Annotated in this window: 33 protein-coding genes and 3 tRNA genes (2 of these 36 only partly in view); 12 read left to right on the forward strand and 24 right to left on the reverse strand. The window is 33.6% G+C overall.

Features of this window, described 5'->3' with window-relative positions:
• On the forward strand, positions 1-917 hold the final stretch of the coding sequence (locus Q0912_RS07490; protein ID WP_299113630.1) for an Ig-like domain-containing protein. 3,832 nt of this gene lie to the left of the window's left edge; 917 of the gene's 4,749 nt are visible here — the last part of the coding sequence; the start codon falls outside the window, past its left edge; the stop codon is at positions 915-917.
• A gap of 93 nt (positions 918-1,010) precedes the next feature.
• Here the strand turns inward: Q0912_RS07490 and Q0912_RS07495 are convergent, their stop codons facing one another.
• From Q0912_RS07495 to Q0912_RS07530, 8 genes are all read right to left on the reverse strand, one after another.
• On the reverse strand, positions 1,011-2,390 hold the full coding sequence (locus Q0912_RS07495; RefSeq protein ID WP_299113632.1) for a nucleotide sugar dehydrogenase: 1,380 nt from the start codon (positions 2,388-2,390) through the stop codon (positions 1,011-1,013).
• 158 nt (positions 2,391-2,548) lie between these two features.
• Entirely contained in the window at positions 2,549-3,568 is a 1,020-nt protein-coding gene (locus Q0912_RS07500) for an NAD-dependent epimerase (RefSeq protein ID WP_299113634.1), read from the reverse strand.
• 84 nt (positions 3,569-3,652) lie between these two features.
• Positions 3,653-4,030 (reverse strand): hypothetical protein, encoded by a 378-nt coding sequence (locus Q0912_RS07505; protein ID WP_299113635.1) that lies wholly within the window; start codon positions 4,028-4,030, stop codon positions 3,653-3,655.
• Positions 4,031-4,099: 69 nt separating this feature from the next.
• Entirely contained in the window at positions 4,100-5,299 is a 1,200-nt protein-coding gene (locus tag Q0912_RS07510; protein WP_299113637.1) for an alanine dehydrogenase, read from the reverse strand.
• Between the two features lie 165 nt (positions 5,300-5,464).
• Positions 5,465-9,823 (reverse strand): fibronectin type III domain-containing protein, encoded by a 4,359-nt coding sequence (locus Q0912_RS07515; RefSeq protein WP_299113639.1) that lies wholly within the window; start codon positions 9,821-9,823, stop codon positions 5,465-5,467.
• Complete coding sequence (locus tag Q0912_RS07520) at positions 9,823-10,686, reverse strand: hypothetical protein (RefSeq protein WP_299113641.1); 864 nt, start codon at positions 10,684-10,686, stop codon at positions 9,823-9,825. The genes Q0912_RS07515 and Q0912_RS07520 overlap by 1 nt, the downstream gene beginning before the upstream one ends.
• A 254-nt stretch (positions 10,687-10,940) precedes the next feature.
• The gene (locus tag Q0912_RS07525; RefSeq protein ID WP_299113643.1) at positions 10,941-11,531 is read right to left on the reverse strand and encodes a hypothetical protein; all 591 of its coding nucleotides are present in this window, start codon (positions 11,529-11,531) and stop codon (positions 10,941-10,943) included.
• A gap of 9 nt (positions 11,532-11,540) precedes the next feature.
• The gene (locus Q0912_RS07530) at positions 11,541-12,104 is read right to left on the reverse strand and encodes a YceI family protein (protein ID WP_299113645.1); all 564 of its coding nucleotides are present in this window, start codon (positions 12,102-12,104) and stop codon (positions 11,541-11,543) included.
• Positions 12,105-12,233: 129 nt separating this feature from the next.
• On the opposite strand from Q0912_RS07530, the gene Q0912_RS07535 reads away from it, so the two are divergent.
• Positions 12,234-13,085, forward strand: a complete 852-nt coding sequence (locus Q0912_RS07535; protein ID WP_299113647.1) for a winged helix-turn-helix domain-containing protein — start codon at positions 12,234-12,236, stop codon at positions 13,083-13,085.
• On the opposite strand, the gene Q0912_RS07540 is transcribed toward Q0912_RS07535, so the two are convergent.
• From Q0912_RS07540 to Q0912_RS07565, 6 genes are all read right to left on the reverse strand, one after another.
• A complete protein-coding gene (locus Q0912_RS07540; RefSeq protein ID WP_299113649.1) occupies positions 13,080-14,069 on the reverse strand; it encodes a type IX secretion system membrane protein PorP/SprF in 990 nt (329 codons plus the stop codon). The genes Q0912_RS07535 and Q0912_RS07540 overlap by 6 nt on opposite strands.
• 29 nt (positions 14,070-14,098) lie before the next feature.
• Positions 14,099-22,321, reverse strand: coding sequence for a T9SS type B sorting domain-containing protein (locus tag Q0912_RS07545; RefSeq protein ID WP_299113651.1), 8,223 nt, complete (start codon positions 22,319-22,321; stop codon positions 14,099-14,101).
• Positions 22,322-22,387: 66 nt separating this feature from the next.
• A complete protein-coding gene (locus tag Q0912_RS07550; RefSeq protein WP_299113653.1) occupies positions 22,388-24,880 on the reverse strand; it encodes a PorP/SprF family type IX secretion system membrane protein in 2,493 nt (830 codons plus the stop codon).
• A 1-nt stretch (position 24,881) separates the two neighbouring features.
• Positions 24,882-26,348: a gliding motility-associated C-terminal domain-containing protein gene (locus Q0912_RS07555; RefSeq protein WP_299113655.1), complete on the reverse strand. Its 1,467-nt coding sequence runs from the start codon at positions 26,346-26,348 to the stop codon at positions 24,882-24,884.
• 96 nt (positions 26,349-26,444) lie between these two features.
• Positions 26,445-27,764 (reverse strand): hypothetical protein, encoded by a 1,320-nt coding sequence (locus Q0912_RS07560; RefSeq protein ID WP_299113658.1) that lies wholly within the window; start codon positions 27,762-27,764, stop codon positions 26,445-26,447.
• Positions 27,765-28,031: 267 nt separating this feature from the next.
• Positions 28,032-28,505, reverse strand: a complete 474-nt coding sequence (locus tag Q0912_RS07565) for a hypothetical protein (RefSeq protein WP_299113660.1) — start codon at positions 28,503-28,505, stop codon at positions 28,032-28,034.
• Between the two features lie 472 nt (positions 28,506-28,977).
• Here Q0912_RS07565 and Q0912_RS07570 point away from each other — a divergent pair, with 472 nt between their 5' ends.
• Positions 28,978-29,562, forward strand: a complete 585-nt coding sequence (locus tag Q0912_RS07570) for a hypothetical protein (protein ID WP_299113662.1) — start codon at positions 28,978-28,980, stop codon at positions 29,560-29,562.
• A gap of 289 nt (positions 29,563-29,851) precedes the next feature.
• Entirely contained in the window at positions 29,852-31,519 is a 1,668-nt protein-coding gene (locus Q0912_RS07575) for a patatin-like phospholipase family protein (protein ID WP_299113664.1), read from the forward strand.
• A gap of 33 nt (positions 31,520-31,552) precedes the next feature.
• On the opposite strand, the gene Q0912_RS07580 is transcribed toward Q0912_RS07575, so the two are convergent.
• Positions 31,553-33,301 (reverse strand): T9SS type A sorting domain-containing protein, encoded by a 1,749-nt coding sequence (locus Q0912_RS07580; protein ID WP_299113667.1) that lies wholly within the window; start codon positions 33,299-33,301, stop codon positions 31,553-31,555.
• Positions 33,302-33,444: 143 nt separating this feature from the next.
• Positions 33,445-35,346, reverse strand: a complete 1,902-nt coding sequence (locus Q0912_RS07585) for a tetratricopeptide repeat protein (protein WP_299113670.1) — start codon at positions 35,344-35,346, stop codon at positions 33,445-33,447.
• 557 nt (positions 35,347-35,903) lie between these two features.
• Between Q0912_RS07585 and Q0912_RS07590 the strand changes: the two genes are divergently transcribed.
• The 4 genes from Q0912_RS07590 to Q0912_RS07605 all read left to right on the forward strand — a co-directional run bounded on the left by Q0912_RS07590 (position 35,904) and on the right by Q0912_RS07605 (position 43,437).
• Positions 35,904-38,888: a hypothetical protein gene (locus Q0912_RS07590; RefSeq protein ID WP_299113674.1), complete on the forward strand. Its 2,985-nt coding sequence runs from the start codon at positions 35,904-35,906 to the stop codon at positions 38,886-38,888.
• A gap of 70 nt (positions 38,889-38,958) precedes the next feature.
• Positions 38,959-39,117 carry a hypothetical protein gene (locus Q0912_RS07595; RefSeq protein WP_299113676.1) on the forward strand — a complete coding sequence of 53 codons (159 nt, stop codon included), beginning with the start codon at positions 38,959-38,961 and terminating at the stop codon, positions 39,115-39,117.
• A 566-nt stretch (positions 39,118-39,683) separates the two neighbouring features.
• Complete coding sequence (locus Q0912_RS07600; RefSeq protein WP_299113678.1) at positions 39,684-42,308, forward strand: tetratricopeptide repeat protein; 2,625 nt, start codon at positions 39,684-39,686, stop codon at positions 42,306-42,308.
• Between the two features lie 490 nt (positions 42,309-42,798).
• Entirely contained in the window at positions 42,799-43,437 is a 639-nt protein-coding gene (locus tag Q0912_RS07605; RefSeq protein WP_299113680.1) for a hypothetical protein, read from the forward strand.
• 542 nt (positions 43,438-43,979) lie between these two features.
• Here the strand turns inward: Q0912_RS07605 and Q0912_RS07610 are convergent.
• Both Q0912_RS07610 and Q0912_RS07615 read right to left on the reverse strand, forming a co-directional pair.
• Complete coding sequence (locus Q0912_RS07610; RefSeq protein WP_299113682.1) at positions 43,980-44,573, reverse strand: DUF4251 domain-containing protein; 594 nt, start codon at positions 44,571-44,573, stop codon at positions 43,980-43,982.
• 68 nt (positions 44,574-44,641) lie between these two features.
• A complete protein-coding gene (locus Q0912_RS07615; RefSeq protein WP_299113737.1) occupies positions 44,642-46,195 on the reverse strand; it encodes a DEAD/DEAH box helicase family protein in 1,554 nt (517 codons plus the stop codon).
• 128 nt (positions 46,196-46,323) lie between these two features.
• Between Q0912_RS07615 and Q0912_RS07620 the strand changes: the two genes are divergently transcribed.
• Positions 46,324-47,256: a M23 family metallopeptidase gene (locus Q0912_RS07620; RefSeq protein WP_299113684.1), complete on the forward strand. Its 933-nt coding sequence runs from the start codon at positions 46,324-46,326 to the stop codon at positions 47,254-47,256.
• Between the two features lie 101 nt (positions 47,257-47,357).
• Here Q0912_RS07620 and Q0912_RS07625 read toward each other — a convergent pair.
• The 4 genes from Q0912_RS07625 to Q0912_RS07640 all read right to left on the reverse strand — a co-directional run bounded on the left by Q0912_RS07625 (position 47,358) and on the right by Q0912_RS07640 (position 49,788).
• Positions 47,358-47,431: transfer RNA gene (locus Q0912_RS07625), tRNA-Arg, on the reverse strand.
• A 25-nt stretch (positions 47,432-47,456) separates the two neighbouring features.
• A tRNA-Pro gene (locus Q0912_RS07630) sits at positions 47,457-47,531 on the reverse strand.
• A 19-nt stretch (positions 47,532-47,550) separates the two neighbouring features.
• Positions 47,551-47,634 (reverse strand) — tRNA-Ser (locus tag Q0912_RS07635).
• A gap of 102 nt (positions 47,635-47,736) precedes the next feature.
• Positions 47,737-49,788 carry an HDIG domain-containing metalloprotein gene (locus Q0912_RS07640; protein WP_299113686.1) on the reverse strand — a complete coding sequence of 684 codons (2,052 nt, stop codon included), beginning with the start codon at positions 49,786-49,788 and terminating at the stop codon, positions 47,737-47,739.
• 113 nt (positions 49,789-49,901) lie between these two features.
• Between Q0912_RS07640 and Q0912_RS07645 the strand changes: the two genes are divergently transcribed.
• Both Q0912_RS07645 and Q0912_RS07650 read left to right on the forward strand, forming a co-directional pair.
• Entirely contained in the window at positions 49,902-51,080 is a 1,179-nt protein-coding gene (locus Q0912_RS07645) for an acetyl-CoA C-acyltransferase (protein WP_299113688.1), read from the forward strand.
• A gap of 9 nt (positions 51,081-51,089) precedes the next feature.
• Positions 51,090-51,839 (forward strand): C40 family peptidase, encoded by a 750-nt coding sequence (locus Q0912_RS07650; RefSeq protein WP_299113690.1) that lies wholly within the window; start codon positions 51,090-51,092, stop codon positions 51,837-51,839.
• A gap of 50 nt (positions 51,840-51,889) precedes the next feature.
• Here Q0912_RS07650 and Q0912_RS07655 read toward each other — a convergent pair whose 3' ends face one another.
• Positions 51,890-53,176, reverse strand: coding sequence for a tetratricopeptide repeat protein (locus Q0912_RS07655; protein WP_299113692.1), 1,287 nt, complete (start codon positions 53,174-53,176; stop codon positions 51,890-51,892).
• Between the two features lie 29 nt (positions 53,177-53,205).
• Positions 53,206-55,743, reverse strand: a complete 2,538-nt coding sequence (gyrA, locus tag Q0912_RS07660; RefSeq protein WP_299113694.1) for a DNA gyrase subunit A — start codon at positions 55,741-55,743, stop codon at positions 53,206-53,208.
• A gap of 263 nt (positions 55,744-56,006) precedes the next feature.
• Here gyrA and Q0912_RS07665 point away from each other — a divergent pair, with 263 nt between their 5' ends.
• A protein-coding gene (locus Q0912_RS07665; protein ID WP_299113696.1) for an ATP-dependent Clp protease ATP-binding subunit crosses the window boundary here: on the forward strand, positions 56,007-57,671 show its 5' portion. The gene runs 891 nt beyond the window's last position; 1,665 of the gene's 2,556 nt are visible here — the first part of the coding sequence; its start codon is at positions 56,007-56,009; its stop codon lies off the right edge, out of view.

The following is a 57,671-nucleotide window of genomic DNA, read 5'->3' on the forward strand; positions in this document are numbered from 1 at the left end:
CACGCGTTTGTGAAAATGATAGTTATGAAATTGTCTTAACCGCTACTGAAGGTGATAGTTATTTATGGAATACTGGTGCAACTACACAAAGTATTACAGTAAGTCCAATATCTACATCTACCTACACGGTAACGGTTACTCAAGGAAGTCAGGAAGATACAGATGAAGTAACGGTATATGTAGACCCTAATCCAAATGTTGTAATCACTAACGGTGATAGTATAGATATTATGAGTGGCGATTTTGTCACCTTATCGGCTACTGGTGCTAATACCTATGAGTGGAATAATGGTGCTACGCAACCAAATATTGCTGTTAGTCCTACTGTTACCACAACTTATGAAGTAAGAGGTTATATTGGTGATTGCTATGACGAAAAGCAAGTTACCGTAAACGTTATACCAGATGTTGAAGCTGATGCAGGAGAAGATGTTGATATATGTTTAGGGGAAACAGCAACTTTAACGGCTAGTGGGGGTGATGAATATGTTTGGAGTACTGGTCAAACTACTCAAACCATTCAAGTATCTCCTAATGAAACAACAGAATATACTGTTACAGTGTTTAATGCAGTGGATTTTGATGAAGATACTGTAACTGTATATGTAGATACTGATTGTGAAGAGGATGTTGACCCTGTTGAAGGAGGTGGAGATCCGCTTGACTTTGATTTTTCTGTATTTCCAAATCCTGCTTCTAATTATGTAAATATAAGACTTGAAGGTTCTACAGCACTTTCTAGAATATACCTATACGATATTACAGGTAAGTTAATTCATTCTGAAATTATTTCTAATGAATACCTAAGTACATCTACAACAAGACAAATAGATGTAAGCAAGCTACATCCTGGTATGTACTATATTAAGATGGTGGACGTAAGACAAGAGATTTCTAAAAAATTAATGATTAAATAAAGTTAGTTATTTTTTATAGTGAAAACGGCACTAAAATGTTCAATACTATTGAAACTTTAGTGCCGCTAACTTTTTTATGTATTTTTAAGGAAATTACTGTCCTATAGACGAATATTCAAAGCCTATTTTAATCATTTCTGCTTTATCTAATATATTTCTACCGTCAAAAATAAATGCTGGTTTTTTCATACCAGAATAAATCTTTTCCCAATCGTAGGTTTTGAATTCGTCCCATTCTGTCATTATTGCTATAGCATGCGCATTTTTAACAGCTTTATATGGGTCATTAAAAGTTGTAACGAGCTCTTTGTTTTCAGAATCAGTACGCGTTTGTAAATAGTTTAAATCTGCATATACCTTTTTAGAAGGAACTTTTGGATCGTAAACTGCGATATTTGCTTGTTCACTTAGTAAGTGATCTGCAACATAAATTGCGGCAGACTCACGTGTATCATTGGTGTCCTTTTTAAAAGCCCAGCCAAGCATGGCGATTTTCTTCCCAGAAACCGTATTATATAATGTACTTATTAAGTTATCAGAAAAACGTCTCTTCTGATGATCATTAAGAATAATAACTTGCTCCCAATAATCGGCTACAGCATTTAAACCGTAACTCCTTGCAATGTAAACAAGATTAAGTATATCTTTTTGAAAGCATGAGCCTCCAAAACCAATTGAGGCATTTAAAAACTTAGGGCCAATTCTGGAATCCATTCCAATGGCTCTTGCTACTTCGTTGACATTGGCTTCAGTATGTTCACATAATTCTGAAATAGCATTTATTGATGAAATTCGTTGTGCTAAAAATGCATTGGCCGTTAATTTTGATAATTCTGATGACCAAACATTAGTTCTAAGAATTCTGTCTTGAGAAACCCAACTACCATAAATATTAGCCAAACTTTCGATAGCTGACTCAGATTCTCCACCTATTAATACACGATCCGGATTTAATAAATCTTCGACGGCTGTACCTTCTGCTAAAAATTCTGGATTTGAAAGAATATCAAACTTTACGTCACTTCCAGTATTGTGTAATATACTTTTTATTGCCTGAGCCGTTCTAACTGGTAATGTAGATTTTTCTACTACAATTTTATCGGTAGTTGCAACCTCTGCAATATTTCTTGCGCAAAGTTCAACATACTTTAAATCCGCTGCCATACCTTTACCTTTACCATAGGTTTTCGTAGGTGTATTTACTGAAATAAAAATCATTTCAGATTCGTTGATGGCTTTGTTAATTTCTGTAGAAAAGAATAAGTTTTTTCCTCGAGTTTCTGCAACTATTTCCGCAAGTCCAGGTTCGTAGATAGGTAGTTTTGATACATCTTCATCGTTCCATGCTGCTATTCGTTCTTCGTTAATATCAACTATAGTGACCTGTATATTAGGATTTTTCTTTGCTATTACTGCCATAGTTGGGCCACCAACATAACCAGCACCAATGCAACATATCTTATTTATTTTCATTGTTTTAAGTTTATTTGACTTGGGTTAATTCTTTTTAGGATCACAAATTTGTAAGAAGTATTTGGTTTCTTCTAAATTAATATATCAACGACCTGTTTTAACGATAAACTTCATAGGATTAAAAGAACCAGCATAATCTATCGTTATAATGCGGTAAATTATTTGTAATAATCCTTGTACCAATCTACAAAGGATTTTACACCTTTTTTAATTGATGTATTCGGTCTGTAATCAAAATCTTTAATTAGCTGGTCTACATCTGCCCATGTACGTTCTACATCACCAGGCTGTATGGGAAGCATATTTTTTTCGGCTGTTTTATCTAAATTAAATTCTATCTCTTTAATGAAATCTAACAATTTTACAGAATTATTATTTCCTATATTATATACTTTATATAGCTCTTTATTTTCTACTCTTATGGTAGTTGGCTTTTCTATAATCCTTACTACGCCTTCAACAATATCATCAACATAGGTGAAATCGCGTTCCATTTTACCGTGGTTAAAAACCTTTATAGGTCTATCGTTAACAATAGCATCTGTAAATAAAAACATAGCCATATCTGGCCTTCCCCAAGGGCCATATACTGTAAAAAATCTTAAACCTGTTGTAGGGATGTTAAATAAATGGCTATAAGTATGTGCCATTAATTCATTGCTTTTTTTGGTTGCCGCGTAGAGGCTTATAGGATGATCTACATTGTCGTTTGTTGAGAATGGTATTTTTTCGTTAAGACCATAAACACTTGAGCTACTTGCGTAGACTAGATGTTTTATATTGTTATGTCTACAGCACTCCAGGATGTTTAAAAAGCCAACTAAATTTGAGTCTATATAAGTTTCAGGGTTTTCTAAACTATATCTTACACCAGCTTGAGCGGCCAAGTTGCAAACGCAATCAAAATCTTCATTTTTAAATAACTCTGGAAGTGCGTTCCTGTCTTCGAGATTCATTCTTACAAAAGTGAAATTATTATTTTCACTTTTACAAATCTTATTGAATACTTCAGCATCATTTCTATCTATGCCAAGTTCTTTTAATCTCGAAAACTTTAAGTTTACATCATAATAATCATTGATATTATCTAATCCAACAACATTGTGCCCTTTTTCCAAGAGTACTTTGGCTGTAAAAAAACCAATAAAACCTGCCGCTCCGGTTATTAATACTTTCATATTCTATTATTTATTAATAAAATTTGACATCAAAGATGAAAATTTATATTGAAGCTTCTAAATTTTTATTTTAAAATTTATCGCTTACTTTTTTATATATCCTATTTTTAAAACAGTTGCAAGCGTATCACAGTTCTTTATGGTAAGTTCTATCTCCTGCGCTTTATAACTATTATCTATGTGATAGATTTTGCAGGAGTCTAGTTTTGTTTTACTCTTTGAAAAATCTACACTTCCATATTTCACCAGATTTACAACCGTACTTGAATCTAACGCCTGATGGTTTATAAATGAGGCTGCATCTGTGGAATAGGTAAAAGGCTTAGAACTGATATTTTTTATGGTTCGTGCATTGGGACCATAGTCACAAGATGCGTCCTTTCCATTTAAAAAAAACATAAGGATTATTAGTCCTAAGGAAAAACCACCTAGATAGTAAGCTAAGCGCTGTGTAAATTTCATAACATATAAATTTTGGACAATTGGTATGGGTATTAAAACACCTGCTTGTGAATAGACAGGATATCAGTACTAAAAAATCAATAGATTAGCATCATTATAATCTAGCCCATACCATTCTGCTACTGATTTATTAGTTAAAATACCGTGGTAAAAATACAACCCATTTTTTAATCCTCTATCAAAACGCAATGCATTTTCTAGACCACCATATTCTCCAATCTCCAATAAATATGGTGTAAATATATTACTGATTGACACTGAGGCAGTTCTAGAATATCGTGCGGGAATATTTGGTACACAATAATGGGTAACACCATTGTAATCAAAGGTGGGATGATCGTGTGTGGTGACTTCACTGGTTTCAAAGCAGCCTCCCATATCTATACTAACGTCTATGACAACAGAGCCACGCTTCATGTGGTCTACCATAGTTTCTGTAACTACTATTGGCGAACGATTTGTACCTCTTACAGCTCCGATAGCTACATCACAACGTTTTAATGCCTTAAGAAGATTTTTTGGTTGCATTGTCGAAGTGTATATGGTGCGTCCCAAATTATTCTGAATACAACGCAGTTTAGTAATAGAACTATCAAAAACTTTTACATTAGCTCCAAGGCCAATTGCTGAACGTGCTGCAAATTCACCAACAGTACCTGCACCTAAAATTAAAACCTCCGTAGGTGGCACACCATTAATATTACCCATCATTAAACCATTACCACCATTGACATTAGATAGTATTTCTGAAGCTATTAAAATAGAGGCTGTGCCTGCAATTTCACTTAGTGACCTTACGGCTGGATAAGCACCATCTTCATCTTTAATATACTCAAAAGCTAATGCTGTAATTCGTTTCTTTGCTAATGCTTCAAAATAAGCCTTACTTTGTGTTTTAATCTGTAAGGCTGAGATTAATATGGTTTGAGGATTAATAAGTTTTATCTCATCTAAAGATGGCGGTTCTACCTTAAGAATAATAGGGCAGGAGTACACTTTTGCGGTATCTTTAGATACTTCCGCACCAGCTTCGCTATAGTCTTTGTCTTTAAAATTAGCGCCTTCACCAGCACCAGATTCAAACAAAACACGATGCCCATTGGCTGTTAATGCAGAAACGGCATCTGGTGTTAAGCACACTCTTTTTTCTTGAAAATGGGTCTCTTTAGGAATACCTATAAACAAGTCTCCTTTTTTCTTTAGAATTTCCAAGGTTTCTTCTTGCGGTAACAATTGTGCCTTGGTAAATGGTGATAAAGATTTGCTCATTAAATCAGTTAATTAGTAATGCATCTGCAAGATAGTAAAACACGATATATGAATATAGAATATAATCTTACTTCAAATTACAAATATTTTTTGATTGTATAATAAAATAGGCTAGATATTATCTTAATTTAATATCTAGCCTATTACTAAATTAAAGGTGCTATACTAATGAATAACTAGCTTCTTAATACGTTTTTCGTTATTTTCTGATATTAATTCTACAATATAAACACCTGTACTCAAATTTGAGGCATCTATAGATTGTCTATCATTGTCAGTGTTCAAAGGCATAGAATTTATAACTCTACCATTTAAATCGTACAGATTAAAATTAGTCTCTGCCAGTAACTGTCCACTAATAATTATAGTTTTATCTGCAGAATTAACAAATATGTTAAGCCTTTCTAAGGGTTGCTCAACTGTACTGAGTGTATTTGCATTAAAACGTAAATAGAAACGACCAGTACCCGAGATATTACTTGTAGGAGTGAATGTATAATCACTAGAGTTTAAAAGAACTACAGTATTGGTAGCTATATCTTCTAAATATACATTTACTGTACTTTGCAATGTAGATTCAAAAATACTAAAGGTTAAGGCTTCATTAGCATTAGCATTAACACCTAATGGAATAACAACGTTAGATAAATCATTGTTATTTAATGCTTGTAAGGCCATTGGAACCCCTGTATTATCCTGGACTAAATAAGAATAGATAGCAAAGTTAGGTGGGATTTCATTCCAAATCGCTGCATCATACCCAGGATCTAAGCCTAAACTTGCACTATTGTTAAAATAGAAGTCTGTATGATAAGATTTAGTATTGGTATTTGCTTTAAGTTTAAAATATGTGAGCAAATTTGTGTTTCGGCCAGCTATAAAATCATCACTGTTACCTTTGCTTCTCATATTTGGTGTAAATGCAATATTCCCTGAAGCTTCAGCATTTACAAAGAAACCTTGACCTGGAGCTATTACCGTACTAACAGTCGTAGTTGCTAAATTATAAATCGTCCAACCATCTGCAGCAGTACCATCGTAGCCATAAATACCTACGGCATTCTCATCAATTAATCCAGAATTAGCCATATTGTTTAAAAAGTCCTGAACATTAAGGTAACTTGGGTAAGGGTTTCCTATAAGATTCCAATTACTTGCCCCACCTGATGTTATAGGTACGTTAATGGCGGCTGTTTCCACATTACCACTAAATGAATAGGTGCCTCCATCTGTTGAGCCAGATCTATAACCAACCCCGCCCGATAAGACATTACTATCATCTGAAGGTGAATAATTTATATAAGACACTGTAGATGTGTCAAACGGACCAAACAAAAACGCAGGATTTCCACCTATGGTACCAGAAAGAATATTTGGATTAGCTGCTCTAAAGGTTCCAAAAGTTTGCCCAGTAACTGGAGCACTTATTAAATCATTAGCTGCGGTTGTTGTACCACTACCAGCAGCATTATTTATATGACGTTTGTAAAGCACGTTTCCTGTACTTGTACCTTCAACAATTAAACTAGAGTATACACTCGATATAGATTCTAATTGTAAAGTTCCATTATTGATTAAATTTCCTTTTACAGTTAAACTAGAACCTTCCTCAATAATAACAGTAGCACCACTATAAACTTCAAGATTATTGACCTCAATATCTTTATTTCCATCTATTGTATAAGTACCGTCAGCAATAATAGTATTAAGGCTTCCAGAAGTATCATCTGGACCATCGCTATATATCCAATCATCTCCACAATATAATATTGAACCAGAAGACACTACTACAGCGCAACTGTTCCCTGGATTTAAATATTGAATTAATGTTGCTTTTGGAGTAGTAGCACTATCATTTATATTACTTGAGATACCTCCTCGTCCTCTTAAATGTATACTCACCAAACTGTTTAAGCCATCACTATAAAATTGTACTCTTAAGGCATCAGCTTCTATAGGATTAACATTCGCTCCTCCCCATTCGTAAATACCACTATCTATCCAGCCTCCCTGGCCTTCTTCTAGAGTAGTCCATACTCCATCAGTTCTGTAACTAATTCTCCACATGGTATTTGGTTGGGGTTGGTTGGCATATGTTCCACCAAAAGTTATATAGTTAATATACTTTACATTTGGCCAGTTAACTTGCCATTTCATGCCTTCATCAATATCTGGTACACCCAAATTCTCATTAAAACTAGCTCCATATTCGTTCCAATCTGTTGTAGTACGGTAATCATTAAGAGCAGGATCATATAAAATATCTTCTGGGAGTCCTCTTCCTCCAGAAATAGAGCCTGTAACAGTTGCTTCGGTAAGTAGTGCCAGATTAACACTATCATCTGGCATATTATCTGGTATACCACCACCACTGCATTCGCTTGGTGCTTCAAATAGGTTATCTTCAGTAATTATACATGTTGGAAGCGCACTAAAATTAGCACTAACATCTACATCCAATCCATCTGCTGTTAAGCCAGTAAGGGTTATAGTTTGTGGGCTTACACCTATAGCAAATGACTGGCCATTAACATCTAATGTTCCTGATGCTGGTGGGTTTACATGTGTAACAATAATATCTTGAGAATAAGTGTCGTCTAGTTCATTACAAGAATACGTTGTACCAACTTCTAGTTTCTTTAATGGACAATTTGAGTCATAAAGCACTATTAATTTTGGTGGGTCATTGTCATTGTATGAATTTGCAATTCGTTCTCCTGAGCCAGATATTATAAACGTCACTGCATTTTCAAACGCCCAACCTGGCTGCGCAATAATTTCAGTAACAATATCTGTTAAATCTGGTGTTCTTTGATAGAAACCAGCATTACCTACGGTACCCCATTCAGGTATATCATTCCAGGAAGTGGAATTGGTAGTAAGCGTACGTGATGAAATATTATTAACTGAGCTAAAAGTAAGACTATTAGGTGATAACTCTCCATGTACAGTTAAACTTGTTGGTGTTTGCGGTGTATCTCTTTCGTCTACAGAAAATTGAACATAAGCTCTTAAAATAGTCGCGCTTTTTGGTATTGCTATATCATCAAAACGTACACCGATGATTTGATCTCCGCCATCAAAAACTAATTCTAAATCACTACTGGCAACATCAACAGTTCCTGTAAGTATATCTTCTTCAGCGTCATCACTTGAAGCACTAACTTCAGTAACATAAGCTGTGGTATTAAGACTATCATAACCTAAACAGTTACATGAACCGTCTTCTTCATCATATATAGTATTTGCATCTCCATCATCACATGGGCTGTATGCTACTGGACAACTGACGTCATTAGAATTAGAAATAGTTACTACATCTCCGGAAGGAGGAGAAAATACATCTAAATTTGCTGGAAGTGTAAATGGATCTGTATTGCTAACCTCGCCAACTAAATCGGCATTGTCAACTTTTATAGTGCGTAATTCGATTTTCGAGGTTTCAACGAAAATGAGTTTAAATTGATTAAAACTCCCTGAATTTCTTGTCCAACTCTTATCATCATTATTTTCTCTTAGTGGCGCTCCCCAACAACCTTCACCAGTATATACAGTACCATTGGTTTGCTCTACTACAAACCCTTCATCATTATTTGGACCAGAAGAAGGCATAACAGGCCATGTTGTTTTAGCAGTATGAGAATCACAATCTACAACTAAACGCACACCATTATCATAAAATATTTGAGCCCAGGAGTTATATATAACAGAGTTTTCACTTTTACTACCAGTATGTGGTCGCATAGGCTTGTGGTATTGTGCTGCTTTCCATGTTACACCAGATGATGCGGCTAAATCATTTTGAAGCCATGTACGTTGGCTGCCAAGAACAGAAATTTCAGTATTTAATGTGTAAGCTCTAAAAAGGTTATTACCAAAAGTAATAGCATAGTATGAGTCTACATTTGTGTCAAACAAGTCGTAAATTTCTGAACCATCTTCGTGATTACCTCGAGCAGGTATAATAGGAAACATTCTCCCATCTGAAGCTATTGTATCTTGCCAGTCATCGAACCATTTAATCCATTCTATATCAGTACTATCATCTGTCATGTCACCAGCAAAAAGCACTCCGTGAGGTTTTAGCTTACTTACCAATAAATTTGCAGCACGACGCGGTGTTCTAAAGTTTCTTGAGTCACCACCAGCTATAAAAGATAAACGGCTATTATCATTAGGCGCTGTTCTAAACCAAAAACGTTGACTCGTTCCTTCACTATCATTAATAACAAAATAATAATCTGTATTAGGTGTCAATCCGGTTAGTCGAGCAAACCTGTTTTCCATGCCTTTTGCAAGAATACCTCTATCTACGGTTTTAGAAAAAGTGTATAGCGTATGGTCTGTGCCATGGTCTACAGTGTCGTAATACACGATGGGATTAGTTCCTGATGTTTGATCCCAGCCTATTGTTATGGTCGTAGCTGGATCATCAACAAGAATAATACGATATCTATCATTGTTTGCATAAGCACAGCTAACAATAAGAAATAATAGTTTTGTTAAAAGTAATTTCGTTTTCATCAGTAGGTAATTTTTCTTTTTTTATTTTTCTCTTCCATAAGCAAAACCACAAGTGGTAATAAACCATGCGACAATCTATATACAACTAGATATAAACTACCATGGAGAGTTGACGCTGCAAAATCTAAACTAAAGCCAGCCAATAATCTGGCAAAAGCTGTTGCTAAACCCCAAAACACCATATATAGCAGCGCATATTTTGATATTTTAGGGACAAAAATTAAGACTGACATCACAATGTCCAAAACACCTGCTATGTACAAAAATGTAGTAGCTTGAGGTTCGGTAACACCCAAGATAATTATGGTCATATCCACAAAATATCCAGGTAAATATATCAGTCCCATGGCAAAAAGACCATGTGCTATAAAAGTACATGCAATGGCTATTTTTAAACCATTGATAATCTTTTTGTTGTTTATTATATCTCTCTTTAAGCTTAGCAATAACAGTATAGGTGGCGAAAACTGTATAAATAATTCAAAGAACATTAAATATTCATAGTTCTTATCCTTTACCATGCAAATACCAATTATCAGTAAAACTGCAAGCGCTAAACCAATTATAATTTTCTTTAGCTTTTGATATACTATTTTATTCCATAACAAACTAATAAGTGCAGCGATTAAAAATATAATACTACATAGTTTGGTTATACCATCAATCCAGGCATTAACAAGTGGACTGGTAGCATAATCGCCCCAAGAATAATTAGTTAACCCTTCAACTACAGGAGCTAATAAACTCTCGTCCCATAATATTGCTCTGAATGGAGCACCAAAAAAATACAACTGATAGGCTCTTCCCAGGAAAACAGAGAAGGCACATATTTTAATAAGCCATATTATTTTAAGTTTATTCATTTAGAGCGTTTAAAACTAATTAATAATGGTCAGATACTTTTTTATATTCGATTAATTGAATATAAATCCTATGAATTGGTTAATTCATATTAATATCATCGATTAAATACCTTAAATGATTGATGTTAAACGTTATAAATTAAATGGTGCTAGTACATAACAAATGTATTGTAGTAGTTAAAATGAAGAAATATCAAATTAAAGTATCTTGTGCTTTGCCTAAAGGAAAATCAGAATTTTCAGAAAAATAAAATCTATTTTTCGCAATGATTGTCTGCTAATTTTATAGCATTGAGTTTGTTCCAAATTTTGTTTTGATAATCTAAAGTTGAAATTCTAAATAGTAGTACGTATTTGTTTTGTTCTTTGCAATAAGTTATTTTTACCGTGACATTTAACTCAATAATATCTTTAGTAAAAAAAGCATCATAAACCTTCATTTCACCATTAAATACTGGTAGTTCTGAGGTTTCTTTTATCTCTTGAAAGTCTACTATTGTTTTAGGTATTTCAAAATTCTTATCCTTATTAACAGCAGTCATTAAACCATCATAATATAGTTTCATATTGGTTGTAACTAATTCTAATGTAGGCGAAGAACTTAAATTAACATTCCAAACAAAGGCATAGGTGAAAAATTCTGAGCTCTCGGGATTGCTCCAGTTTTTAGCAAAACGTAAATCTTCATAGCCCTCAAAATCAATGTCTTCAGCAAATTCTAAAGGAAATTTAATAACTTCTTTTAGCCAGGTACTATCAGCTTTTAGGATATATAAATTTTCATTTTCTTGAGATAATAGCACTACAGAGTGGAGTAGTGCTATTATAATAATTAGTTGTTTCATACAAGTATGTTATATACTTAATTTGACTTCAAATCCTATTCCGTCTGCAATAGCCCCATCTCGCAGTTTACTATTGTAATCAATGCCCCAACGTTGTCTATCAATTTTAAACTTCGTAGTCATTTGCTGTTTTTCGTAGTTTATTTCTGCCTGGAAATTTACAGGCAGGGTAATGCCTTTTATGGTAAGATCTGCATATACCTTCATGTTAGTATTATTGTGATATTGTACTCTGGTAATTGAGAGCGTAGCTGTTGGAAATTTTTTCACATCAAAGAAATCTTCATCTTTTAGGTGGTTAACTAAACTGGTATTACCATCTTCATTTTCAATATCCAGGCAAATAATAGAATTCATGTCAATAATAAATTCACCTCCAGAAATAACATCGTCAGTTTTTTCAAAATAACCTTCCTTAAAATTTATAGTACCATTATGACCACCGAAATAAAACGAATATTCTCCAGACCATTTTAACGCGCTTTTTGAGGTGTCTATTTTAAGTTTTTCTTGTGCATTTGTAAACAAAAAGGTAGTAATAGTAAATACAATTAATAATGCTAATTTTTTCATGATATATAATTTTGATTAAATGAGATGATAAAACTAGACTGGAAGCGTTTAAAGAATGTCAAAAAAATGCAAAAGAAGTGTCAAAGGCTTGCAAAATTCGATCGAAATAGCTGTTCTTTGTGTAACAATATGAAGTATAACTACACCATTAAATTTTTGGTAATTATATGCTTTGCTGGTTTAGCATCTTGCCATACCAGTAAAGATAATTTTCCTGAACGCACAAAAATTGCCCTGCGTGATGTTGGCAATAAGTTATTGTTGAGTCAAAAGGATTCCACGTCCTTAATCTTACCTGTGAAGGAATTACATTTTAATAAATTTCAACTCACATTTAATAATTCATTAGCTATAGAGCCTAACACTCTGGTTGATCTTATCGATAAAAGTTTAAAAGCTTTAAAACTTCCAGAACAATATATAGTGGAAGTTATTCAATGTGATAGCAAAGAAGTAGCTTATAGTTATCAGATGACTAAAGTTTTAGAGAGTACAATAATTCCATGTAATGGTCGCTATTTGCCTGAATCATGTTATAAGATAGAAGTTTATTTTCATAAACGTATAATACCAAATTCTGAAGCATACTTTTTTATCTGGGTTGCTATAGGTGTTTTACTAATATTTGTCTTGTTTTTTAGGTATAAAAAAAAATTGAAACTAAATACTGCTGAAATATCAGTAAATTACGAATCTATAGGTAGCTTTAAATTCTACCCAGAACAGAATAAGTTGATTAAAGAAGCCGAAGAAATAGCGTTGTCAAAAAAAGAATGTGAACTGTTAGCACTTTTTGTAGAGCGACCAAATGAAGTTATAAAACGCGATGAACTTACCAAAAAAGTTTGGGAGGACAATGGAGTGTTTGTTGGCAGAAGCCTAGATACCTATATCTCTAAATTGCGTAAAAAGCTAAAGGCGGATACTTCAATTAAATTGACTAATATCCATGGTGTAGGATATAAGCTTGAAATTTTATAACCTATAATAACTCTGACTAGTCCCTTTTGTGCAAGGACAATTACTAGCACTTTGCAATAAATTTAAACCAATTGTTATGACATGAGTACCAGTATTAAACCCAGACAAATCATTAAAAGTTAATTGGTACGAATAAGCAAAATAAAGCTTATTGTGTAAGATGCCAGCCATTGGGCCTAGATTTAATGGATCTAAAAATTGATCGTTTAAAAAGCGATAAGACGCTCCAATCCAATAGTAATCACCATTTCTATTAAATTTTCTATACTTAAAATTAAGATCAGTTGCTGAACGGTTATCACTATCAAAAAACTGAAAGAAAACTGAAGGTTCAAACTCTACATCTTTTTTATGCTCTGGACTAAACACATAACCCGTATAAATCTGATAGTTTAATAGAAGTGAAGGTTCAATACCACCTGTAAAATCGGCAATATCTTTTGATACTAAATTATTTGCATTAAAACTTAAATAGTATTTATTCCATCGGTATAGAATACCTGCATCAAAATTATTATTGTTAATCGCTCTATCACCATTAATTGCTGGATCTAAAATTGGGATTTCGTATGTGGTATTAAAATTTTCGATATCTATTCTAAAATTATTGATATTATAAGATATTCCTAAGGATAGATATTGTTTAGACTTCCAGTCTAAAATTAAGTGATGTGCAAACGATAGTTTTAAACCTTTCTGACGTGTATTACCATTTTTATCATTATAAGCAGAAACACCAATACCAGAGCGATTAGATATTCTAAAATCTGCATAAATCGATTGGTTGTCTGGTGCATTTTTAATACCAACCCATTGGGTTAATCCATTTGCTCTAATTTTTAAATTGTCACCAATACCAGCATAAGTTGGGGAAACTACAAAGTCATTATCTGCTAAGTATTGTGTCCAAACTGGTAAATTCAATTCCTGACTGTAGCTCTGCGTTACAGTCAAGAATAAAATATATAGTATAATTTTTTTCATCATAGTAGGTTTAGTTCATTCAATTTGGGTTACCTGTATAGCGTAAAGTGCCCGACAAATTCCTTATCATAATTTGAGGCATTGGTCTTTACAACAAACCAATAATCACCTGTAGGCAATTCTTCGCCATTATACCTGCCATCCCAAACTTCTCCAACACGATATGTAGCTACCTTACGGCCATAACGATCAAAAATATCGAAGGTGAGATTAGGATAATTATCCACGCACCCAGGTGCCCATGTATCATATTCTCCATCACCATTTGGTGTAAACCAATTTGGTATACAAGGTCCAACAAACTCTAATTCTATCTGTGCTTCAGCAACACAACCAGCACTATCAGTAACGGTTACGACATACAATCCGGTTTCGGTAATAGTAAATATACTTGAGGTGCCATAATTTTCACCATTCATAGTAAATTCGTATATACCAGTACCTCCAGAGGCATTAGCTATAATTTCATTGAGTTCTCCTTCAGTAAGTGTTAAGGTTATTGGTACATAACCTTCAATATCAAATAACTCCGTTCGTTGAACACAACCATTGGTATGTCTAACATCTATGTAATGGTCTGTACCTACAGGTACATTTTCAAATACATTACTCAGTTGATAGTCTCCACCATCTAACGAATAATCAAACTGTGATAAATCGGTGTTAGATTCATCAATAGTTACTGTTACAATATTACTTTGTGTATTATTTTCGCAGATATATTCAATGTCTACTTCAGGGTTTATAATTACAGGTTCTGGGAATGTGATATTCCATTCAGATTCACAACCCTCAGCATCCCTAACATAGACTATGTGGTCACCACCTTCTAGGTTAGTGAAGTCAAATACAGTTTGATTAGCACTACCAGTAATATATGGACCATCATAATTATCTAAACTTACGCTATATGGTAAATTACCTCCAGAAATATCAATACTGAATTCACCATTGCCATCATTCTCACATAGTTCTGGAAACAATGAATCAGGTACTATCGTTAATATAACGGGTTCTGGATCTTGAATTGTAAAATCGAAAGTTAAATAACAGCCTAATTCATCCTGCACGATTAAACTATAATCGCCTGCTGCAAGGTTTTCAAAAGTATTAGTTTGGAAGAATTGATTTAATTGAGGTGAAATGGCATATTGTATGATTCCTGTACCACCAGTTGCATTAATTACAACTGAACCATTATCTCCTCCTGCACAAGTAATATTATTAACTGCAATGGTTGCATCTAGTTGTGTTGAAGGTTCCGTAATAGTAATTGGAGCAGATGTTGTATCACAATCGCCACTTTCTACCATAACAATATATGTACCTGCCACAAGCTCGGTAAAATACCCTGGGCTATTTTGTGTGGCAGGAATTGTAACTCCCGAACCATCTTCAAGCGTATAACTATAACCTCCCAATCCACCTTGTGCAGTGGCTATGATTGATCCTGTATTATCACCAGCACAATTAATAGTTGGATTGGAAGATTCTAGATTAATCACTAACTCAGGCAGAGGATCAACTGTAATGTCGTTTGATACATTAGAAATACAACCATTAGCATCTCTAACGTAATACGCATATGTTCCTTCAGTAACCGAAAATGTTATCGAAGATGCAAAGTTTCCTAAAATATTTGTGAATGTACTTGAGTCACTATAAGCATATGGGCCAGTGCCTCCAGAAGCACTTAAAGTCAACGTAGATTCGGTTAAACAAGTTTGTGTTGTAGTTCTTACTAAATTAACATCGAGTGGATTTGGATTAGCAATGACGATATCTAATGATGTCATTTCGCAATCAAATCCATCTGTTATAGTAACAGTGTATGTTCCGGCACCTAAATCATTAAATACATTTGATAGTTGAGGGCCAGATGAGCTTGCTACAGGACTAATAGTATTTAATGTATATACATAGTTAGAACCTTGCCCTCCCGAAACCATATCAATGGTAATACTGGCATCTTGATCTCCAAAGCATGATAACATTGTAGTGCTCGGAGTAAAGGTTGCAGTAATTGGATTTGGCTCATTTAGTATTATCATTTCCGAAGTAATACAACCTTCTGCATCTCTTACATTTACAGTATAAGTACCAGCAGATAAATCCGTAAAAGTATTATTTGTAGAATATGGTACTGTTGCATCACCAGTTAATTCGAATTCATAATCTCCCCATCCACCATCAGCAACAGCAGTAATTGTTCCTTGACTATTATCACAAGTAACATTTGATGTTTCGGATAACGTAAGCGTCAATGCTTCCTGAGGTGAGGTAATAATAACATTTGAGGTATTAGAACAGAACGGAACTTCAGTTTCGGTAATTACAACTGAGAATGTACCTGCTGTCATTCCTGTAACTGTTAATGGATTTGTAGATGTATTGGCATTAACCACTCCAGTTACTGATGCTCCTAAACTATCAAAGACCTCATAGGTATATGCACCTGTATAATTTGTTATATTAATATCGAACGTACCTGTGTTATCCCCAAAACATGTTACAGAGGATGATGTTAAAGTAAATAATGGAAGTGTTGCTTCCGGTACAGATATGGTTACATCTGTTGTGCAGGATGTTACGGTATCGATAATTGTAATAGTGTAAACTCCTGAAGGTACTCCTGAGAATACATTTCCGCTTAAACTTATTGAAGCGGGATTTGGAGCAATATTATAGTTATAAGAACCAGAACCACCAGTACCTGTTATCGTAATTTCTCCGTCATCATTATTACACGAAGGCATTGCTGTTGCCTCAGCTATAACATCTATAGGTTCGTCTATGTCTATTGAGACTAAATTTCCACAGCCATTGGCATCTTGTATTTCAATGGTATGCGTACCTGCAAATAAATTTGAAATCGTAAATGATGCTGTTTGTGTTTGAAAAGCTCCACCATCAATACTAAAACTATATGGTGCGGTACTTGGTATATCTAATGTAATATCAATTTCATAGTTACCGTCAGTAATTTCACAAAGGTTATTAACTGTTGCAGAAATTACAGGTGAATCATCCATATCAATTATAGTAACCGGACTACTAACTATACATCCAAAAGCATCTAAAACATGAATATAGTAACTGCCAGCATCTACGTTAAATACACTTGCTAAATCCCATCCAGCATCAGTTACTAATGGTGCTGCAGGTGTTGTTGTAATTTGATATTCATACGGTGCTGTACCATTTTGACCAATAGCACTTATTACACCTGAGTTTGGATTACAATTTGCATTTTGATCTACTGACACAGTTAAATCCAATTGAACAGCAGATTCTATAATCTCAAAGATTTCTGAAGCAGAGTTACATCCATTAAAAGATCCTGTGCCGTTTTCTGTAAAAACAATATAATATTGCCCAGGTTGAAGTGTACCCGGATTTGGTGTTGTCACTGTTTCTGGAACTCCGAAGGTCACAGGTAAATTTGTTGGTCCATCTACAAGTTGATTTTCAAATGCAGAATAAATAGCATAATCTACAGATGTTGTAGTGCTATCAAAGTTATCAATGGTGAAAGTAACACTCCCATCATCAGCACCTAAACAAGAGACATTATTTGGCTCTACTGTAGAGGTTAATGTAGATGCTGGATCTATAGCGGTGTCTGCAGATTTTACATAATAACAATCTGTTACCATGTCATGTACTACAAAGGTGTACACTACACCAGGAATAAGGTTGGTAAATGTTCTCACATTTCCTCCAGGTGTATCTGGAGGAAAATATGTTGAGGTGTATGGTATAGTGTTGAATTCTAAAATTCCAAATTCATAACTACCACTACCAACGGCAGATATTGCTGTGACCTCTGCTGTACCACCTACAGTACAGTCTGGAACAGCAATATTGACATTGATATCCAAATCTGATGGAGGAGAGGCTATAGTAATTTGTTGTGATAGACTACATCCATTAGCATCAACAACATTAATTGTGTAAATACCAAAATTTATAATATTAAATGTATAGTCTTCATTTGAAGTTGCATTATAAGGGTTGCCTGTAATAACATCATTGAAGTTGTTAGAAATAAAATACGTAAATGGTGCTGTACCTCCCGAAACATTTTCAACAGTAATTGAACCTAATGAAGACCCTCCAGGATTATTACACGTTATATCTACTTTACTTAAATCGAATGTAATTGGATCGGGTTGCGCTATTGTAATGGTTTCTGTTGTAGAACACGAATTAGCATCTGTTATCGTTATAGTATAAGTTCCGGCTGGTAAACCAGAAGTTTGTGTGCCATAATCAGTGCTTGTAGTATCGTTATTTACATTTATTGTAAATGGAGGAGTACCAACTGTATCATCAATAGTTATATCTATTGCCCCATTTGCATCACCATTACACAGAATAGGCTCACTTTCTATCACGGCACTAAATGAAGGAGGTGTAATAGGATTAACAGTTATAACAGATGATTCTGCTATACAACCATTTGCATCAGTAATTTGAAATTGATACGTGCCAGCGGTTGAGGTGTTATATACAAACGTTGCTGGAATAGTACCTAATGATGAATAAGCACTACCATTGATGGATACCGCATAAGTATATGGAGAAGTACCTGTAATACTACCTGTAAATTCAGCATCTGGTGTTGCTGTACAATCAAGCCCTTCTGTTAGTACTACATTTACCGTTGGTGCTGGGATTGGATCTATTGTATAAGATTCGCTATAAATACAATCATTTTCGTCTCTTACCTGAAACGTATACGTATCTGGAGCAAGACCAGAAAATACATTGGATGCTTGGTATGGTGTTGCAGCTGAAGCTGGAGCAATAATCTGATATTCTATAGATCCTGTACCACCGACAACATTTGTAACAGTTATATCACTCGTTATTGCTGGGCAAGTAACAGGTGTATTTGCAAATTCTAAATCTGTAGGAGGGTTTAATACATCTATAGTTATTTCATTGGTTACAGCTGTACAATCATTGTCATCTCTAATTATAATTGTATATGTACCCTGTGTTAAATCTGTAAAAGTATTGTTTGTCTGAAATGTAGTACCATCGATACTATATTCATAAGGTGGATTACCACCAATTACATTTGTTACTGTAATAGTTCCATTGGTGTTACAGTTGTAAGGGGCAGATAATTCCGCAGTCCCAGAAATGGCAGTATTCTCTGTGATAGTAACTGTTTGAGGATCAGTTGTACAAACTGATGTTCCCAATGTATATTGTAAAACAACGTTATAATCTCCAGCTACAAGTCCTGTAAATACATTTGAATTGGTGTATGTTGATCCACCATCAATACTATACTCAATAGTGTTTCCGTTAGGATTAATAACGTTAATTGTAATTGTACCTGTATCACCAGTACCACCACATAAAATATCTGTCGAAGTAATATTAAAATCAGGCTCAGGTACATCATCTACTGTAATCGTTGTGCTAGCACTACAGTTATTAGAATCTACTACGGTGATATCAAAAGTACCAGATGCCGTAACTATAATTTCTGGAACAGTTTGAAAATCTGTAGAGCCATTTATAAAATAGAAATAGGGTGGAGTACCACCTTGAGGATAAATTGTAATTTCACCATCTGTACAGTTTAAAGGTGTAGTTAAAGCCGCACTAACAGTTAGTAATGGTGGTTCAATTATTGTAATATCTTCAGAATGTAGACACCCATTTTCAGTTTCAACAGTAGCAGTGTATGTTCCCGGATTTAAATTTTCAAATAGATAAGTATTATCTACAATTGGGCCAACAGTATTTACCAAAGTTCCACCTTCGCTAAGTGTAAATGTATATTGCGGATCTACATCATTTGCTGCCAATTGAATACTTCCTTTGTCACCATAGCATAACGGTTGTAAAACAGTTGATGTTACTGTAAAATCTCTATCTCTAATTAAAACATCAGGAACTGAAAAAATACATGGGTTAGTTGGTACCCCAATTTGTCTTACATATACAGAATACGTTCCAGGAGTTGTAACTGAAAATACATTACTATTTTGATAGTTTGTACCATCGATACTATATTCATAACCTGAAGGTACATCATTTACTGTAATACTACCGTTAGTAGTACATATGATATCTGTAGACACTACAGTAGGCACTAATAAGTTTTGATAGACATTAAAATAAAACTGATTAAAGCATCCGCCAGGGTAATTGATTGTTAATCTAAATTGTCCTGAAGTATTAGCTAGAAAATCAGAACCTGTTACAACTTCGTTCCAAACACAAGTATCATCTTCATTTGCACAGTCTGGATCAGTAACCGCTGCACAACTTGTTTCGTCTAATTGTTCCCAAATGATAGATGTACTATTTGCAATATTTGTTTCTATCAATCTTGAATCATTAGCACCACATAAAAATATATTAGGCAACAGTTTTCCATCGTTAGGGCAAGTAACAACCTCATCAGCGTAAGGTATTACAGGATTCTCTACATCACCGCCAAAAAGCTCTACTTCATATTGCTGCTCAATAGACTGGCATGGAGCAATAGCATTATTAAATGAATAGTATGTCCCTGTAGCATCAACAGTTATGGTTTGTGTGTTTCCTATTACTGGTGTTCCAGTTGGGCTTGTTGACCAAGTGTAAGAGTCATAACCATCTGCAGCTGTTAATTCTACCGTGTCCCCACAAAGTATAATTTCCTCAATGAATTCACAGTCAAGGTCAGCTAAAAAGTTAGTGGCCTGAGGGGTAAACAAACAACCTGTATTACTATTTAAACTTGGATCATCTGTAATTTGAAACGTGGGATTGAAAAATCCATTATAGGTTGCATAAGCCTGATTATTTATAATATTAGAACATGCATCAGCCAGTTCACTACAAGTATCTACAACTTGAACCTCAATTCTTATTTCGTAAACAGGATCATTCTCTTCAACAAGGGAATTATCGATGTTGAAGATTAGCTCGCGAGTTACAGGGTCGTAGCTAGCTACAGTAACTCCGGGAGGTAAAATTAAGTCCGAAGGATAATCGAAAATTATATTTATTGGTAGAATATCTCTTATTTGAAAATTTGTAGCATTGTCATTACCAGTGTTTTGAAAGCCAATTACATAGTTTAGTGCAGCTCCCAAGTCTACTGTTTGCCCTCCGATATCATTGCCTAAATCATCTTCTACAATTTTGGTAAGCACAATATTTGGTTCAATGATCTCTACCGCAAAGGCAAAGAAGTAAGGGAAATATGTGTCTCCACTAGTCTCTAACCTAATAATACCAGATGTTGCATCATTGGCAATTACTGAGTTACCAGGATTAGGTATATTAATGGTTCCTGTATCAAAACCAAGAGTATTAGTACTATTAGGTACTCTATTGGTTACTGGTGTTGCATCTAATCGTGTAACGGAGCTATTGAAAAAATTAGCAACAGGTCGATCAGTGGTAGATAAGCTTACACCATTTAATCGTAATCTATCCCCTAAAATAGGACTATCACCTTCAAGTGTTGCAAAGGCAAAATTTGCTCTTACAGGTGCAGGAGCAGGAACTGTTCTAAAGCCACTAACCGGAATATCCAAATTTGGGTTATTACCTGGGACGCTAATGGCACTGAAGCCGTCAAAACTTGTTATGGACTTACCAGGAAGTGTAGGGTCTTCATATACAATAAAAAGCGACCATCCTGCTGATTGCCCAGTACCATTATAGGGATTAAAAGTTGCTGTTTCACCTAAGCCTGAAGATATATTGGCAACTGTATAGGTTCCTAAATCTGCACCAGGACCAAAGCTTGTTACAATATTGGTTACATCAGCAAAGCACGCATACGAAAAACTATCACCACCATCTACCGTTGTGCCGTTGGCATCATAAACTATGGTTCCGGTAATATCATTATATCCTCCCGAAGGACCCCTTAGTTTAACAGTAGTAATAGGTTCGTCACCCGGATTTACGGCTCCCCAATATAAGCCTGCATAAATAATTCGGTAACAGTTTGGGTTAGGAATTTCTAAATCAGCACTTGAAGAACTGAAAGTACTTGGATCTCCATCGATATCAATATATTGCATATTGACATTGTGATTATAAACAGATCCGTCATTAAAGGCATTATTATCTGGCCCAAGAATATTATTACCTATTAATACAATATCTCCTTTTAAATCTTGGTTGAATCTTGGAGTAAATGGCACATAATTTTGCGCAGACGATACTAGACCAATACATATCATCAATGCGATAGTTAGAACTCTTGAAAAAGTAGGTTTTTTCATGATACATTGTTTTACTTCCTCACTATATCTTGGGGCAATGACATAATAAAGAACGACTTAACTTATTTAATTTTCTATTTTCACGAGGGTCATATTTACGTTATACGGTCTGTCTCCTTTGGTTTCCATAATTTTATTTGCAGCATTAATACTGTCAAATTTATTATAGTATATGTAGTACTTACTAGTGTTAACATCGTAGAAAAAGTCTACGTCTACACGTCCAGAGGCTACTACTTTGGTCACAAAATCATTTCGTTTCTTAATATCACTATGTACAGCAATGATTAAATAGTATCCACTCTCTACATTCTTTACATTCTTTAAGATCTTAATATTATCATTTTGCTTCTCACCGAAATCAAAATCCTCAGATTTGTATGGTGTTTCAATTGGTTTGGTTGTACGTTTTATATTCTGCAACATTGCTCTATCTTGAGCATATCTGTCAGCTTCATTATTGTAGGCAGCACGCTTAATACGTCTTCTTTTTTCAAATTCTGTAGCAACTCTAATTGCTTCAAGTTTAACTTCCAAATCTTCTTTGACTTTAATACTCTTTACCTGTTCTTCAGTAAGGCGCTCAATTTTTTTCTTGTAGAAAAGGTTAACCTCATCTAATTCTGTGGTCTTAAACTTAGTTCTCTGTTCATATAGTGATTTAAGCTCATCTATTTTTTGGCTTCTTTCCTCAATAATATTATCTAAGTCAGCTTTTATTGCATTTAATTTGTTGTTTTCTGCCGTTACACTCTTAAATGGTCTAGGTTGAACAGCAATGCCTTGTTCACTAAGATCGTTTTCTTCTTTTAAATCTTTAAGGTCTTTATTTTTAATTTCAACGATATCATCAAACTCTTTAAGCAATTCTTTTTGTTTTGTTTCTGTACTATCAGCTTCCTTAGTAATTTCTAGCATCGTTTTTCCTAGTTCGTCTTTAGGACTTGTAATTAATTCTGCTTTAGCTTTAGCTTCATCCTTGGCTTTTTGTTCTGCAAGTAGTCTTGCGTTTTCGGCGGCCTCTTCTTTAGCTTGTTGTTCTGCAAGTTCTCTAGCTTTTGCTTCAGCTTCTTCCTTGGCTTGTTGTTCTGCTAATTGTCTTGCACGTTTTGCAGCTTCTTCCTTAGCTTTTTGATTGGCCAATAACTGTGCTCTAGCTGCGGCTTCTTCTTTAGCTAACTTTTCTGCTAAGGCCTTGGCATTTGCTTCAGCTTCTTCTTTAGCCTTTTGTTCAGCCAATTGCTTTGCTTGCGCTTCAGCCTCTTCCTTAGCTTTTTTCTCTGCTAATAATTTTGCTCGAGTTGCTGCTCTTTCTTTTGCTTTAGTTTCAGCTTCTTCTTTAGCTTTTTGCTCAGCTAATTGCTTTGCTTGTGCTTCAGCTTCTTTTTTAGCTCTCTCTTCCGCCAGTTGTTTAGCTTTAGCTTCAGCTTCTTGTTGCGCTTTTTCTTGTGCTTCAGCAAGTGCATTGGTTTCGGCTTCTTTTTGAGCCTTAAGTTCAGCTTCTTTATCTAGTTCTGCTTGTGCTCTTCGTTCAGCAGCACGTGCTCTTATACCAGCAAGCTCTTCTTCAGAAGCTTCAACAATAGGTTTTTTTCTTTTTTTAGTGAATAATCCGCTTACTTTTTCGTCACCACTATAATCATAGTTCTTTTTGGTAATAAATCGGTATGCCAGCGTAATTTCATGTGATGGTCCGAATTCAACCAATTCACCTATGGCTTTTTCTACATTATATTCTAAAGCAATATTTTTTGTAACGTTTAATCCTATTCCTCCTGAAACACCATATCGATTGTTATAGCCGACTTGAAACCAAATTCCTCTAGGTACATTTAGTGAAGCTAATCCAGAGATTATAGTCTCATCTTCTCTAAACTCTGACATAAGTAATCCTGAAAATTTTGTTTTCTCAAAAAAGCCTTGACCACTAAAAAAGCCCGTATGCATTACATGTGCCTGGATGCCTTGTTTTGGATCATCCTGAATCATTTCAGAAGTTTCAAAATTATATAATACAAGATTGTTTATAGATATACCAAAATCCAGAAGTCTTGTACCATAATTTATTCCTGGATTAACAGTAAGTAAAAAGTTTTCAGGTACATTTTGTAATGAAGGATCATCAAAATTTGCAACCACATTAGAGGTGTTAACTCCACTTTTATAAGCACCAACATTGAGACCAAAAGTAAGATTGTTGTCTTGTCTAAGTTTTACGTTATAAGCAAAATTTAGCAAACCACCGAATGTTGTTAAAACACCATAGTTTTGTTGAAATGCCGCCACACCAGCACCTATATTTTCTGCAAAGCGCCCAGAATAACTACCAACAAACGTTTCTGGTGCATTATCGAATTGTACCCATTCACGTTTGTTGTTAAAACTGATATATTTTTGTTGCTCCCTAACAAAAGTAAATGTTGGGTTTATGGCAAAACGGTTAAAAACTAAAGAATTTCGTATTGGCAAATCAAAAGCAACCACACCATCATCTTCCTGTGAACAGACAAACTGCACAGAGAAGCATAAAAATATGATGATTAGAGGTAGTGCTTTCATGTTATTTTACAATGGTTATTGATCCTTTTTTAGTTTTGCCATCAGCAGTTGTAATGATGTAATAAAACAATTGATTGATATTGGTGAGGTTTAAATTATTCTCTGGCCAATTATTTTGATAGTCTATAGTTTGAAAAACGACTTTTCCTTGTTCGTTTAGAATTACAATTTCTGTATTTGTACCTGTGGTATATTTTAGAGGTATAACCCATGTATCGTTAGTGAAATCACCATTTGGGCTAATAACATTTGGAATTTTATTAACATCAGGAAATGGATCCACACCTTGTTCAATAGTAAACTGATAAGATCTCGAACCCGTACAACCCGTTGTTTCTGTGATTACCACTTCATAATCACCAAATTCAGTAGCATCTATAGTGTTTTCAGTCTCATCAACCATTAATTGGTTGTTAAAGTACCAATTAAACTCAGGGTTGATTGCAGTTGTTGTTACTGTAACTGTTAATGTCTCACCCTCAAGCATGTTATTGGTTTCATCGACATTTATTTCGCTTTCAAAAAGTTCGCTTACCAGTTCAATTGAGCCAGAAGCTGAGCAATCACCTAGATCTACTATAACTGAAAATGTACCAGACTCATCAGTTTGATACATTTGGTTTGTAGCGTTTGGTATTTCATTACCATCTTTATACCATTGGTAACTATTACCACCTATAGTATTAAGTGTGGTTAAACCTTGCTCTGGGCAATAAGGATTGCCTAAGCTTGATGCTATTGTAGCATCAGCTTCTCCAGAGGCACTAGCTTCACTTATCGTTACACGATTAGAAAATGAGTTTGATGTACAACTACCATAGTTTGTTTCAACAAAATATGTACCTTCTTCACTAACAGATAGGGTAGTGCCTTCTGCGACAAATACTGATGTTGTAGGACCAGTTTCTTTAAACCAATTAAATGTAAGTGAAGGGTAGTTAAGTGGAGAATCATTATTCCCAGTACCAGGATTGTCTATTGTAAGTAGGTAACTCCCACCAATGCAATAAGCTCCTGTAGAAACCAGATTGTTTATTGTAAATGGCGAGTCTTGTAATTTATAATAAGCTGCAAATGCTGATGAAGGTGAACTCGTCGCAGCAGGAGAGCTACTTTTAATACGGATTTTATAATTTTCTCCAGCTGTAGTCTCAGGAATTGAGAAACTCAGTGTAGCAGGAGAAGTTGTTATCCAACCTGGCGATGATGTATATACTACAGTTGGGCTTGAAAAATCTCCGTCAGCATCAGATAGTTCTATAGAAAATTGATTAGAAGCATTTAAAGCAGACTCTGGTGAAAATATAAATGTAGCCTCGTAAGAATTAAAAGAATCACTTGCACATGCCTGACTAAAACCTAGGTTAGGAGCACCAATCACTAATTGTGCATTTGCTTTGTTTTGCAGAGCAAAGGTCATGAGGCAAATTCCAACAAAAAAATTGTTTAATTTAGTAGTTTTAAGCATTTTTCGTGAATTGTAATTCTTTAATCTATAAGCTATTGGGTGTTTTTATTTTAATAATCAATTAAAATATATTTCAATTTAAAATTGCAACGAGTCTTAGTCATCATCGTCATCGTCAATAAAATCATTAGATGCAATAATTCTATTTACTTGTAATCTAAAATCTGGATTTCTACTGCTTTTTGCATCAATGAATGTCTCGGCATCTGAGCCTCTAGAATATAGATTATCAAATGCTCTGCTTCCGTACCAACTTTCTAAGTCATCATTATTGGTATGACCGCTTCTGTAAATATTTCCTTTACAGTTGTTAAAATATGTTCTTGTGAATTGAACTTTCTCTAAATTCTCATTATTTAAGGCAATTTTGTTATCCAAAATCACAGCGGGATAAAAACCAGAAATAACACTTTTATTTATTGAAAATGAGGTGTCTGCTCCTATATATATAGCTTCTTGTACCAAGCCAACAGCTATGTCTGACTTTAAATCTTCTGAAATATTTACTAAGGTTAAATTCTCTGCATTTACAAATGTTTGTTTTTTAGATGTATCAGCTTCTTCCTTTATGTCATAAGATTTTAAGACTATACAACGCGAACCATCAGCACTAGACACATATGGTGATCTAATAGCTAAAGAGTTAATTAACTGACATTGTGCGCCATAATTAAACTCATAATCATTTCTACTAGATCTATACGACACTAATCTTTCTAAAATAGGTGTTCCACCTAATATATTAAACGAATTACCAGCGCAATAGCTAACCATTACATTTTCTACTATGGTTTTATTACCCACACCAGCTAATGTGAGTCCATTATAATAACCATAGCCTTTTGCTCTTTTACCTGCAAATTCTATTCTTAAATACCTTAAGGCACCAGAATCATTTTCTATATTCTCACCACCGTAGGCAATATTTTCAGTAGAAGATGATTTTAACCCGTAATTTAATGCAGATAATTTTCCAAAGATATTCAATGGTGCATCACCTAAAATGAATAGTCCTCCCCAATCACCTTGTTTTTTACTTCCTCTACTTGATGTGAATATAATAGGATCGGTCTGTGTTCCTTTAGCTATAATTCTTGATCCTTTAGTAATAGTAAGTGAACCTTTGGTTTTAAAGTCACCCATAATAACGGTACCAGGCTCTATGGTTAATGTTGCATTGTTTGTAACAAAAACGTCGCCTAAGAGTAGGTAGACATCTCTTTTAAGTAATCTGGTATCTTTAGATATGTTACCACTTAAAATTTGAGTAGGCTCACCATATTTAGCAGTACTTGGTTTAAATTCTGTCCAGGTATTTAACCAATTGTCGTAACCAATTATTCCTTTTTCTTGTTGAGCAAAGCAGTTGCTTAGCACCAACAAGGTAATAAGAGCGGTTTGAATAAGATTTTTCATAGTAAGTAAATTCAATTATTTTAGGTTAAAAAATCGTTAGGTCTATGAGTATCAAACATAGGAATTCAACCTATGAAACACAAAAAATATCGATAAAATACATTATTTATTATGATAATATTTATTTTTCCTACAAAATTAATATTATTTTGCCCAAATTTTGCAGGTGTAATAATTCGCTGTAAATCAAACACTTAACTTTATTGAGTAACTTTAAGTGTTACTGAACACATTCAGTAACTCAATTTTAATACTCAAAAGCCTGTGCTAATCTTCTTTAAAATCGTTGTAAGTATGTAGTGATTTTAATGTAGCTTCATAAAATAATATGGCAGCGATAAGATCGTTGGTATCAGAATACGGTAATATTTTTGTTTGAAATTCAACAGTACTATCAAAGTAATCGCCTGAAGCCTCTTTGTTTTCTGCCAAAGCCTTTTTATTTTCCTTGGTTTCAGGAATTCCTAAGTTTTCCATAGTAACACCAGGTTTAGTTGCAAAAGCAATGTTTGGTAGAATATTAACTATTACTTCTATACGTTCTATGTATAGATCTAATAATTGGCCTTTAGTCATATCATTTAATTGATCACGGCTATGATATTTAGAAATGTTAACTTTGCCAGTAATGATACTTTCTGAATGGTCTTTTTTCTTTTTTACAACTTTTTTATCCTGAGCATGACCCATACTCATCATTAAGAAAAAAATTGCGCCAAATAAAGTAAGTTTAGTTTTCATGTTTTTAGTTTTAGATTTGGTCTAATGGTGACAAATCTATATAATTTTATATGAAAAACCACAATAATTTGCCATTTTTCTTCAAAAAATTTTAACACTTTAAATGCAAAAAACTTGGATAAACTGCGTATTTACTGGATTAAATGCATATTTAATCGATGAAATACATATTGTGATTTTTTCATTTTTTGATGAAAATTTTAACATAAATTAGACTAAAATTCACCTCGAAATGGAACCAAATATTGCTTGAGAGGATCATTTTTTCGTTTTAATTTTCTCAAAAAAACTGCGATTATGTACGATACAAATTTCAAAATTGCTTCATAATCTAGTGCAGATTATTAGGTTATTCGTCGAAGAAATTGGTAAGTTTTTTCGTTTAATCGTAAAAATGAGGACTTTATATGATTTTTAGGGATTATGAGGTTTTTTGAGGCAATTTTGGTGCAACCCAAATCTTATTATTCTCATGAAAAATTTCATTTCTGCGTTCTGTTTGATATGTTTTTACAGTGCAATACATCCTATTGCTGCACAAAACAGCCCTATACATGATAGAGACGTAGCTCAGATTAGTCATACAGATACCATTCCAGATTACAGATCTAAGACCAATAAGTTAAAATTAACTGGTGTAGTTTATAAAAATGATGGCGTAACTCCAGCCAAAGATGTTATAATTTATATAGAGCAGCCTGACGAAGATGGAGATTTTGATCTAAGACGTACAGGCGATGAGCGCTATGTATTTCATAGAAGCTGGGTTAAAACTGATGCAAATGGGAGATATACTATTCATACATTCGTGCCAGGAAACGATAGACGATACAATCAGCTACAACAGATATTTCCTTTAATTAAGGCTCCATCAAAACAAGAATATGAATTACATTCTTTTGTATTTAATGATGATCCGTTATTAACTAAGCGTTGTAGAAAACGTTTAGCTAAAAACAATCAAACCAATAGAATTCTGACTACTAAAAAAGAAAATGGCATTCTTGTAGCTAATAAAGATATTATTTTGTCTGAAGATACTGAACCGACTATTTAAGTTCATAGACATAATAACCGCAAAACCTTGAATATTTATTTATTCAAGGTTTTTTATGTTTATATATCATAAAAGTTTTACCTTTAACTATCCCTTAATAAATTCCTTGTATTAATTCTTTTGGCTTTTGAATTTGCCCAACATTGAGTATAAATCTGTGTTTGTAGATTATTTATTTTGTTCATCTTCAAGAAAAGTTAAATCTGTAAATGAAGATAATTTACTCACTATTTTCGGCATTCATTTAGGAATTAATGCTGATAATAGTAAAATAAAAATAGACTAAGTCATGTCACAAGAAAAAAAAATTGAGCCTTTTAAAAAAATTGGTTTGTGTTTTAGTGGAGGTGGTTTTAGAGCTACATTTTATGCATTAGGTATTGTATCATATCTCAATGAAGTACAATATAAGGGCAAGCCACTTCTAGAATCTGTAAAAGCTTTAAGCACAGTTAGTGGTGGTACCTTATTGGGAGTAGCATTTGCCAAGGCAATGCAACAGGATGGTTATAATTTTAAGAATTTTTATCACACCTTTTATGAGACTTTTAAACCAGGAAATAATAAATTATTAGAAACCGCTATTGCAAAACTCGAGGATGATAAGGTATGGAAAGATAACCCTTATAAAAAGCGCTCACTAATTAACGCATTTGCTTTAACCTATGCAGAAATGCCAGTATTTAATGGCAACTTTGAGCATTTTGAGAACGGTAAAATAAAACAATTAGAACAAGTTTGTTTTAATGCCACAGACTTTTCATTTGGGTTAACATATCGCTTTCAAAATAGGGGATATTTTGGTAATACTCCTTTATATAAAAACTATCAAAAGCAAGTCAATGCATTGCGAAATAAAGTAGAACTTGGTGATGTAGTAGCTTCTTCCTCATGTTTTCCAGTTGGGTTTGAACCTTTAGTGTTTCCTGATGATTATTTTAAAGATCAAAACACTTCAGAATATAAAAATTTAAAAGGTTTAGATGTTTTTATTGATGGTGTTGGTATCATGGATGGAGGTATAGCAGATAACCAAGGTATAGGTAGTATGATGCTTATAAGTGAACGTATGGATGATGGCCTGGATCTAATAATGGTTAATGATGTTGGAAGTTATAAAATGAAACCCTGGCAACAGGATAATACAAAAATTGGTAAGAGCTCTACAGTAAAGAAGGTTATAAATAAAGTGTTACAATATTTTACGATTAAACCATTATATTGGTTGACCCTACTAGCTGGCTTGCTTATCATTATACTAAACAACCTTTCAGTCTTTGGCAATGCCTTTACCAGTCTTTATATAGTAGGAAGTGTTATTCTAGGTGTTGGTATTACGTTTACAGTTTTAGGGCTCATAGCATCAGTTATTAAGGGATTTACACTAAGTAGGCTCAAATCCATTTTTAAAAAGAACATACCAGAACCCTTATTAGATGACATATTGACCTTTCAAAAACTAGATATTGATCTTGTAAAACGTATGCTATCAGATAGAATTACATCAGCAAGTACTATGATCAATGATGTCTTTTTAAAACAGATGAGACGTTTAAACTATGACTTGTTTTATTCTAAACCAGAACTAAAACATCGTCGTGTTACAACAACTATATATAAGCTAAATGGCCAGGAAACACCTTACTCTAATGGTACTCCCAAGTATAACGATGCTATAAAACCTAAACCTTCAAAAGTATTGCAAAGTGTAGCATTAACGGCATCAGAAATGCCAACGACCTTATGGTGGGATGCGCACGATGTTGCTAAAAACCGAATGGATGCGCTTATAGCTTGTGGACAATTTACAGCTTGCTATGAGTTAATGGATTATATATTAAAACTTAAAGCCGATAATGATAGTGTAGGGGATGATCTTACAGAAATCAATAAGCTTTATGACGCTTTAGAAAAAGACTGGAAAGCTTTTAATAAAAATCCTTTGTGGTTGGTTTAATGCTTGAAACATAACAGATGAAAGATTTTGTTATCATTTATTTTTAATAATACGAATACTCTTAAATTGGTTACCTATTGACACCTTAAATAAATATATTCCGATTTCTAAACTTGAAAGATTTACCTTTTCGATGGGTGCACTATTTTTAGATTCTAGTTTTAAAACCACCTGACCTAAAAGATTGGACACTGTTATTTCGTCTATGTTTTGTAATGAATTAAAAGTCAAAGTATGATTTACAGGATTGGGATGATAACTAAAATTATCGAAAGTGTTATCATCAGTACTCAATGTAGTATTGTATGCTGATACTGAAAATGGCGATCTATATGCTCCAAACAAATCTGCAATCGTAAGAAAATAGGTGTCTCCTGGCTCTAAACCTGTTAATTCGAGTTTTGAAAAATTAAATGTGTCTGCTCCATTTGAATCTGAAGCAACGAGTGCTATACTTCCACACATACCCGACCATACAGCTATTGAAGTATTAGCCGAAACATTACCGTTTGAATCTGGACCGGTTTCAATAGTAATATTACCGTCTGGTGGTGCAACAAAGGTATGCCATAGCGGTTCTCCTTCTGTCCAAAGGAAGGTTTCATCTATAGCCTCATCATCAAATACACTTCCTACGGTTAAGGTAAGACCGTTATCGCAGGTTATGTTTATTGGTTCTGGTGGATTATAGGCAGATACAGAAAATGGAACAATAAAATTGCCAAATATTCTAACATATACCGTTTCTCCTGGTGTACCATTTATAACTATTGATGAAAAATTATGAGTAGAAAAAACAGAATCTCCACAACTTAAATAAGTTAAACTGCCGCAAGCTCCAGACCATGCATCCATTCCTGAAATAAAATGGGTATCACCAGTAACTACGTCAGGTCCTGTCTCAACCACTAGGTGGCCTTCAGCTGGTATCATAACTTTTGTCCATATTTCGTTACTTACCGGCAGTTCAAATCCCGTATTGCAGCCACCTCCTTCTTGTGTGGCATTTAGTGTGTTAAGATCCACAGGATTATCATCAAAAGATGCACCTACTGTTAATTCTTGGGCAGTGTCACAGGTGTCATTTGGTTGACTTATTTCTGATGGGTTTGATATACCGTAAACATTCATTATAGCATAAAAAAACGAGCCTCCGATGCTTTCTATTGCAGAAGGAATAATACTATTAAGATCAACCACATCACAATCTGCTGCAGAAGTATTAAAATATGCAGAAGAGTTTTCTCCAAAATCATTACCGCCCAAAACAAAAAAGTGTGTATCTAAATCTCCAGATGCCGCTTGAATAGAATAATATATAATTTGATCTGTATCTAGAGTTAAGGGATCAATAGGAATATTAATTAATGATCCATTATCTGAAGACTTGCACATATGATTACCACTTCGGATAATTGATAATACATCTAAACCAATAAGGTTGTATGGAGAATCAGGAAGCGCATAATAATCACTGCGAGCTATAGTACCTACAAAATATGTAAGCATGGTGTCATCAGCGGCTGATGATTGTGCAAATTCAAGATTTGTTAGCATAAAAGTACCAGAGTTTATAGTACCATTATCAACATACCTTTGTAAATCATAAAATCTGTAAAATGCGTTTTCATTATATGTATTGGTGGCAGAAGTTGCACAAGCAAGACCATCATCTATAGCATTAGGGTTATTAGACTCAGACAATCTAACAAATGGTATTTGAGTATTTGCTGTGTATATAGTCAATACAGCAAAAAGCAGAAAAAGTATTTTATTTTTCATATATAAATAGTAATGTGAAACAACATTATAAATTTATATAGAAACTATATCTGTTTTAGTTTTTTTATCTCTACACAATCACTACAGGCTCAAATAATAATAAGTTAAGTAATTTATAATCAATGATTTATATTTAATTTAAATCAAACCGATTTTAGAAAGGCATTAAGGTTAACTTCTTTTCCTAGTTGCATTTTTTTTCTTAAACGATAACGCTTCATATCTACACTTTTGGACTCAATATTAAGCATGGTTGCTATTTCTTTTGACGAAAAATCAATTTTTAAAAGTGCAGCTAAACGAATTTCATCCTTTGTTAATCTAGGGTATTTTCCTTTCATTTTGCGCAAAAAAGTATCTTGCTCTTGATCTAATTTCATTTTAAAAAGCTCTCTATCCTGTTCAAAAGATTGCGTTTCTCTTAACTTTATATCTATAAGTTCTAGTTTTTCATTACCTAAATTTGAGCCTTCGCCTTTTAAAGATTTTATGGTATCTCTTAAATTGTCTATAAAATCAATTCTCTGTAAAATGTTTAAAGCGAAACTATTAAGTTCTTTAGATTTAACTTCAACTTCTAAGGCCATACGCTCTTTTTCGAGCGTGGCATTTTTTAATTTTGTTTCAGATATGGTTTTCTCATTTTGGTTAAGTCTTAATTTTTGATATTGATTTTTCCATACTAAAAAACCAAGTACACTAATTAAAAGAATTCCACAACTTAAAGCCCAAATAGTTTTTGTTTTTAATTCTTCTTCCTTTTCTAAAAGCTCTAACTCATTTTCTTTTAAAGCTATTTTGTTATTATATTTTAACTGTTCTTGAGCTATTTTATGTTTGGTTTGAATGTTTGCAGTATTCCTTATATTATCTGCATTAAATAATGAATCTTTTAGCACGTAATGCTCTTTCCATAAATTTAAAGCCGCTTTGTGTTTTTGTTGCGACTCATAAATTATGGCTAACTTTTCATAAGCATCCCGAAGTACAGGTAAATCGTTAGATTCTTTAGCTTTATCTATGGCACTGTTGGTATACTCAATAGCTTTTAAAATATCTCCTTGTTTAAAATAACACCATCCTAATTTGTGTAATGCAGCCGTAATAAAATATTCTCGCTTAATTTCTTTAGCAATGTCATACCCTCTCAAAAGACGCTCTTTTGCGTTTTGAAACGCATTCATTTCCATTAGTACATTACCCGAATTAAGTAAAGTCAGAGCTATTCCAAATTTAAAATTTGAAGCTTCACTGTACTTTAGTCCTTCCTCATAATAGTCTAATGCTTTTGTATATTCTTTTTTTGCTTCATAAACAGTACCTATACTGCTATAGAGCCTTGCAGACACTTTATCATTTTTTTGAAGCTTACTCATTTTTAGAGCGTCTTCAAAATACAAAAGCGCATTATCAAAATCATTTTGTTTTTTATAAAGTACTCCAATACTGTTTAGAGCAGTTGCAATTCCAGAAGTGTCCTTAAGTTTTTCGCGTAAGTCTTTAGCTTCAAGAAGATAGGTTAAACCGCCATCAAAATTTCCAAATTTGATTAAATTCGATCCCAAATTAAATAAGCCTCTAGCTACTCCAGAAGAATCATTTATTTGTTTTTTTACTTCAATGGCTTCTTTGTAAAATGAAATAGCCTGTGTATAATTTCCTTCTGCATTATTACAGCTACCTAAATTATTAAGACTCATAGATAAGTATTTCAAATGGGTATTAGCTAAAGCTGAGTTCTTTAGTTTTGTGTAAATAAGTATAGCTGAATCTGTTTGATGTTGTCTGAAATACACATTTCCTTGTAAGGCTAATGCTTTCATTTCACAATCTGGACATATATCTGCAAGGTCTTTTAGCTCTAATGACATCTTTAGTAACTTAATAGCTTCAGGTGCTTTTGTAGCAGCTATTTCCTTAGCTTTTTTATAAAGTAAATTAAATTGAGTAGTATCTGTTGCATGTTGCGTGGTAGATTGAGACGCTAAATGAAAACTAGTTAATGACAATAAAACCCCAAATAGCAACCTTATGAATGTCCTCATATGAACGTGTTATTTTTCTTAAAACTACAGATTCTTTTAATCTTATACAATGCAGCTTTTTAGATAACCTTATATATGTAGAGACCATGTAGAGATAAAACTTAGCTACAGATAACCCATAATCCTGTAGAATTAATAAGATATCCATAGGAAAGTACGATTTTTATTTACAGCTTTCCATTTTATATATACAAGTACATAAATCTAAGAATAGCGCGAGTAAACACATTTTTAGCAGTAGAGTAGAGGTCTGGAGTAAAATGTACCTAAAATGATTTAGAATATTTTTACTATCTTTATAGTAATCACTTGATTATTAGTGATTAATCCCACCCTTATTTTATTTAATAACGCTTTTTGGTATACGATTTACCCAGTATTGGGTATGTCTTACTATTCATTTGATTATTAACATTGATGAGAATGCAACAATCTATATTAACTATAAAGTACCATTAAGCTTTATAATCAAAAAAAGTTGACAATGAAAGCCTATGGAAAACTAATAGAGCTTTCATACTAGTAGATATATCAATTTTAAACTAAAACAATACAATATGCCAGGAAAAACATTACGTATATGCCTTGCCATGGGTGGAGGAGTATCATTAGGATCGTTTTCAGGGTCAGCGCTTACAGAGGCTCTCAAACTTTTAATAATACATGGTAAAGATGAAGATGGTCATCCATACGAGAACGTTTTTGTAGATGGAATGAGTGGTGCAAGTGCGGGAGCAATTGCCTTAACCATAATGCTACGCTGTCTTATTGATTATAAATCTATGCTTCTTAAATGGAACCCTATAAAAGATGATGAGAACGATAAGGAATTTGCATTATTAAACCGTGAAAATCGGTTGGTTACTGAACTCATTAAAACGTATTTTAATAATGAAAGTGAAAAATTTAATGCGCTTTCGCATTCTAAGAAAGAGTCCTTAAAAGCCTTGGAGTTGGCACAAAAAATCCAGGAGATTATTTGGGTTAAACGGGTTGATGCAATTAAATTATATGGAAATAAGGTCAAGTCGGGCTATAAACATATTGCCGATGACTCCTTTGGGCTTTTAGAACGTAAGCATATGGAAGGCTTAATTGAAGAATTTTTAATGGGTGGTGCCCCAAAATTAGATAATCTGCAAGTCTTAGATCGTGAGCGAGTACTTTTTGCGTGCTCTCTAACCAATATTTTACCAATGCCAATTAATCTTAATAGAGAGGATCTCAATCAATTACAGCGCAATGTTATCAATTCTACAGGTGTTTTTAATCATGCAGAAATAAGGGTCATTGATTTTATTTTCGATGCTGATGTAGAAAAAAGAAAGCCAAGTGATAAGAGGTGGTTAAAGTTTAGTCCTGTAAATAATTCAGCAAGCCGAACACATTTTAATTTAACACAAAATGAGGCTTGGGCTACTATTTCAGCTTCTGCATTAGCATGTGGTGCATTTCCAATAGCTTTTCCACCTGTTCTTTTAGAACGTTATCAGGAAGAATATAACTTAGGCTTAGCCAACGAAAAAACTATAAAGAGTTGGATGTCATCTAACGTTAAACGTAGCATATATAAAAACAGACAAGGTGAAGATATCATTTCTGAATGGCCTTCTCCGTTTTTAGAAATTCAAAAACACTTAGCAAACAAACAACTAAACAGCTTCTTTAAAGATAAGGATAATGATGTTTTAGATTATACCAGTTTTAATTTTCCATATGTTGATGGTGGCACTTTTAACAATGAACCTATTAAAGAAGCATTTAGAATTGCAAGTTTTCAGGATTATAAAAGGGTAGATATTGAAAATTCTGAACGGCTAATCTTATTTGTTGACCCCATAGTTAGAAAAGAACCGATTCCAAAATTTAAAGTTTCCTCATTTAGTCCTATAAGTGGAACTAAAAAGATAAAAGATACTACCGAGATTGACAAGCTAATTGGCAGTGTAGGCTCATTGGTCGGGTTGCTGAAAAATCAGGGGAGAGTTAAAGAGGACGATAAAATCAGGGATACAAAAGAAAATCTGGCACTTAGAGATGTCATCTTTTCGTACTTAGATGATAATGATGACATAATGCTTAACGTTGATGTGTGCTTAAACGCCTTTAGCAAAATTAGAACCAAACTCAACGAAGATATCATCTCAATAGGTACCAGGAATCCCATTACGTATTTTATTGAAGAGCTTCGCAAAACAAGTGATGGTGAATGGAATGGTGAGAGTTTTGAGGCTTTGGACTTGAGAGCTGACCAGATTGAAAGCCAAATAAGGGAACTGGGTAATAATATTAGTTTGGATGATATTTATAAGTTACTTAAAATCACCAATAAACCTAAATCGATCAATTTATTTGCTGCTACAGTATTTAAGGTTATAGTAGAGGTATCTTTAAACACGGCAGGAAAAAACCCAAAAGCCATCAAAGCAGCCATTCTGCCTATGGATAAGAACCAAAATATTATTGATCTCCCTGGGACAGAGATTGAAGCCTTTGCAGGATTTGCCTCAGAAAAATCTAAAAACTATTCATTTCAGTATGGTCGTCTGGCAACTCTTAAAGCCTTAAGTGCTAAAGACGGTTTTAGAGACCCTCAAAAAAGAGGCGGAGCCTACCTAAAAGATAATACATTTGGAGATTTAAGCCGCATTACTGAAATTCTGGAACAAAACATTCGTAATACTAAGTTTTTTAGTTCAAAGAATAATTACAGTGAGGACCTTAAAAAAGGACTTTTCACTCCAAGCATAGCGCGTGTTAAATCTATGCTCCCTAAAAAACTAAAAGCCGTATGGAAGGTTCCATTGTCGGTAGCATCTCCTTTTATTGCGGTAGGTGGAACCTTGTTTGGGCTATTTAGAAATATTACTGGTAAGTCATTTAGCATTAAAAGTATTTTGGTAGGATTAGCTAATGATATGGCAGATGAGGTAAATTACACCTTTAACGAAAGTTTAATTGTAAGTATCATAGGACAAGATTTTAATAAGCCATGGTACGGTTACCTGTCAAGGAAATCGAGAATAAAGGTTTATGCAGTATTAAAAAATGGTACAAAAGTTAAGATAAAAGCATCCCGAAAGGATAAGAACAAAATTAAGTTTCATCTTTACTTAATAGAGGACACCAAAAAAGTACTTAAAAGTAAAGACGGCTTTATGCGAACGCTGTCTGCTAATGGAGATTCTACACTAAAATTAGTTACCGAACATAAAATTTCTTTACCAGGAACAGTAAAGTCTAAAAACGCTGCATTAGATCCATTTTTGGATGATGATTGGTCTAAAGCCTTGAGGAATAATTATCCACAAGAAGTAATGGGCTTAAAAATTGAAGGACTGAAAAAAGAAATTCCTCTAAGCACATCGGAAATAAACAACGATGAAAAATCATTGTTCTTTTCGTTGAAAGACCTCAATATTCATGTCAACCCAATGTTAGAGTATGATATGAATGATACTGATGCCGGATGGTATTTTAAAGAAAACACAAAAGCCTTTCATAAGGAGCTTCTGGATAAAATGGAAGAACTTAATGAGTAACTTTTTAATGATTGGTTTTAATATGTGTTATTATGGATAGATTTTTATTATAACTTTAAATTGATTGCCTATGGAAATTCTTAAATATTTAGGTTACTTACTAATTCTCTTTGCAATAATAGATTTTTTAGGAGCAGCTTTTGGATACGATTTAACCGGTGTGAGGTGGTCACCTCCTGTAGCAAGCATTATTGGTATATTGCTGGTAAAAATGGGTGAAGATGATTAAATTGAGTAAACCAAGATTCCTATAAAATCGAGCGTTTGAATAGCGGACATTTTACATACTTTTTAAATAGAAACATCCACTGGATAATCAAATATTAAAAATGTCCTATAATGTACTAGCGTTATGTAAACATGGGCTTTATTCACAAGGTTATTATTTTAAACTAATGAGTTCATGAATCTCGTAAACTCGATTTGGTTAAAAGCCCATGTTAGTGATGCAGTTTCTGAAAAATCTTATCTAATAATTTCCTCTGCCAAAGTGAATGGAACACTCTTTTTCGTATGGGTGGAGTAGTGGCGAAAATGTGTGTGGAATGATTATGAGTTAATAACTTTCAATTATTTGCGGTTTTCAGTAAAAGTAATTCCTACAAAGTTTACTATATTTAAGCTCTCCCTTAATTATTTAACAAAATAAAATAATCTTTTACTAAATGAAAGTAGAAGTAAGCAGTAATGAAGTTATTTTACAGTTAGTGTATATAATGTTTATAACTACTATTTTAATATTAACAGTTTAATAATAAGACTTTTTATCTTGGTTATTTAAATTAAAAATTATTTATGTATAAAGGCAAGTTTAAGATACTTAAACAAATTTGGGAAAGAAATGACATTGAAAAACAAGATTCTGATTCTGCATATTTTCTGTCACTTTTATATACAGGCGAATTAATTACTAAATTAATTTGCGCAGGATTACTGTCTGGAGTTAGTGATGATGCAAAAAAACATAAATATACCCAATTATATAATTTAGTAAGAGCTGATGGAATTGGTGATTGGGCTAAAGCAATTGAAGAATTAGTAAGTGGACCAACTTCACATTTATTATCGATTCAACTACGTCAAGAGCAAAAATTGATAACCCAAAAGGTGAAATCTGGTCATTGGCAATTTGATGTTGTCAATGATTTATTTAAATGTTTGAAAATCATTGGTGAAAATGTTGAAAATAATGCCACAAAAACATCTTTTAAAAATTGGTTTATTCTATTTACTAGATTACGAAATAAAACTCGTGGACATGGCGCTATTTCAAGTGATCTAACTGGACAATTGTGTTCTTTGTTAGAAAAATCACTATTATTAATTTCCAATAATTTTACGCTTTTCAATTATGAGTGGGCGTATTTATCACAAAACTTATCTGGAAAATTTAAGGTACTTAGTATTTCTGAAAACTGTAATAGTTTTAATTACTTAAAATCTAATGCTGGAAAAGATAAAAACTATGAACGTGGTATATATTTATATTTAAATCGTCCTGTTTATGTTGATTTGGTAAAAAGCGATGGTTCAGTTAGTGATTTTTTCTTCCCTAATGGTAATTTCTCTAGTAAAAGATTTGAAGTTCTTTCATATGTTTCAGGTTCTAGAGATAGTAAAGATAATTCACGTTATTTACTTCCTCCGGGTGATTTGCCAACAAGTGAAACAGAAGGATTAGCTAAACTAGAAGTGATAGGAGATTGTTTTACTAACCTTCCGAAAGTTGACTCTATTTATATAAATAGAGAAGATTTGGAGACTGAGCTGAATAAGATTGTTATAAATGAAAGACATCCAATGATAACTCTTTTGGGTAGAGGAGGAATTGGCAAAACTACTCTAGCACTTAGAGTTCTGCGAGAACTGTGTCTTACAAATAGATTTCAAACAATTTTATGGTTCAGTTCACGAGATATAGATTTACTTGATTATGGAGCTAAATCTGTACAACCGCAAGTTTTAGGTATAGAGGATGTAGCTAAGGAATTTGTTAACTTAGTCAATCCCGAACTATTAAAACAAAAGAAGTTTGAATCTAAAGAGTTTATTGAGGAACATCTAAAAACTCAAATAGATGGTGTGGGTCCTATGCTGTTGGTGTTTGATAATTTTGAAACTGTTCAAAATCCCTCAGAAATGTTTAATTGGCTAGATACTTACATTCGTACACCTAATAAAATACTAATCACATCTCGCATCAGTGAATTCAAAGCAGATTACCCGATAACTGTATCTGGTATGAATATTAATGAATTTAAAAAACTTGTTAATACAGTAAGTGATAAATTAGGTATTAATGATCTAATTGACACAAATTATATTAATAAACTTTATGAGGAATCTGCTGGCCATCCTTATGTTGCAAAAATATTGCTTGGTGTTGTTGCAAATGAAAATAAGGCTGGAGATATTAGCAGAATTGTTGCAGGACAAGATGAAATGTTAACAGCTCTTTTTGAAAGGACTTACACAATGCTCTCACAGGCAGCTAAAAAGGTGTTTTTAACATTAGCTAGTTGGAGATCAACAGTTCCAAAAATTGGTATTGAAGCAATTATAACAAGTACTTCTTATATGAAAATGAATGTTGAAGATGCAATAACTGAGCTCAATAGATTTTCTTTTATAGACATTTATTCATCTAAAAAAGATAATTCAAAATTTATTTCATTGCCATTGTCTGCATATTTATTTGGACAAAGTAAATTAGTTGTTAGTACTTTAAAACAACAAGTTTATAATGATAGAGAAATGTTAATGATGCTAGGTGTTGGAAAGGTTATTGATGTAGATGAAGGTGTAGATTTAAGATTTGAAAAATTTTTCCAACAAGTTGCTTATAAAATTTCCACTAAAAAGAATGAAAAACTTGCTTCCTATACTCCAATTTTAGATTACATCTGTCATAAACAATATAAATCTTGGATTACATATGGTGCATTATTGGAAGAATTACGAAATTATAAAGGTGCGATAAGTAAATATGAACGATTTATACAAAATGAGAGCGATCCTAATAAGAATATTTCTGTCTGGAAAAAACTAGCTGATTTATATAAAAAAGAAAAAAACTATTTTGGTGAAATTCACTCTTTGATTGAAATGTGCGAGATAGATACAACTTCTGAAGCCTCGATTAGTTCATGCTCGAATAGATTGAATAGACTATTGAGTGAAAAAAAACTTGAAGGCTCAGAGGATGATAAAAATGCAATAATTTCTCGTATGATAGAGTTGTTAAAAAACAAATTAGAAAACGGCAGCCTAAATGATTTAAACGATAGAACAAATTTTGCGTGGTTGTATATTCATTTGGGTAAAATTGCAGAAGCAAGAAAACTAACAACACAAATTTTAAAGATTGAACCAGATCATTTTTATGCATTGAAACTTCAGCAAAAGTTCAAACGGAAATAAATTGACGAATAAAATTCTGGCAAAATCAATACTCATATTAATGCAGATTATCATGGCATGATTTACATACAGATTCTAACCATTTAATTGGTTCTTTGCCAATGTTATATTTAGCATATCTTGTGTGATGCACTTTGTAGCACGGTTAGACTATTTGGAATCAGTATTTTCATTTTACCCAGATGATGCGTTGGCAAACCGACCTCATATCATTTTGGTAAAACAATAGGTGAGAGGAGCGTAAGATTTTAGGCTATACAAATGCAATTATCCAGTGGATGATTGTGTTTGGATACAACTCTTTACAAAATGCTCGTTTCAAATAGTATTTGCTTAAAAATGTACACTGTACATTTTCTTAACTGCAAATAGTCTAAAATGTAGCGTAACGAGCCGTAATTGTTTCCAAAATTATATGCAGTCTTGATTTTTTTGTTTCTTTTTTTATCCAAGAAAAAAAGATAGAGTACTTTAGCTATAAACCAACTACATGAAGAAGCTTCTGTTTTTCATAATTGTAATAATTTCTTCTTTTTCTTACTCACAAACCTTTGTAGATGATGTTGATAGAGTAGCAGTTGTCGTTATTGATTATTGTGTCGATGAGAATGGAAAGCGATATGATATTGTAATTAACCAAGAAAAAAGTACTTATAAGCATGAGGGTTGGCAACAAGGCTGTTTAGAACATTTTAAAAAGGGTGAGTTAATTTATCCAATGAAAATGACTGATGAATGCTGGCAATCAGTCTATTATTTCGTTAACTCAAAATATAAGACTTATGAATTGCCAGAAGAAGATCGCATAAAATGTAAAGCTTTTCATCGAGGGAAATTTAAGTATGAGAATCCTGCATATAGCGAAACCATAATGAAACGACGCAAAAAGCGTCAAATTGAGAAAGGTGGATTAGGTGGAAGACAGGTTTATAATATTAAATGGACTGATGACCATAAGTACATTTTAGAAACTGTAAAATTACCTTTAGAGAAAGATAAGCATAAAGAAGATAACATAATTGCTGTTGAAATTATTGAAGTCTTAAATGAAAAAACTTATCTATATAAAGCAGTCATTACTAACAAAGGGGATACAGAAACCATATTTGGATTAATTACTAAAATTTAATTCTATTTTACATAATATTACAAGTTCTAATAATAAAATGTTTAATAGGATGTATGAATGTAATAAGTGTTAAGAATTTTGCTTTTTCAAAATTTCAGCTCTTATGGCAAGTCTCTGAGAATCGCGTAGAAAAAAATATGTAGTACAAATATTCAAATACCTCAAAATTTAATAACACCTAAAAGCTAGGCTTTGGGTATTTAGCAACAAATGTCCACAGGACATTCAACGCTAAATAGTGTGCGCTGGCCAAGCGATGGCAAATTATTCGCTTTTAATAAAGAGCTCAAGAATGCTGCGCATTTGAGTTTACAAAACAATCGAGCGTTTGGATAGCGGACATTTGACATAACGTCTAATTATAGGAACATTGCATTAACGCAGCGTAGCAGACCGATTATATAGTTACACTCATAATAGATATCAATGATTGGTTTTAATATTCAATCATCCACTGATAATCGAATATTAAAAATGTCCTATAATTTACATTATGTAAAATAATATTTCTACAACTTCACACTTAATCAGATATTTATGTTCTACTCTAAAGGCTCTATTGCAGTTAATAATCCAGAATAACGCATATAAGTTTTATACGTTGGCGTCACACTTATTATACTGTTTTTATTTGGGAAGATCTCAATAACTACATCGTAATTATCAGTACCACCATTTTTTTGTTGGGTCTTAAACTTAAGAATCAGTTTACCTTTGTCTGCATTAACCAGCTTTGTAAAATCTTCTAACTTATCATTAAAGGTTATGCCTCCTTCTGTAGCACCATAAGAACCTGCATTGATTCGGCGTTCACCAAAAAATGGAAGATTTCCTTTTATAGAATCTTTACGTATTTCTATATAATTGCCATTACCACCAACGTCAATTCTATTAGGAGTATTTCCTGTATTTTGTATTAATAAGGCATTGAGTACTTGTGTGGTGGCCTGAGTATTAAACGGAAATGCAACTTGCACATCTATGCGGTAATTGTTCTGCTCAGAGAGTTGCTCTAATGTTTTCAATTCATTAGCTTTTCTCTCTACTGCTTTCGCGGATTTACAAGTCCACATCAGACCTAAAACTCCAACACAAAACACTAACTTTAGCCGATTATATAATGCTTTTCTATTCATTGTGCATTAAAGATACAACCAAAATGTTAAATTAACAACCTAATTAACAGTCTTTTAAGGCGTTTTAGTTACTCTTCTGGTGGATAACCATGGATTTCTTCAAACTTTTCATCAAAATTTGCACGCAAATAAGCATTGAGCTTTGTCTTATAATCATCCTTTAACCACTTTAAGAAATTATAGGTGCTTTTACTAATGCATTTCGCATAGATCTCTATACGTTGGTTAATATCATCTTTTAATAGTTTTGCCAAACCTAAGGCATCATAAACATCCTCACTATTCTCAATACAAATTTTAGCATGCTGCTCTATAGAACGTTCTAAAACAACTTTTGAGGACTCCCCTTTTGCTACAGCATCTTTATAGGTTTGTCTTATATCAAAATAGGTGTCTTCAGATTTTGAGAATTCTCCTTTAATCTCGTCAGCCAGACCATGTTTAAAATTAGCTTCAATAGCTTCGTCACTCTTAATACGGTCGGCATACCAATTTGGTGATTTAAAAATAAGCTGCCAGTCTAAATCGGCTCCCCAAGGTCCAAATCGGTATAGGTTATTTCCTAGATCTATAATTGTAAACTTGGATTTATTATTCAATATACGAGATCCCCTACCTACCATCTGGTAGTACAAGGTTAAAGATTTTGTTGCTCTGTTTAAGATAATCGTATCAATTGTGGGCTCATCAAACCCTGTGGTTAATATACTTACCGAGGTTAAAATGGCATCTGGTGTATTGTGAAACCAATCTAAGATGTGTTGACGTTGCTTTTTGGTTGCTGTATTATCTAAATGCATAATAGGCAAACCAGCTTCTCTAAACGCGTAGTACACACTAATAGAGGTGTTAATACCATTATTGAATATCAGGGCCTTCTTCCCTGCCGAATGCTTTTTATAGGCATCTACAGTTTTTTGTAACATCGCAGGACTAGAGTATAGATCTTCTGAAGATTTTACAGTATAGTCGCCATTAGAACCTACTTCTAAAGATGTTAAACCCATATCGTATGCGTAAGTTTCTGCCCTGGCTAAAAACTCATTCTCGATAAGGTTCTCTATGGTTTCTCCAGTAATTAATTCTTTATAATTATCCTTCATAGGCAGTTCTTTATTAGAACTTAATGGTGTAGCGGTAACACCTAGAATAAAGGATTTTTCAAAAAACTTAAAGAGTTTGGTAAATGAGTTATAATGTGCTTCATCAATGATAACCAAACCCACATCCGAAATATCTAGCTTATCATCATTTAATCTGTTATTTAAAGTCTCTACCATAGCCACAAAACATGAATACTCAGCCTGATCATCGAGATTGGCCTTACTGTTCACCACTTTGTTGGTCACACCAAAACTGGTTAGCATTGTAGAGGTTTGATTGCACAACTCTATTCTGTGAGTCATGACCAACACTTTTTTATCGTGATTTTTTAAATACTGACGTACCATTTCTGAAAAAATCACTGTTTTACCACCACCAGTTGGCAGTTGATATAACAAATGGTAATCGTCTGGTGCTGTATCAAACTTTTCAAAAATTTGACTTATTGCACCTTGCTGATAGTCATATAATTCTTTATCCGTTTTCTTTTCTTGAATGACCTGATTTGTTTGAGACATATTATAAATACTGTTAGTTTTTATCAGTTGCAAAATTAAGGTATTTTAGGAGATGTTAAAGCGATTTGTGATTAACAATAATTGTTTTAATTTAGCGTTCTTTCAGACGTTAGCTATTTAAAAAAAAAATGAGAACCCTCTTCTTCTGTTTTGCATTTCTAATGCCTTTGAGTATTACCCTTGCACAAAATGACAGCCTATCTAAAACTATTAAAATTATGCTTCCGACTACAGTTGAGAAGACAATTTTAGTTGAAGAAATTGAAATTCCGATACAAACACATAAAGATTCAATGGTTGAGCAAACTGTTAATATAAAAGCTGATTATTGGGATACCACTGTATATAATCCTTATAGAAATACGATATTAGAATTTCCATTGCATATAACGTTTAGTGATAGTTCCTACTCCTCTCCTGTTCAGCACAAAAAAGTGATTACATCACGTTATGGCTGGCGTAGAGGTCGTCCTCACAAAGGTATAGATATTGATTTGGTAACAGGGGATTCTGTAGTCTCTATGCTCGATGGTATTGTACGTTTTGCCAGATATAGTCGCGGTCATGGAAAAACTGTGGTAGTTCGTCATTACAATGGTATAGAAACCACCTATGCACATTTATCGCATATAGCTGTAAAAGCAAATGACACAATTTCTAAGGGTCAGTATTTAGGTAAAGGTGGTAATACAGGACGCTCTACGGGAAGCCATTTGCATTTGGTAACAAGTTATAAGGGAGAGTACATTCATCCGGAATACCTCTTTAATTTCGATGAGACCAACAGGATTCGCTCACAAAATATTTGGGTTACTCGTAAGTGGACCAGACCTAGCTATCATAGTTCTAGAGGTCTGGCTAAATTAACACTCTTTGAAACCAAGGAAGCAGCTTTGGCAAGCTTGGAAAAACAACGAAAAGTCTATGTAGTGCGAAAAGGTGATACCTTATCACGAATTTCGAGACGAAATAAAACAAGTATCGCTGCAATTTGCAGAACCAATAAGATTAAGAAAACGTCTACCTTGAGAATTGGCCAAAAACTAATTCTTGAATTATAAATACTTAGTACCTAAATAGAATTATTTTTAGGTTTTAAATTTCCACTAATTGCTATTTTATAAAAACAAAAAAGCTCCACTACTATTAGTGAAGCTTTATGTGATCGCGACAGGATTCGAACCTGTGACCGTCTGCTTAGAAGGCAGATGCTCTATCCAGCTGAGCTACGCGACCATTCAAGAGTTATAAACTCTGAAAGTCGGGGTGGCAGGATTCGAACCTGCGACCTCCGCGTCCCAAACGCGGCGCGATAACCGGGCTACGCTACACCCCGAAACTGGTTATCTATTTAGCGGAGAGACCGGGATTCGAACCCGGGCAACACTTACGCGTTGACAGATTAGCAATCTGCTCCATTACCACTCTGGCACCTCTCCTAACAATATTTATAGAACGTTCCTTAAAATTGCGGATGCAAATGTAACTTTTCATATTAAAGAACGCAACAATTTTTTTTAGTTTTTTGAAATAAAATGCGTTTATTCTGGATACTCTATTCTAAGGTGATAAATATTAGCCAACTTATGCTTTAATACCTTCTTTATAGATTGAATTTCTTTAAAGGTAATGTTCGCATTTAAAAACTGACCATTTTCCATTTGCTTATTAACAATACTTTCTACAAAGTCATTAATTTTTGTAGTTGTAGGCTCTTTTAAACTTTTAGATGCAGCTTCTACACTATCACACATCATCAAAATAGCAGTTTCTTTACTAAATGGTTTTGGGCCAGGGTATGAGAACTCCTCAATGTTAGCAGCTTCATTTTCTGCTTTTTCTTTCATATAAAAATAGTATACTGAGCTCGTTCCGTGGTGCGTTCTAATAAAGTCAATAACACGATCTGGAAGGTTATTTCGTTTGGCAATTTCTATACCGTTAATTGTATGGTCTATTATCACCTTAGCACTCTCTCGGTTTGAAAGTTCATCATGAGGGTTAATACCTGTACTTTGGTTTTCAGTAAAGTATGTTGGGTTTTTCATTTTACCGATGTCGTGATATAAAGCCCCTACTCTAACCAGCATTGAATTTGCTCCAATCTCATTGGCCGAAGCCTCTGCTAAGTTGGCCACATTCAAAGAATGATGAAATGTTCCAGGTGCTTTATTAGAAAGCTCTTTTAAGAGTTTAGTATTAGTATCTGAGAGTTCTAATAATGAGACATCAGAAACTAATCCGAAAATCTTCTCATATATGTATATCAGAGGTTGAACAAATAGCGTTGCTAATCCACATAAAATAAATAATCCAAAAGTTTTCCATTCTAAACTTGTTATCTGTCCTTCGTGAATAACAAAAAAAGCAAAATAGGCTATAATATAAATAAGTGTAATCTGCCCTACTGAAATAAATAGATTAGCACGTTTGTATAATTCTGAAACGGTAAGAATAGTTACAATTCCTGCAATAATCTGCAGAAACATATATTCATAACTATTAGGCACAATAAAGCCTAGTAGCAATACAGTGAGTACATGCGCAAATAAACCTAACCTGGCATCAAAAAATGCTTTTAAAACTAGAGGCAAAATACATAGTGGTACAACATAAATGTATTGTGAGTTATAATTAATTACTAATGTGCTCAATAAAATCATTACAACCACATTGAAAAAAATGAAAGTAACTTTAGTATTATTTAAAAAAACATCCATTCTATATTTTCTTAAAAACAATAGAAGCATCAAAAGCGCTAATGCAACTAATAAAGTATAAGCAACCAGGACCCAATTATAATTTGCGGTATTCCAGACTTGTGATTCGTATTCAGCTTTTAAAGAATTTAAAATATTATACTCTTCGTCCTTAACAACCTGCCCTTTTGATATAATTAGCTGATCTTTTTCTATACTCCCTCGTGTTTGAGAAATTACTGAGAGTTCTTCTTCTAATGCTTTTTGTGTTAAACTCTCATTAAGTGTTAGGTTAGGTTTTATAATATCAAAGAAGAGCGATATCATTTTATTACGTTTATCTGAAGCTATTGAATTAGAAAAGTGTTCTTCTAAACGTTGTTTTAATTGGCTGATTTTAACTAAATCGCCATATTGTAACTGTTTTTCAATGGTATTAGATTCTACTAAGACCACTGGCTTGTCATTAGAATAGGAATAGTCAGAATCTAAAACTCCAATACTATATAGCTCATCTATAAAAGCTTTGCCTTCTTTGTAAAGATTAGAATTTCGGGTATATATATTAAGTGTGTCCTTAAACGTTATGTTGAATTTTTTTATATAATCTGAACGACTATTATTGCTAAGTTGTGTATTTACATCAAAATAAACAGAAGCATTATGCTCTATCTCTAACTGCTCTTTTTCTATTTCATCTGCGGCTTTTTTTATGGCAAAATTGAATGGGGCATATAAATTCTCTGATTGCCAAGGCTTTCCTTTTTCAAATGAATATCTAAACTTTCCTGTTTTGGGAAATAAGTACACAATGAAAAGTGTGGTTACCAAAAACAGTAGTATCTTATATACCAGAGCATGATTTTTATACCATTTATTAAGAAGTTCCTTCATATACAATCAAATGTAACAAATATTAGAATTTTACATGGCTATATTCATTAATTCATTCTAAAATATCTTAAAAAATGATTAATTTCGCAGCAATTAATTTAAACACAAAAATAATGAATAAGGACGTTGTAATCGTATCTGCAGTTAGAACACCAATAGGAAGTTTTTTAGGAAGTTTATCTAGTGTACCTGCACCAAGATTAGGAGCGGCAGCTATCAAAGGTGCTTTAGATAAAATTAACCTAAAACCAGAATTAGTTGAAGAGGTCTTAATGGGTAATGTTGTACAAGCAGGTACAGGACAAGCACCAGCAAGACAAGCTGCAATATATGCTGGTATATCAGACACCGTTCCTTGTACTACAATAAATAAAGTTTGCGCATCTGGTATGAAAGCTATCATGCAAGCTGCCCAAGCTATACAATTGGGTGATGCAGATATCGTAGTTGCAGGAGGTATGGAAAATATGAGTGCTATACCTCATTATTATCATGCACGTAGTGCTACGAAGTTTGGTCCGGCTACGCTTGAAGATGGTATGCAAAAAGATGGATTGGTTGATGCCTATGATAAAAATGCTATGGGTGTTTGTGCAGATGCTTGTGCAAGTGAATATGAATTTAGCAGAGAAGATCAAGATAATTTTGCAATTCAATCATATGAGCGTTCAAAAGCAGCTTGGGAAGCAGGTAAGTTTAATGATGAAGTAATTTCAGTTGAAGTTCCTCAGCGTCGCGGAGATGCTATTGTTGTAGATAAAGATGAAGAATATACCAATGTAAAGATGGAAAAAATTCCTGCTTTACGGCCTGCATTTACTAAAGATGGTACTGTAACCGCTGCAAATGCTTCTACAATTAATGATGGTGCGGCTGCTATGGTATTAATGAGCAAAGAGAAAGCAAATGAATTAGGCTTATCCCCTATTGCAATTATAAAAAGTTATGCTGATGCTGCACAAGAACCAAAATGGTTTACCACTGCGCCAGCCAAAGCTCTGCCAAAAGCATTAGCTAAAGCTAATATAGAACTAGATGATGTAGACTACTTTGAGTTTAATGAGGCATTCTCTGTTGTAGGTTTAGCTAACATGAAACTATTAGGATTAAATGATAGTAATGTCAATGTTAATGGAGGAGCTGTATCATTAGGTCATCCACTTGGATGTTCTGGTGCCAGAATCTTAGTAACATTAATCAATGTACTTCACCAAAATGGTGCTAAAATAGGAGCTGCAGCTATCTGTAATGGTGGTGGTGGTGCTTCGGCTATGGTAATAGAGCGCGCTTAAAACTTATTTATGCAATACGGCATCTGTAATCTAGGAATTGTACCTATAAGATTAGAACCTAGCGATACCAGTGAAATGGTAACGCAAGCTCTTTATGGGGATCAATTTAAAGTTTTAGAACAGCGTAAAAAATGGAGTCGTATTCGTTTTGCTTATGATAGATACGAAGGCTGGATAGATAATAAGCAGTATAAAGAAATTGAAGATTCTGATTACAAAGACCTCATAAATGCCAACATTAACTTATCCAGGGATTTAATTGAATATGTTTCTGATGATGTTAGCAATCTGTATCCAATTCCTGTTGGATCTGATTTAAACGGGTTACAATTGATGAAACATGGATTTGATGGCAATCGTATCGTATCACAACATCCAAAGTCTGAAATTGTAAAAACATCATTTTTATATCTCAATGCACCATATCTTTGGGGAGGAAAAACCCCATTTGGAATTGATTGTTCTGGTTTTACTCAAATGGTATATAAACTCAGCGGATATAAACTTTTAAGAGATGCTTCACAGCAAGCTACTCAAGGAGTTCCCTTAAGTTTTATTGAAGAAAGCGAACCAGGTGATTTGGCCTTTTTTGATAATAATGAAGGGAATATTATTCATGTTGGTATTATAATGGAGGATAACTATATTATTCATGCACATGGTAAAGTACGTATAGACCGATTAGATCATAGTGGTATCTATAATACTGATAAAAACATGCACACACACAGACTTAGAGTTATAAAGAAGATTGTATAAAAAAAGCGACTTCTGGAAGTCGCTTTTTTTATAATAGTAGTTTGGTGGTATTAATTACCGCCAGATGAAGCTTCTAATTGCGCTTTTTTAGCTTTTAAAGTATTAACCTTTTCCATATCTCCAATAACACTGTAAATATTAATTAAGCTTGTTACTGTACTTACCTTTTCTACAAGACTTAAGGATTTTTCTAAATATGGTATTGCGTCTTTATATAGTTGTAAACGCTTTTCTTTTAGCTCATCATAACGTTTGTTGTCTGCTGATGAATTACCTAAATTATTCATTTCTTCAATAATAGAAGATTCTTCAGCTAAAGTAACAAAGGCTAAATTATTATATACATCTACGTAGTTTGGATCTATAACTAGTGCTTTTTCATAATAATCTTTAGCTTCAGCCATGTTACCAGCATCAGAAGAAAGAACCCCTAAGTTAAATAACAATTCGGCATTGTTTGGATCTTTAGACACCGCTTCTTCCATAAGCACTTTAAACTTGTCCATATTACCCAATTTTAGATATACATTAGCCTCTGATAACAGTAAGCCTAAATCATCAGGATTAACTTTTCTTGCATCAGACATTGCAGCTAATGCTTTTTCATCTTCACCTTGAGATACATAAATAAGTGCAATATTTTTTACAATTTCTGCCTTTTTAGAAGTACTCTTTTCATCTTTTGGGCTATCATGCGTTTTTAGTGTTCTTACTGCAAAATCTCTATTGGTCTTGTCTGCAAATACTTCTTCTTCTCCGCTTTCCAAATTAGTCGCCATATAGTTCATTTTTATACCTGTATAACCTAAATTCTTTAATTGGTTATAATAGTTTAAAGATGTTTCATAGTCATTTGCATTTACAGCTGAGGAAGCCGCATAATAAAGATAGACCGTATCTTTAGGCGACATTTTATACATTTTATCAAAACGATAGGCTGCAGTTTTATAATCTTTATTTGTTATCGCTTGGTTCGCTTTTTGCAAAAAAGATTTAAACATACCATTTTTCATTTCATTCGCCTGATCTGTATATTTTAGCTTACCCATTGAAGACTCTAAATCCTTTAGTTTATCTAGTGCAACAATAGCTTTATCAATATTGGCATCAGTACCAGCACCATTGGCATATAATGCTTGAGCTTTTAAAAAGTAGAATTTAGCCTTGGTTTTGTCGTCCATATTTCCTATCAATGCTTCTGCTGAAGAAACTGCAGATTTTGCATCAGAGAAATTCTTGCTTTTTAGTGCTTTTTCTATAGCCTTAATCTCGTTTTTTTGAGCAAAAGACATCGTCGCTACAGCAAAAACAAGCACTAATGTTATTAATTTTTTCATTTTGTAATAAATAATTTTGTTATTAATTTTTAGTTTTCAGTTTCATTATTATCAATAGCCGTGCCACCTTCATTAGATTCTTGATTTTCAGTAGCCTCAGTATCTACCTCTTCAGTTTCATCTTCATCGTCTTTCATCACCTTAGCAACTGCAGCTATAGAATCATTACCTTTTAAGTTAATGAGTTTGACCCCTTGAGTAGCTCTACCCATAACACGTAAATCGGCAACTTCCATACGTATGGCAATACCAGATTTGTTGATAATCATCAGATCATCATCGTCAGTAACATTCTTAATAGATACTAAGTTACCTGTTTTTTCTGTAATAGATATAGTTTTTACTCCTTTTCCACCTCTATTAGTAATTCTGTAATCTTCTAGTCTTGAGCGTTTTCCGTAGCCATTTTCTGAAACTACAAGGATGTTACTCTCCATATCATCAACAGCTATCATACCAATAACTTCGTCAGTTTTTTCATCTTGGAGTCTAATTCCTCTTACGCCAGATGCATTTCTACCCATTGGTCTTGTCTTTGCCTCTTCAAAACGAATAGCTTTACCAGACTTTAATGCTAGCATTACTTGACTTTCACCTGTAGTAAGTTTAGCTTCTAATAAAGTGTCATCTTCTCTAATAGTAATAGCATTAATACCATTAGTTCGAGGTCTGGAATACTGCTCTAGGGATGTTTTCTTAACCTGACCTTTCTTTGTCGCCATAATTACATAGTGACTATTGATATAATCTTCATCCTTTAAATCTTGCGTACAAATAAATGCCATCACCTTATCATCTTGCTCAATATTAATAAGGTTTTGAATCGCTCTACCTTTTGAAGTTTTTGCTCCTTCAGGTATTTCATAGACACGCATCCAGAAACATTTTCCTTTCTGGGTAAAGAATAACATATATTGATGATTAGTACCAACGAATAAATGCTCTAAGAAGTCTTCATTACGTGTAGTAGATGCTTTTTGCCCCACTCCCCCTCTATTCTGAGTTTTATATTCAGTCAATGAAGTACGCTTAATATAACCTGCATGAGAAATAGTGATAACCACTTTTTCATCTGGAATCATATCTTCAATGCTTAAATCACCTCCTGCATATTCTATAACCGAACGACGCTCATCTCCATATTTATCTCTTACAACTTCTAGTTCTGACTTAATGATATCCATACGACGCTCTTTCTTATCTAAAATATCTTTAAGATCTTCTATGGTTTTCATTAACTCTTCATACTCAGCACGTAATTTATCTTGCTCCAGTCCTGTTAATTGACGCAGACGCATTTCTACAATTGCCTTAGCTTGTATTTCAGATAATTCAAAACGTTCAATTAATTTAGCTCTTGCTTCTTCTGCATTTGCAGAGGCTCTAATCAGAGCAATTACTTCATCTATATTATCAGAAGCAATAATTAAACCTTCTAAAATATGAGCACGTTCCTCGGCTTTACGTAATTCGTATTTAGTGCGTCTTACAACTACATCGTGTCTATGCTCAACAAAATAATGAATGAGTTCCTTTAAGTTTAATAACTGAGGTCGACCATTTACCAATGCTATATTATTAACACTGAAAGATGATTGCAATGCCGTATACTTATAAAGTTTATTAAGAACAATATTAGGAATAGCATCTCGCTTTAAAACATAAACGATACGCATTCCATTTCTATCAGACTCGTCTCTAATAGTAGAAATACCTTCGAGTTTTTTATCGTTTACCAGGTCAGCAGTCTTTTTAATCATATCTGCTTTGTTTACCTGATAAGGAATTTCATTTACTATGATACATTCGCGTCCGTTTACTTCTTCGATATTAGCCTTGCCTCTCATTACGATACGCCCTCGACCAGTATGAAAAGCTTCTTTAACACCATCATATCCATAGATAGTTCCACCTGTCGGAAAATCTGGTGCTTTAACATGTTGCATTAATTCATCGATCTCAATAGCATTATTGTCTATATATGCTATGGTACCATTTACAACTTCAGTAAGATTATGCGGAGGCATGTTAGTTGCCATCCCAACTGCAATACCAGAAGCACCATTAACTAATAAACCAGGTATACGTGTAGGTAAAACAGTTGGTTCTTCTAAAGTATCGTCGAAATTTAATTTATGATCTACGGTTTCTTTATCAATATCTGCCAACATGTCCTCAGAAATTTTACGCATACGTGCTTCTGTATAACGCATTGCTGCAGGGCTATCACCATCTACAGAACCAAAGTTACCTTGACCATCTATTAGCATATAACGTAAGCTCCATTCTTGAGCCATACGTACCATTGTATCATAAACTGATGTGTCACCATGAGGATGATATTTACCCAAAACTTCACCAACAATTCTTGCTGACTTTTTATGTGCTGTATTAGCTCTAACACCAAGCTCATGCATGCCATAAAGTACACGTCTATGTACGGGTTTTAAACCATCTCTTACATCGGGTAGTGCACGTGACACAATGACTGACATTGAGTAGTCAATGTAAGCCGATTTCATTTCATCTTCAATGTTAATTGGAATGAGTTTTTCTCCTTCTGCCATATATAAAGTAAATTAGTATTTTTTGTAGGTTTTCAAAACGTGCTAATATAACCAATTTGGTAGTGTTTATTGAGACTTTGAAAGTCTAATTTGAGAGTTTTTATTAACAATTTTTGATATCTTTTTCGTTAATAAGTATCCTAAAATTTACTTTGATTTAAAATGGTTTTTTAGTCTATTCGTTTATCTATAATAATTAAGGTATAGTTTTTGACATATACATAATATGTTTTTACTATTTTTAATGCAGAAAGGAGTTTACTATGGACGATAATTTTTCCCCAAGAGTTAAAGATGTTATAGCGTATAGCAAAGAAGAAGCCTTGCGTTTAGGCCATGATTTTATTGGTACTGAACATTTAATGCTAGGTCTTTTACGTGATGGAAACGGTAAGGCAATTGATATACTAAGTTCACTGGACGTTGATCTTAATCACTTAAGAAGAAAAGTAGAAATTTTGAGCCCTGCTAATCCTAATATAACGGCAACATCTAACGAAAAGAAAAACTTGCACTTAACAAGACAAGCTGAGCGCGCTTTAAAAACAACATTTTTGGAGGCTAAACTATTCCAAAGTACCTCAATAAATACTGCACATTTGCTATTGTGTATTTTAAGAAATGAAAATGATCCTACTACGAAGTTGTTAAACAAACTCAAAGTAGACTATGATAACGTAAAAGAAGAATTTAAATCTATGATTACTAGCGATGATGATTACCTAGACGAACCAAAAGCAGAATCATTCTCTGATGATGATATTAATGATCAAGACGATGACGCTAAGCAAAATCCATTTGGAGGCAGCCAGTCTAGCAAAACAAATAAAAAGTCTAAGACACCAGTTTTAGATAACTTTGGCAGAGATCTGACAGTTCTTGCTGAAGAAGGAAAATTAGATCCTGTAGTGGGACGAGAAAAAGAAATACAGCGTGTATCTCAAATTTTAAGTAGAAGAAAGAAAAATAATCCACTTTTAATTGGAGAACCTGGTGTTGGTAAATCTGCAATTGCAGAAGGTTTAGCGCTAAGAATTGTGAAACGTAAAGTCTCTCGTACCCTATTTAATAAGCGTGTGGTTACTCTTGATCTGGCAAGTTTAGTTGCTGGAACTAAATATAGAGGACAGTTTGAAGAACGCATGAAAGCTGTTATGAATGAGCTTGAAAAAAATGATGATATCATTTTATTTATTGACGAGATTCATACTATTGTTGGAGCTGGTGGAGCTACAGGAAGTCTTGATGCTTCAAACATGTTTAAACCTGCACTTGCAAGAGGAGAGATACAATGTATTGGTGCTACAACTTTAGATGAGTACAGGCAATATATAGAAAAGGATGGTGCTTTAGAGCGTCGTTTTCAAAAGGTAATAGTAGAACCAACTACGGTAGAAGAAACGATAGAAATACTTAATAATATTAAGTCTAAATATGAAGAACATCACAATGTTGACTATACAGACGAAGCCATTGAAGCTTGTGTCAAATTAACAAATCGTTATATGACAGAACGTTTCTTGCCAGACAAGGCCATCGATGCTTTAGACGAAGCTGGTTCTCGTGTACATATTACTAATATTGATGTGCCTAAACAGATACTGGAATTAGAGCAAAAGCTTGAAAAAGTTAAGGAGACTAAAAATAGTGTCGTTAAAAAGCAGAAGTATGAAGAAGCAGCAAAGCTTCGTGATGATGAAAAACGATTGGAAAAAGAATTAGCATCTGCTCAAGAAAAATGGGAAGAGGAAACTAAACAACATAGAGAGATCGTTAGTGAAGAGAATGTTGCTGATGTTGTGTCTATGATGACAGGTATTCCTGTAACTAAGATTGCACAAACTGAGCTTAACAAATTAGCGCAATTGCCAGAACTTATAAAAGGACGAGTCATTGGTCAGGATAATGCTGTTGCAAAAGTTGTAAAA

This window comes from uncultured Winogradskyella sp. (assembly GCF_947498345.1).
GTDB lineage: Bacteria > Bacteroidota > Bacteroidia > Flavobacteriales > Flavobacteriaceae > Winogradskyella.

Bases quoted from the DNA above. Each gene is read 5' to 3' on its own strand.
- Q0912_RS07560 (WP_299113658.1), bottom strand. From the start codon at position 27,764: ATGAAAAATCTTATTCAAACCGCTCTTATTACCTTGTTGGTGCTAAGC.
- Q0912_RS07605 (WP_299113680.1), top strand. From the start codon at position 42,799: ATGAAGAAGCTTCTGTTTTTCATAATTGTAATAATTTCTTCTTTTTCT.
- Q0912_RS07640 (WP_299113686.1), bottom strand. From the start codon at position 49,788: ATGAAGGAACTTCTTAATAAATGGTATAAAAATCATGCTCTGGTATAT.
- Q0912_RS07615 (WP_299113737.1), bottom strand. From the start codon at position 46,195: ATGTCTCAAACAAATCAGGTCATTCAAGAAAAGAAAACGGATAAAGAA.
- Q0912_RS07550 (WP_299113653.1), bottom strand. From the start codon at position 24,880: ATGAAAGCACTACCTCTAATCATCATATTTTTATGCTTCTCTGTGCAG.
- Q0912_RS07530 (WP_299113645.1), bottom strand. From the start codon at position 12,104: ATGAAAAAATTAGCATTATTAATTGTATTTACTATTACTACCTTTTTG.
- Q0912_RS07505 (WP_299113635.1), bottom strand. From the start codon at position 4,030: ATGAAATTTACACAGCGCTTAGCTTACTATCTAGGTGGTTTTTCCTTA.
- Q0912_RS07515 (WP_299113639.1), bottom strand. From the start codon at position 9,823: ATGAAAACGAAATTACTTTTAACAAAACTATTATTTCTTATTGTTAGC.
- Q0912_RS07590 (WP_299113674.1), top strand. From the start codon at position 35,904: ATGCCAGGAAAAACATTACGTATATGCCTTGCCATGGGTGGAGGAGTA.
- Q0912_RS07655 (WP_299113692.1), bottom strand. From the start codon at position 53,176: ATGAAAAAATTAATAACATTAGTGCTTGTTTTTGCTGTAGCGACGATG.
- Q0912_RS07620 (WP_299113684.1), top strand. From the start codon at position 46,324: ATGAGAACCCTCTTCTTCTGTTTTGCATTTCTAATGCCTTTGAGTATT.
- Q0912_RS07650 (WP_299113690.1), top strand. From the start codon at position 51,090: ATGCAATACGGCATCTGTAATCTAGGAATTGTACCTATAAGATTAGAA.
- Q0912_RS07600 (WP_299113678.1), top strand. From the start codon at position 39,684: ATGTATAAAGGCAAGTTTAAGATACTTAAACAAATTTGGGAAAGAAAT.
- Q0912_RS07565 (WP_299113660.1), bottom strand. From the start codon at position 28,505: ATGAAAACTAAACTTACTTTATTTGGCGCAATTTTTTTCTTAATGATG.
- Q0912_RS07540 (WP_299113649.1), bottom strand. From the start codon at position 14,069: ATGAAAAAAATTATACTATATATTTTATTCTTGACTGTAACGCAGAGC.
- Q0912_RS07570 (WP_299113662.1), top strand. From the start codon at position 28,978: ATGAAAAATTTCATTTCTGCGTTCTGTTTGATATGTTTTTACAGTGCA.
- Q0912_RS07525 (WP_299113643.1), bottom strand. From the start codon at position 11,531: ATGAAACAACTAATTATTATAATAGCACTACTCCACTCTGTAGTGCTA.
- Q0912_RS07555 (WP_299113655.1), bottom strand. From the start codon at position 26,348: ATGCTTAAAACTACTAAATTAAACAATTTTTTTGTTGGAATTTGCCTC.
- Q0912_RS07595 (WP_299113676.1), top strand. From the start codon at position 38,959: ATGGAAATTCTTAAATATTTAGGTTACTTACTAATTCTCTTTGCAATA.
- Q0912_RS07545 (WP_299113651.1), bottom strand. From the start codon at position 22,321: ATGAAAAAACCTACTTTTTCAAGAGTTCTAACTATCGCATTGATGATA.
- Q0912_RS07610 (WP_299113682.1), bottom strand. From the start codon at position 44,573: ATGAATAGAAAAGCATTATATAATCGGCTAAAGTTAGTGTTTTGTGTT.
- Q0912_RS07535 (WP_299113647.1), top strand. From the start codon at position 12,234: ATGAAGTATAACTACACCATTAAATTTTTGGTAATTATATGCTTTGCT.
- Q0912_RS07495 (WP_299113632.1), bottom strand. From the start codon at position 2,390: ATGAAAATAAATAAGATATGTTGCATTGGTGCTGGTTATGTTGGTGGC.
- Q0912_RS07500 (WP_299113634.1), bottom strand. From the start codon at position 3,568: ATGAAAGTATTAATAACCGGAGCGGCAGGTTTTATTGGTTTTTTTACA.
- Q0912_RS07585 (WP_299113670.1), bottom strand. From the start codon at position 35,346: ATGAGGACATTCATAAGGTTGCTATTTGGGGTTTTATTGTCATTAACT.
- Q0912_RS07580 (WP_299113667.1), bottom strand. From the start codon at position 33,301: ATGAAAAATAAAATACTTTTTCTGCTTTTTGCTGTATTGACTATATAC.
- Q0912_RS07645 (WP_299113688.1), top strand. From the start codon at position 49,902: ATGAATAAGGACGTTGTAATCGTATCTGCAGTTAGAACACCAATAGGA.
- Q0912_RS07575 (WP_299113664.1), top strand. From the start codon at position 29,852: ATGTCACAAGAAAAAAAAATTGAGCCTTTTAAAAAAATTGGTTTGTGT.
- Q0912_RS07510 (WP_299113637.1), bottom strand. From the start codon at position 5,299: ATGAGCAAATCTTTATCACCATTTACCAAGGCACAATTGTTACCGCAA.
- Q0912_RS07520 (WP_299113641.1), bottom strand. From the start codon at position 10,686: ATGAATAAACTTAAAATAATATGGCTTATTAAAATATGTGCCTTCTCT.
- gyrA (WP_299113694.1), bottom strand. From the start codon at position 55,743: ATGGCAGAAGGAGAAAAACTCATTCCAATTAACATTGAAGATGAAATG.